This is a genomic window from Streptomyces sp. ISL-96 (genome assembly GCF_018614035.1).
Classification (GTDB): Bacteria; Actinomycetota; Actinomycetes; order Streptomycetales; family Streptomycetaceae; genus Streptomyces.
In genome coordinates, this window is record NZ_JAGGPA010000006.1 from 57,672 (window position 1) to 112,885 (window position 55,214).

Below are 55,214 nucleotides of genomic sequence, written 5' to 3' on the forward strand. Positions count from 1 at the left end.
GCAAGTCAACAGTCTGCGAAGCGCTTGAACTCGTCTTGGGGCCCGAGCGGATGTTCCGCCGTCCGGTGGTCGACGAGCACGACTTCTACGGATCTCGCTACCAGGAGACGGACGGCGATCTACCGGAGATCCGGGTGGAGGCCGTCTTGACGGACCTGTCGCCGGCCGCCGAGCGGCGCTTCGCCAGTCACATTCGGCGCTGGTCCGAGGAGCACCGTGATTTCGCTGACCTGGCCGAGGGCAGGGTGGCCGATCCTGATGCTGGGGAGTGGTGCCTGCCCGTCGTCTTCATTGGCCGCTTCGACCCTCAGGAAGACGACTTCTTCGGTGCCACGTTCTTCGCGCATCCCGAGTCAGTCAGCGACGACTTCACCGAGGAGACGTCCGAGCTTGGGTCGGGGCTGATGCCCTTCAAGCGGGAGGACAAGCGCCACTGCGGGTTCCTGTATCTGCGACCCAACCGGACCGGTAGCCGGGCTCTGACTTTCCAGCGGGGCTCACTGCTGGACACCATCGTGAGGCTGGAGGCGGAGCGGGCGGGCCCCCTGTGGGAGAAGGCCCTGGCCGATGTAGCAGCGGTCGCCCTCGCCAGCGACGACTCTGGCTTCGCCAAGATCCGCAGCGAAGTACGCCAGCGGGTGGAGCGCTTCCTCAGCCTGGCGGGCGACTCCGATCCGGTGGACGTGAGGGTGTCCGAGCTCACCCGAGAGCACCTCCGGGAGGTTCTGCGCCTGTTCATCGCCACCCAGCCGGGCGAGCATCAGGTGCCCTTTAACCGGTTGAGTACGGGCTCGCTGAACCTTCTCGTGTTTGCCCTGCTGATGTATATCGCCGAGCTCAAGGGCGACCACTCGGTGATCTTTGCAATGGAGGAGCCGGAGATCGCGCTCCCTCCGCATGCACAGCGTCGGCTGGTCGACTTCGCCGTACGGCACATGGGCCAGACGATCGTCACCTCGCACTCGCCCTACGTCATCGAAAGGTTCGAGCCCGACCACATCGTGGTCCTCGACCGTGACACAGCGGGTGCGTTGACCAGTTCCACTGTCGTCCTGCCGGACGACTTCAAGGCCAAGCAGTACCGGGCACGCCAGCGGCAGTTCGCCGAGGCGGTCCTGGCCCGCGCCGTGGTGGTCGTGGAGGGGGCGACAGAGGCTGACGTGATGCCGGCAGTCGCTGACGTACTGGAGCAGGACCCGTCCGTGGACTACCAGCATCCCGACCTCGCCGGTGTGACCTTCTTCGACGCCGAGGGCGACAGTTCTGTGCCGAAGTACGCCCCGGTCTTCAAGGTCCTGGGCAAGCCCGTATACGGCATCCACGACGACCCGGTGCGGGCGTTTACGGACGACGTAGCGGCCAAGACGGCCGACTTCACTCGTTACAAGGTCATCCCCTACGGCGGCATCGAGGACCTGCTCACCCAGGAGATTGCACCCACTGTCCTGCGCCGCTTCCTGGTCTCCGTCGCCCAGCGCCCGGACTACCCGACCAAGTGCGGCAGCCTGCGCGATGGCATGGACGAGCAAGCTGTCCGCAAGCTGGCCTGGGATGTCCTCAAAGGCCGCAAGGGTGACAGCTACGGAGCCCTCCTCATCGCTACGTGCACGAGCAGGGCCGAACTTCCTGATTCTCTTGCGGAGTTCCTGCTCCAGATCGACCGCGACCTGCGCCCTCCGACGGACGACCCGGGCGCCGGAGCTTCCACCGACGCCGCTGGGGTCGGAGATGAGCCCGATGGAGATTGACGGGCCCCGGCAAGCGATCCTGGACAGCGCTGGGCACGTCCTGATCGAGGGCGGTCCCGGCTGCGGCAAGACCACCATCGCCCTGCTCAAGGCCCGCCAGGCTCTGGACAGTCTGGAAGACGAACAGCGGGTGCTCTTCTTGAGCTTCTCCCGCGCTGCCGTACGACAGATCACCGACCGAATGGGCGGGCTGCTCAACCGTGCCTCACGCAGCAAACTGCAGGTGCGGACATTCCACTCCTTCTTCATGGACATCGTCCGCAGCCACAGTCGGCTCCTGACTGGGAAGCCCGCGTCGTTCATCGCTCCTGACCATGAGCACCAGTTGCGCGCCAACTTCGGCGGGAGCAAGGAGGACTGGCTCAAGGAATGCCAACGGATGGCCACCGTAGAGGGCCGTTACGTCTTCGACCTGCTGGCCGAGACTGCCGCGACGCTCTTGGAATCAAGCTCCGCGCTACGTGCCCTCTACAGCAGCATCTACCCGCTCGTCATCGTGGACGAGTTCCAGGACACCAACACCGATCAGTGGCGCGCCGTCAAAGCGCTCTCTGCAGAATCCACGGTGATCTGCCTGGCCGATCCCGACCAGCGCATCTTCGGACACATCCCCGGCGTCGACGAGGAACGGATCGCGCATGCGGTCGCCCACCTCGCCCCCACCACCTTCGACCTGTCCCAAGACAACTACCGCAGCCCCGAAGGGGGCCTGCTCAGCTACGCCAATGCCGTATTGCGCAACACCGTCCATCCACTGCCGGACAGCGTCAGGAACGTCATCTACGCAACCCGCACTTGGGGAGCCGACTCTGTCGAGGTACGCACCCATTTCGCGATCGTCGCCCTACGCCAGTACCTGGAGGCCGAGCTGCAGCGCGTGCCCACCCTGGCGGTCTTGGCCACGACCAACGCCCTCGTCGGCCGCATCTCCGAGACGATCTCTACGCAGAGCGTAACCGTGCAAGGCACGATTTTGCCGCCAGTAGAGCATGACCTGCATTGGGATCCGGAGCTGGCCGCTGCAGCTGGCTTCGTCGTTGCGTCGCTGCTGGAATGGCCCAGCCTGGCCCGCGAGGAGGCTCTTCCGAAGACGCTGCGGGCGATGGCCGACTTCTACCGCCGCAAGCTCGCCGGCGGAACGGCCGGTGCGCGCGACAAGATCCGGGTCATCGAGAACGCCATCACCGCGTTCAACGCCGACACCAAGATCAAGTCCAAGTCACCGAAGATCCTCATCAGTGCCTGGGAGGAGGGCCTTACTCTCACAGGCAAACCCGTGGCGGACTGGCAGATTGCCCGGGGAGTTGTGCGCGGCTCGGCTGAACTCGATGAACTGTTCAAGCAGGTGCGCTTGCTGCGCCTGTTCCAAGCCACCGATGCGCTGGCGCTGGCGTTGACGGAGGCGTGGAACGGCACCAATGCCTACACCGATGCCGCCGCAGCTGTGCGCCGCGTTCTGGCCACCGATTCACTTTCCGTCGCGGAACAGCAGACCAAAGCTGTCAGCCTGATGAGCATGCACCGTTCCAAGGGGAAAGAGTTCGACGGGGTTGTCATCGTCGAAGGAGCTTTCAACAGCCGTCTCCTTGACAACGACTGGGACGAGGAGCGCATCCGTGGCAACCGACGCCTCCTGCGGGTTGCCATCACAAGAGCGCGACATATGACGGTCTTCGTCCGCCCGGACGATGGCGTGCCGCTAACGCCATAACAGCAGGCTCGTGATCCGTGCCGGCACTGCGGGCCGCAGCCGATGGCAGCCGCGGTCTCCGCCGAGGCCGGAATACCTGCGGGCCGGTTTCGATTGCTTCTCCTGTAGTGCTCGCGGGAGGGGGACGCTGGTGACCGACCTGATGTTGTTTCGGCAGGATGCCGATGGCCGGGACGTCGAGCTGCGGGGCTCGACGGTGGCGCTGGAGGTGGAGCTGCAGCGGCGGGTCGAGGCGGGGATGGAGGCCATGCTCGGCATCCGCTTCCTGGCGTCGGAGTACCCGACGGGGCCGTGGCACCGGGGCCGGATCGACTCGCTGGGCCTGGACGAGAACAACACCCCGGTGGCGATCGAATACAAAAAAGGTGCCGACAGCGGTGTCCTCTCGCAGGCCGTCTCCTACCTCTCGTGGCTGGACAGCAGTCGTCACGAGTTCGAGGCGCTGGTCAAGGAGAGGCTTGGTTCCGAGGTCGTCGAGGCGATCGACTGGCGGAACCCGCGGATGGTCTGTATCGCGGCCAGCTTCTCTCACCACGACCGGGTCGCGGTGCACCGTCTGCGAGAGCGGATCGACCTGGTGCGTTACCGCATCTTCGATGGCAGGCTGCTGAGCCTGCTGCTGATCGAATCCGCACCTGGTTCTCCCCGTCCCTCTCCGGCTCGGCGGCAGCGACGGGAGCGGGAGGAGGCGGCCGGTGCCGGCGGAGGTGACGGCAAACCGTCAGTCCAGGCGAACCCGGGCGTGGCTCCGGCCTGCCTGCAGGACCTGTACGCCGAGCTGGACGAGGCCCTCACCGCGTGGGGCGAGGTCGAGGTGGCTCCGCTGCTGCACTACATCGCCTATCGACGGATGGTGAACCTCGCCTCGGTGATCTTCCGTCCGAAGCACGAGGTGATCCTGGTCTACCTCAGACTCGACCCGGACATGGTCGAGCTGGAGGAGGGCTTCTCCCGCGACATGCGCGGCATCGGGCACCTCGGGACGGGCGACCTGGAGGTGCGCATCTCCTCGGCGGCCGACCTTGAGAAGGCGGGACCGCTGATCCGGCGGGCGTTCGAGGCGGCCTGACGCAAGAGGAAGGGCGGCTGGAGCATCGGTTTCTCGATGCTCCAGCCGCCCTTTTGCGTCTGCGGTCCGTCGGCCCCGGCCTGGTTGGTCTCATGCTCACGCCTCCGGTCCGGCCAGGACGAAGTCGTCCTGGATCAGCCCCGCCTGGAGCCTTCGCTCGGCGACGGCGGCGTAGTGCGACGACAGCTCGACCCCCACGAACTTTCGGCCCTCGCGCAAGGCGGCGACTCCCGTGGAGCCGCTGCCGGTGAAGGGGTCGAGGACGGTGCCGCCCTCGGGGCAGATCTGCACGAGCTGCTGCATGATCTCGACCGGCTTCTGGGTGATGTGCACGCGGTCCTTGCGCGGCTGGGAGGCGATGAAGTGGCCGGGCAGGTACAGATCCCGGTCCTTCGCCAGACTGCCCTTGACGCCCCAGGTGATGAACTCGGCCGACTGCTTGAACCCGCCCTTGCGAGGCCGGCTGGCGGGCTTGATCCACGGGATCGTGCCGCTCCAGGTCCAGCCCGCCATCTGCAGGGCGTCGGACGTGGTCGGCTCCTGACGCCAGTCCGAGAAGACGATGGCGACCGAGTGCTCGGTGGAGGCCCGATACGCCTCGGTGAGCAGGGCGGTCAGCCAGCTTCGATAGCTCCTCTGGTCGCGGTTCTCTCCGGGGAAGTTCTGCAGGTCGTGCGCGCTGTTGCTGGTGACGTACTTGGCTCGCGCGGTGCGACCGGTGCGGTCCGAGCTGGTGCGTCCGCCGGAGTTGTACGGCGGGTCGGTGATGACGGCGTTGACGCTCTCGTCCGGGAGGGTCTTGAGCACGGTGAGGGCGTCGCCTCGGTGCAGCGTGTAGCTCATGTGCGGGGCCTCTTTCAGGGCACGACGGGACTGGGCCCGCTCCGGACGGCGCTCAACAACGGCCGTTTCGAGCGGGGTTGCGCCGGACGTTAGCCGCAATTTCCGGCCGCACCTAACGAACCATGCCGTGCTCCGCGCCCGGGTCCGAGAGCCGTTTGGTGCGGCCGGAATCCCGGTCTACTGTCTCGCCATGTCACCGGGACGGAGCCCCGCTCCACCCTCGCTGACCTGTGCTTATCCGTGTTGCCTCGTCCAAAAATGGCAGCACGGGAGGCCCGTTGACCCCTAGTTCCCGAAGCCGTGAGGAGACCCGGTGTACCGCCTGAGATTACGAGCGCGGCTGACTGCCGCGCGTGACCCGAGACCGGCGTCCGGGAGCTACCAACTCCTCTGACACGGGCCCGCCCTGAGAGGCGGATTCACATCGGCGCGGTGCCGACGGCTTTGCACGAGAAGCCGGCACCGCGCCTCCTACGAAACCCAAGGAGCCGCTGCGATGCAGCATGCCCTGATACCCCCGCGTCCTGACCCAACACCGCTGTCCGGCTGGCACCACCGCCTCGGTGAACGGCGGCGGCGATGAAGAAGACCACCGGAGCCGTCGTCGGTCTCTTCGCATCCGGTCCGCTGCTGCTGGCCGTTCCGATCCTCGCCATCGGTGCCGGGACGGCTTCGGCCGCCTGCTCGACCGGCGGTGCACAGGCTGTGGATACCTCAGCCGTTGCCGCTCAGGTGAAGGCGATCCTGGACGGCGGCGCCAAGGGGACGGTCTCCGTGCCGGGGCTGGACGATCCAGCCGAGCAGGTCCCGAACGCCAAGACGATCCAGGCCACCGGTGTCGCGATGAAGATCCCCGTCCGGGGGCAGATCGTGGCGCTGGCCACCGCGCTGCAGGAGAGCGGCCTGCGGAACATCACCTACGGGGACCGTGACTCGGTGGGGCTTTTCCAACAGCGGCCGTCGCAGGGCTGGGGCACCGTGGCCCAGATCATGGACCCGGTCTACTCCTCGACGAAGTTCTACGAGGGGCTGCGGGAGGTCTCGGGCTGGGAATCGATGACCATCACCCAGGCCGCCCAGGCGGTGCAGCGCTCGGGCTATCCGGACGCCTACGCCAAGTGGGAGCCCCTGGCGACCGCCCTGCAGAAGGCGATCCAGCCGCTGCTGGCGAAGACCGGTGATCCCGCACCCACGCCCTCCCCGTCGGGGTCCGGGGGCGGCACTGCCAGCCCGGCGCCGAATGCCGCAGGCGGCTGTACGACCGACGGGGACGGAACCGACTTCGGAACCATCCCTCCCGGGACGGTGCCGGACGGAAACAAGATCCCGGCCGATGCCTCACCGAAGGTGCAGACCGCGATTCGCTGGGCCATGGGCCAGCTCGGCACTCCGTACCAGTGGGGCGGCACGTGCACCGACTCCCACGGGGCGGACCCGATGGGTCGCTGCGACTGCTCCTCGCTGATGCAGATGTCCTACAAGGCGGCCGGGGTCATCCTGACGCGGACCACCTACACGCAGGTCAACGAGGGACAGCCGGTCTCAGCCGACGCTCTGAAACCCGGCGACCTGCTGTTCACCAGGGGCACCGCCCAAGTTCCTGAACACGTAGGCATGTTCATCGGCTCGGGCCTGGTCATTCATGCCCCGCGCACCGGCGACGTGGTCAAAATTTCGACCCTCGCCTCCTGGAAGCCGCAGATTCTCGCGGCCCGCCGAGTCATCTGACCGGCGCTTCTCCCCCTCCTCTCCCCCCTGCACCGCCGCTGTGGCCCTTCGGGCTTTGGCGTGCGCTGAATCGAACTGGAGTTCGTTATGTTTCTCGCCGACAAGGTCATCCAGCTCGCCTACGACCCGGGGATCAAGCCCAACGAGGGCGGCCTGCCGGGCCTCTCGGTCCTCAAGCAGGTGATGGGGTCGATCAATCTGTTCGGCATCATCGCCGTGGTCGGCGCGCTCGCGGTCAGCGCTGGTGTGTGGGCCTGGGGCCACCACTCCGGCGGCCACCAGGCCGAGGCCAACGGTAAGAAGGGCGTGCTCGTCAGCGCTGGTGCGGCCCTCCTGCTTGGCGCCGCGAACGGCGTGGTGGCGTTCTTCAGCACGCTGGGGACGCAGGTCCGCTGATGTCTTCCCGTTCCACGAACCCCGGCGGCGCATCTCGCGTGCGCCGCCGAGCGCTGATCGGCACCGTCGCCCTGGTCGTGCTCGTCGCCCTCGCCGGCCTGGCCGCCTATCTCACTCGCGATGGCCGGACCTCCTCCGAGGTCTCTCCCTCGCAGGCGAGTTCGGCGTCCCCCTCCCCTGCTCCGTCCGCTTCTTCCCGCCCGTCATCCGGCAGTCGCAGCACGCTGCCCGCGCGCCCGTCCACGCACGACCCGATCACCTTCGGGAAGGCGGCTGCGGCAGCTCTGTGGTCCTACGACACCCGGGCGTACTCGCAGCCGGAGCTGCTGGCGGCACTGCATACCTGGCTGACCGCCGAGGCCAAGTACGCCGACGCCGCGTCGGTCGACGCGCTCGTCCCCTCGCCCGTGCTGTGGGGGCGGATGGCCGACAACGGCCAGTACGCCACTGCCGTCGCCACCGAGGCCCGCTTTCCTGATTCGTTCAGCCGGGCGCTTCAGGCCGATCCCGGGGCCGTCGCCCAGGCGTACGTCTACGCCGTCACGGTCTCCGGCAAGCAGTCGATCGCCTGGGACGGATCGTCCGCCGGAGGCGCCGAGGACCGGGTCACCACCCTCGCCATCCAGTGCCGGCCCTCCCAGCCCTGCGCTTTGGCCGGTGTCCTGCCGGCCGTCGCGCCCTGACCCGCACCCCAGAAAGGAGGTACCGCCATGGGAGTCTGCGACCTTCCGCTGATGGACAAGGTCTGCGGCGCAGTCGACTTCGCCACCAACCCCGCCGGGACCGTCACCGACGGCATCGGGGCGTGGATCGCGAAGTCAACGGGTGAGCTGGCCGCCAGCGCGGCCGACCTCGCCGCCAAGGCCGTCAACGAAACCACCGCCATCGATCTCAACGCCGGTTGGTTCCGGGACAACTACGAGCTGCTGTTGCCCATCGGCCTCGCCTTGACCGTCGGCACGTTCTGCATCCAGTTGATGTTCGCGGCCTGGCGGCGGGACGAACGCGCCCTCGCCCAAGCGGCGATCGGCACGATGACCGGCGTCCTCTTCTCCTTCTGCGCCGTCGCCTTCACCTCCGTGGCCCTCACGGTGGTCGACGCTCTGTCCGACGGCCTGTTCCAAGCAGCCAACAGCTCAGTGGACGACGCGATCCGCCGCGTTATCAAGGTCAACCAGTTGGGGGCGATGTACGGCCTCGGCTGGGGTGTCCCAGCCCTGGTCGCCCTCGGCTGCGCGATCGGCGCGTTCATGTACTGGGGCGTGATGGTCGCCCGCAAGGTCGGCGTCCTGATCATGGTCGCCCTCGCGGTCTTCGCCGGAGCCGGCGGCGGCTGGGAGGTCGCCAAGCGCTGGCGGCGGGGTTGGATCGAGGCCACCGCCACCCTCGTCGTGTCGAAACTGCTGATGACCGTGGTCTTCCTGATCGGCGTCTCGGCGATGGGCAAGTCCGATGCCACGGACGGAATGGCCGCTCTGTCCGACGCGATGGCCGGCATTGTCGTGATGGTCCTGGTCCTGCTCTGCCCGTACGCCACCTACAAGTTCGTCCACTGGGCGACCGACGGCGGCGGACACGACGACCTGCACCGTACCGGCGTCGCTGGCATGGCAGTCGCCGCTGGGGCCGCGAAGACCGCGGGCAGCCTGGCGATGCAGGCCAGCACCGGCACCCCTGCTCCGCAGGGGCCGAGCAAGGTCCCCGGCGCGGGTGTCGATGGTGTCGCCTCCGGCATCAACCCCTCCGGCGGCAACCTCAGCAAGGAAGGGATCGACGCCGGGCCGCCCAAGCCGCAGACCCGCTTCCGGTACGGCGAAGACCCGAACGCTGCTGGCGACAAGGGTCGAGCGCTGATCCAGCGACCCGGCATCCCGCCGCTCATCACCCGACCCAGCGAGGGCGAAGCGGGAGGTTCCGAAGGGGGCGCCCCGGGTGCCGCCGGCGGCTCTGGTCAGTTCGCTGACGCGTCGGCTCCGGGCAGCAGCATGACCCGCGCTGGTGCCGCGCCGCCTGCCGGCCTGGCGCCCGGGGGCACGAGCAGCCCTGCCGCACCGCCGCCTTCCACCGGTCCGTCGGCAACCGGTTCCCCGACACCGACGAGCTGGGTGTACCCCAACCAGCCGCGTTCGGGGTCCTGACCAACCACAGCCGGGGGCGGGCTGCATCCCGCAGCCCGCCCCCGTACCCAGCATCGCCGATCACCAGAAACGGAGCCTTTCCATGGCCTCCAGAAGAGCGCCGAACGCCTCGCACTCCGCCCGCTCCCACCGTCTGGAACCACCATGTCTGACAAGCCCCAGGCCGAAGCCACGGCCACCGTGAAGTTCCCGCACCGCAGCAGGCGCGGCATCCTGCTCGGCCTCACCGCCCCGCAACTGATCGTCGTGAGCCTCACCGGCCTGCTCCTGCTCGCCGTGATCCTCGCCCGTGGCGTGGTCGGCGCTCTCGAACTCATCCCGCTGTGGGCCGCCATCGCCCTGCTCGTCTTCGTCCGCTACCGAGGCCGAGCCCTGGCCGACTGGGCTCCGATCGTTACCCGGTACGTGCTCCGCCGGATGCGGGGCCAGTTGATCTGGCTCGTCCGGCCCTCCCGCCGCCCGGTCCGCGAAGGACTCCTCCACCTGCCCGGCACCGCCGCCAGCCTGCGCGTGGTCACCGCACCCGACCGCCGGTACGGCGCGGTCCACAACCCCCACACCGGCACGTTGACCGCCGTCGTCAAGGTGTCCTCCCGCGCCTACGCGCTGCTCGACCCGGGCACCCAGAATGCCAATGTCAACGGCTGGGGACGCGCGCTGGCCGCGCTCGCCCGCACCGGCCAGGTCGCCCGTATCCAGGTGATCGAGCGCACCGTCCCGGACTCCGGCGACGCCCTTCGCCGGTACTGGGAGGAGCACGGACAGCCCAATGCCCCCGTGGCCGGCGCGATCTACAGCGAGCTGATCCAGAGCGCGGGCCCGGCTGCGGCTCCGCACGAAACGTACGTCGCGGTGTCGCTGGACGCCAAGGCCGCGCGACGTCTGATCAACCAGGCCGGAGGCGGCCTGACCGGGTCCTTCAGCGTCCTGGCGCAGCTGACGTCGACCTTCGACCAGGCCGCGCGAACCGCCGGGCTCAATCCCACCGGCTGGCTCAGCGCCCACGAGATCGCGGCCGTCGTGCGAACGGCGTACGACCCCAAGGCCCTTGCCGCGCTGGATCGTTGGTCCACCGCCGGACGTCCCGAGGCTGAGCCCGCCGCTGCCGGTCCCGTCGTGGTCGTCGAGAAGTCGGACCACATCGCGACCGACTCGGCCGTCCACTCCACGTACTGGGTGGAGAACTGGCCGAGGACCGAGACGTCGGCGGGCTTTCTGCACCAGCTCCTGTTCACCGCCGGGGTCCGACGCACGCTGTCGCTGTCGTACGAGCCGAAGGGACTGGACGCCGCCCTGCGTGACGTCCAGCGCAAGAAGTCCAGCGTGATCGCCGACGCCGCCGAGCGAGCCCGGCGCGGCCAGGTCGACTCCGAAGCGGACTCGATCGAGTACCAGGACATCAAGTCCCGTGAGCGCCAGCTCATCGCGGGCCACGCGGATGTCGCCCTGACCGGCCTGCTGACCGTCTCGGCCGACTCCGAGGAGGAACTCCGTTCCGCCTGCGCAGTCGTGGAGACCGCGGCCGTCGGCGCCCAGCTCGACCTCCGGCCGCTCACCTGGCAGCAGGCCGAAGCGTTCACCGCCGCCGCCATGCCGCTCGCCCTCGCCGCCTGATGCCGGCCTCCCCTCCCTCCGAAAGAGCACCCCCATGTCCCGCACCGCCAGCCCGACCGCGCAGGACTTCGTGCCCTTCGCCACCGCCGCGCTCGACTTCCACCGCGCGCTCAACGTGCCAGGCGGTCCTCTCGTCACCACCCGCGCCGAGCTGGACGCCCTGCACTCCCACCTCGTGTCCCTACATGGCTTGCTCGACGCCCATACCGCCCGCACCGGCCAGCTCGTCCCGACCGAGGGCGACCAGCTCCGCGCCGCCCGCACTCGAATCTGGCAGGCCGCCGACCACGTCCACGCCGCCTACCACGCGGCACCTCAGCCGGACTCCGGCGAGGTACCCGAACGCGAGGCGTGCCAGGCCGGCCTGCCAGAAGGGGCGCCAGAGCTGACCATCTGCCAGCGCCACCAGCGCACCGCGCACCTGGTGCGCCGCCGCACCACCCCGGCCGACCTGCACGCGCCGTTCACCGGCCTCATCCGCCGCTGACCCGCCTTCCGTCTGGAGAAACGTTCATGCCCCGCACCCGCGCCAGCGCCTCCCACCTGTTCGTCCCCCGCAAGGCATCACGCGCCGAGCAGCGAGCCGCCCGCGCCGGCTTCGCCGAGGCCCGCCGCCAAGCCCGCCTCGCCGGAGCCCCGCCGAAGCACCGCGCCAAGGAAACCCTCGACCCGGAACTGCGGCCGACCTACCCGCCGTCCGGACGCCCCGGCTCCTCCTCGGCTCGGGGCGGCAAGCTCAGCCTGCCCGCCCACCGAATGACCACAGCCACCGTCAGTGGTGCCTATCCGTTTCTCGCGGAGGGCGGATTGGGTGCGGAGGGCATCTTCATCGGTCGAGATGTCCATGCGGAAGCCGCCTTCTGCTACGACCCGTTCTCGCTCTACAGCAGCGGCCGGATCGAGGGTTTCACGAACCCGAACGCCGTCCTGGCCGGGATCATCGGCATGGGCAAGTCCGCGCTGGCCAAGTCGATAGCCACCCGGGCGATTGCCCACGGCTACCGGGTCTACGTTCCCTGCGATCCCAAGGGTGAGTGGACGGCCGTCGCACAGGCCCTCGGCGGCTACAGCATCGCGCTGGGGCCGGGGCTCCCGGGCAGGCTGAACCCCCTGGATGCTCCGGCCCGGCCCGCCTCGGTGAGCGAGGGCGACTGGTCGACCGAGGTCCGAAAGCGCCGCCTCCTGCTCCTGGCGGGCCTGGCTCGCACCGTGCTGAAGCGCGATCTCCTGCCGATGGAGCACACAGCTCTGGACCTCGCTCTCGACCTGGTCGTCGCCGAAGCCGACGCCAGCGACACGGTGCCGCTGCTCGGCGAGATCGCGCACACCCTCGGCTCGCCCGAGCGCCTCGACCAAGCCCTCGGCGACCAGGCCGGACACATGGGGCCCGCCGCACAGGACCTCGCGCACGCCCTTCGCCGCCTTGTGCACGGCGACCTGAGCGGCATGTTCGACGCTCCCTCGACGGTGGCCTTCGACCCGACCACCCCGATGCTGTCCATCGACCTCTCCCGCCTCGGCGGCTCCGGCGACGACACCGCCTTGGTCTTGGCCATGACCTGCGCCTCGGCGTGGATGGAGAGCGCGCTCGCCGACCCTGACGGCGGCCGACGCTGGGTGATCTACGACGAGGCGTGGCGCGTCATGAGGCACGTCGGCCTGCTGGAACGCATGCAGTCCCAGTGGAAGCTCTCCCGCGGCCTCGGCATAGCCAACCTCATGGTCATCCACCGCCTCAGCGACCTGCTCAGCGCAGGCGATGTCGGCTCGCGCGGCCGGGTGCTGGCCGAGGGCCTCCTGGCCGACTGCTCCACCCGCATCATCTACCGCCAGGAACCCGACCAGCTCGCTGCTGCCGCTTCGCTGCTCGGCCTGACCGGCGTCGAGACCCAAGCGGTGTCCGCCCTGACCAAGGGCCGGGGCCTGTGGAAGGTCGCGGGCCGGAGCTTCATCACCCAGCACATCCTGCACCCGGCCGAGCGCGAACTGTTCGACACCGACGCCCGCATGTCGGCCTAGCTCAACTAGCAACTATTCAAAGTCAGTTGCACCATGCCGTCAACCGTACCGCGAGCAGACTACCGAGTCCACGGGGGAGCCCCCACCCCGGCCGTGCGTCCGGGCACCGTCGCACGGTCCGTCGACTGGAACGACCGTCTCGCCGCAGCCCGACTGGAGGAGTTCGCCGAGCTGTTCCAGGAGGCAATCACGGAGGACTTCGGCGCGGTTGCCCGGCTGCACCAGATGCTCGAAACCGCCTCAGAGTGGTGCCGCGCCCACGGCGCCCGAGGGATTGCCTCCGAGCTGGGCGCCCTCGCCGATCGCCTGACCGACCTCGGCGAAGAGCTGCATCTCGTGGGGGAGGACGTGGGCCACGAGATCCACTCCCGCTCGCATCGAGCGGCAGCAGCGGCCCATGTCTCCCCAGTCGTGTCAGTCCGGGGGACTTCCGTCGGCCAGCAGAGCGACGCTCCTGCTCCCCTCCCGCCGCCCACCGTCCGTTCGCTGCCGCGTTCGCGGTGAGCACCGGCACAGGAACGAGGACCAACCGTGCCCACTTCTCCCAGCTCTCCCGCTTCCCATGAAAGCCAGCCACCGGCGACCACCGATCACCTGGCGTGGCGGCAACACGTCCCGGCGCTGGCCTCCGCCGCCGTCGGCATCAAGCAGGCGTCCGATGCCTGGGACGCGGTCTCGGACTCCTTCTGCGACCACGACGGCTGGCCCATCGATGAGAAGGGTTATGCGGACGGCAAGGTGACGCGCGACGCCGAAGCGTGGAAACACGTCGAGGTCTTTCTCGCCCACGGCCCCGAGGTGCTGGCCGGTGTCCGCGCCGCCACCAGCGGCGCCGACTACGTCGAGGGGCCGATCAGCGAAGACCTCCAGCGGCTGCGCGGAATCGACACCACCCTGGAACGAGCAGGCCAGATCCGGCACGAGTGGGATCAGGTCATGGCGCTCATGGACGCCTCGCTCCCCGGCTCGCGGGAGATCTACGCGAGCCAGGCGCAGGAGATCCGCAACTCCGAAGGCTGGCACTACGCAGACGAGTTGTCATTCCAAGGCCCGGCGCTTGTTCGGGCTGCCGACTACTTGGCCAACCGGGTGGATCCCGATCAGCCCTCACAGACAGAACGTGCCCAGGTGGCCCTCGCTCGATCCACCTCCGGCAACCGCGGGGCCCCACCCGCTTCGCCTCCTGCACCGCCCGCGTCGAATCCGACGGCCCCACGTCGTTCCCGCTGACGCCTCTAGCACCGACTTCCGGCGAGGCCAAACCGGCCGATCGCCGGATCCTCCTGGAACGCCACTACCCCTACCAGCCCCACGCGCCTGCGGCTCGCGCCGTCGACCGCTGGGGCACCCGGCCACGGAGAAGCCCCATGCGCCCCGATCAGCCCCTGGTCACCCTCCAACAGGAGGGCGCACCCATCACCGCGCGCACCAGCGAACCCTTCCCCCAGCAAGCCACCGCCGACACCTCGGAACGGGAGCACGGGTACGGCCACCTCACCGTTCCCCTTCGGCAGCGCGGCCTGGAGTGCACCGTCGAGTACGGCCTCAGCGACTACATCGTCCACGCCGTACTCCCCGACGGCAGCTCGCTGATCATCTCGCCACCCCAGGAACCCTCGACCGACCACCCACCCGGGCACCCCGAGAGCTGGTTGGTGACCCGCGTGCATCCTGAAGACTCCGCAGTCCACGAAGTGATCTACGACTCGGAGCCCGACGGCCCCCACGCCCGGCACGGCGGCAGTGCCCCGAGTCTGCTCGCCGCCATCGACGCGCGTCTGGATCAGCTCGGCGTGCCTCCACGGCCGTCCTCTGCCTCGCCGCGGGTGAGTGCTGCTCTCGCGCTCTCGCCGACCGCCCAGTGCACGGTCCCAGCACAACTGCCAGCGGCTTCGACCGTACGCCCCGCGCTGCCGCCCGCCCACCCCTCGTCCGTACCCGGTCGCTGACCGCTTCCCGCCTCGGAGTGCGCCATGTCCCGCACCAGCAGAACCATCCCGGCCCTCGACCGCCCCTCTCCCCGAACCTGCACCGGATGGATCAGCAATGCCCACCCCCGATCACGACTCGCTTCCCGACGTCGCAGTCGGCCGCCACCCCGACTACGGCATCGTCGCCGCGAACCCTAAACAACTCGCCGCCAGTACACGGATGTTGAAGGGATTCGACTTCCACCCCGTCCCCGACTACCCGACGCTGTACGCGCTCGCCGATCAACAGCGCGACGGACAGGGCCGCGCCACCCGGGCCGTCGCGCTGCTGCGAAAGGCCGGCTACCAGGTCGACGTGGACGCCGCGTTCGACCCCTCACTGGCCTCCGGTGCGGCTCCCGCCCGTGACCGTCCCCCGCGCATAGAACCCGACGTCGCGTTCGCCGAGCATCCGCAACTCGGCATCGTCGCGGCCACCGGGGACCACTCCTCCGCGCTCGGCGGCCGGCTCATCCTGGAAGAACACGGCTGGCGGCATAACCCGAACCTGGATATCTACACGCTGCCCATCACCATCGACCGCAGCGAGGCCCTAGCGAAGGTCGCCAACGCCACGCTGTCGATGCACCGATCCGATCTCCAGGTCGCGGTGCAGCCCCTCCTCGCCCAGGACGTAGCAGCGCGCCGCCCCCCTGCACCCGCGACGGCCGCGCGCCACGAGCGCAGTCAGGGCTTCACCACCCACAGGTTCCCCATCAGCGCCGCCGCGCTCGCCGCCAGCCCAGCCCGCGCCGGACTCCCGGGCAAGGCGCCGGTTCCCGGTCCCGCCGCCTCCGCTCCGGCGGCCCGGCCGGTCGACCCGCGCATCGCGCTCTCCCGCAACCGCTGACCCAACTCCCGTAAGGAGCAGTTCCCATGGCCGTGAAGACCATCTGGCAGATAACCCATTCCTGCGGCCACCAGGCCAGGCGCAACCTGTCCGACCGGGCGGCCGACCGCCGCGCGGGCTTCGCCGAGTGGCTCGCCAAGCAGGAATGCTCTGCCTGCTGGCGGGCCGCCAAGGAGGGCGACGAGCAGGACAAGGCCGCCTGGCTGGAGGCCAAGCGGGCCGAAGAGCAGGCCGAATCCGAAGCCTGGTCGGAACAGTACCGAATGCCGCCCCTCGAAGGCCGCGAGCGCGCCGTCGCCTGGGGCGTGCGCTGCCGCCACCAGGTCCTGGCTGCCGCATACACCGCTCTGGTCCTCGAAGGCGAGACCAGCGAGGCGGAGTGGGAGGAGATCGAGGATGCGGCTCGCACTATCACCCGCGCCGGGTGGTGGATCGACCAGCGCTCCTCCGAGGCCGGCGACCTGAGCGAGCTTCTCCAGGCGGCGACCGGAGCCGACCGGCCCACCGAGAACCCCCACTTCTGACCGCCCGGTGCCCCGCGCCGGCGGGGCACCGGCTCCCTCTCCCTGCCAGTGATGCGGATATCCCATGCCCGAGTACCCCCTGCGCTGCGATGTGCGGCGCGCCGAGAGCACCACCGATCTGCTCGCCGACCTCCACCACAGCGAGCCTGACTTCGCCCCCTACCTGCTCACGGCCTGGTCGCCGGAGTTGACCGCCCAGGACACCGTCGTCCTGCCGTACCTGGCGTTGCTGCTGGACGAGCCCCTGGCTTTGCGGAAACCGCGGACCGGACACACCGCGTCCCGGCGGCTCACCTGGCACTGCGCGATCCGCAACACCACCGGTGTGGAACTTGACGACGACGACTGGTACGAGCTGACGCGCGAGGTCCTCGACGCCACCGGCATCGAGCCGGACGACGACCCGGCCGCCTGCCGGTGGGCCGCCCTGCGCAACCAGGCCAACGGACTCGACATCGTCGCCACAGTCATCCGCCAGGACTGCCGCTGGGCCCGGCTGCACAACGACGCGTACTTCGCACGCTCCGCCTGCGCGGACTTCGCCTACGACCACCGCCTCGACGAGCCGGGGCGTCTACCAGCCATCTCCGGCCGGGCCAAATCGCGGAATCTGCGGATCCTCTCTCCCTGACGGCCCGACGACCCGGGCTCCCGTTCGCCACTCCCCTTCGAGGTAGACGCCGTGATCGCCCACCTGCAGCGCGCCAGCCACACCGCCGGTCTGCTCACGTATCTGTACGGGCCGGGCGAGCGCGGCAACCACACCAACCCCCGCCTGATCGCGGGGGACGGCCTCGGCACCCCGATCGAGATGCTCGCCCAGCCCGACGCCCTGCCGTATCTGGCCCACGCTCTCGACGCACCCGTCGAGCGCCTCGGGGCCCGCGCGCCCGAGCGGCCGGTGTGGGTCTGCTCGGTCCGCTCTGATCCCCGCCACCCCGACCTCACCGACTCGGAGTGGGCCGCCGTTGCCCGCAGGGTAGTGGCGGCCACCGGCATCGCCCCGAACGACGATCCGGACGCCTGCCGGTGGATCGCCCTGCGCAACCAGGCCCGCCTGGTGCACGTCGTGGCCACCCTCGCTCGCGAGGACGGCGGCGTCCACCACGCCTACCGCGACGCCTTCCGCCTGCAGACCGAGTGCCACCGCATCGCCACCGAACTCGGCCACCTGCCCCCGGCCCCACGCCCAACACCCCGCGCCCAGGAGACCCAGGTGCCTGCCCCCTACATCACCATCAACACCGAGCCCAGCGGCAGCGTCTCGGCGAAGGGCGCCAGCGACGACTTGTCCGCCACGCTCCTCAAGCACGCCGGTTTCCAGCAGATCGACGACTGGTACGGCCGACGCCACCGCCTGCCGACCACCACCCCGCAGGCCGACCGTGCCGCCATCGCCACCCACGCAGCCGAGATGCTCCGCGCCGCCCGGTACAGCGTCAACCTGGACCCCGACCTCGACACCAGCCGGTTGACCACCCCGGACAACCCTCTCGGGCTCTACACCGCCGGAGCCGAAGTCCTACAGCTGACCGACCAGATCAGGACCGCCGAGAACGGTGCCGGCCTTGCGCAGGCGGTCGATCACCTCCTTCATCCCGAGCACGGCGTCCTGGAACGCCTCCGGGAAGCGCTGGAGACGGCAGGCGAGCAGATCACCGACCTCGACGACGAGGCGTACGCGCTCGCCGACCGGTTCGGCTTCGCTGCGGAGTTCGTCAGCGCAGCGCAATCAGAACTCATCGGTGCGGGAAGTGAATTGCACCGTGTCGGCGACTCGCAGCAGGACCACGCCGAGGCGCAGACGCAGTCCGCCACTCCGCCCGACGCCCGAAGCGCGGCTCTCGCCACATCGCCCGCAGCGGACAAGGCCAAGGCGTCTTCGGCGCTCAGCACTCCGTCTCCGGGGGGCGGCGCGGCCGTACATCCGCCACGAATCCCCAGTCCTCGGACCCGGTGATGCCGATGCTCTCCTCCCGTACTCCCCCCGTCGGGCTGACGCGCACCTACCTCAAGCGGGCCACCGACGCTCTGGCCAGCGCGACGGCCACCTATGCGATCGGCCAAGGGCCGAGGGGCCCATCCATCCGGCGGGAGGGCGCGCACTGCGCGTGCGCCCCACCTACCCGTCACCGTCCAGCACTACGACCGAGGAGGAACAGTGCCCGAGTTCTACCCGAGCATCGGCGAGGCCATCGGCGCCGCAATGCAGCACAACATCCGGCTTGCCCACGGCGGAGACGCGTCCGGCTCCGACACGCCCCTACAAGTCCGACACCTGCCCCACCCGTCGGCCGACCCGTACTCCGTCCCGGGGATGATCGCCCGGCTCACCGAGACAGCAACCCCCCATGAGGTCGCCGGAATCATCGAGGAGGTCAACGGAGCCCTGGTCGGGGCCCTCCCACAGCTGACCGAACTCGTCGCCGCAGCAGCCGACTGGACCCGAGCCCGCCTGACCTTCGAGAACCCGCACCACAACCCGACCTTCGAGACGTGGACACGGCTGGCCGCCGCCACCCGCCTGTTGCGGGACGTCCAGGAGGAGCTGGAGGTCGCCGAGGACATGATCGCCGCGTGCCCTGCGGAACTCAGCGACCCCAAGTACCGCAACGAGGTGCCTGCCCTGCGGACCAGGGAACTGCTCAGCGACGTCCTCGGCAGCGACGCGATCGCAGACGCCCTGCCGCCCGCCGCCCAGAGCCCGGAAGCGGACCGGCAGCGAGCCGCCCGTGCCTCCTCCCCGCACGCCGCCACCCGGCGGTCCGCGCCCTCCGCCGACGCGACGTCCGAACCACCTGCCAGCGCCCCGCCGCCCCGGTCGCCGCGCACCCGATGACCTCGGCCTGACCTCGACCGCCGACCCCTTCCCGGAACAGGAGCTGCCTCGATGACCAGCAGAAGAGCGCCGCGCGCCCCGCCCCGTCTTGTCCGCTCTCCCTCCTTGGATCCGCCATGCCCGCCCCGCGTACCAGCGCGCCCTCGACCACCACCGGCTCCGACGCGCTCCTCTACCTCCTGTTCGGCGTCCTCGGCACGCCATCGTCTTCGGCTCCCTCGCCTGGCTGACTGGCAACCTCACCAACGCTCTCGTCGGCACCGGCCCCTGTGCGCCGTTCAAGGCCACCGACGCGCTGCTGCACCCCGACGTGCTGTGGCCGCACCTGAGTCCCACCGCCCTGCTGGTCGGCGCGCGACTCGTCCCCGGCCTGCTCTCCGTCTGCCTCACCATCACCGGCCTGGTCCTGTGGCTGCGGCTGCGCGGCGGCGCGAGGAACGGCCTGGCCCGCAAGCAGGATCTCGCACCGCTGCTTGGCAAGGAGATCACCGCAAAGGCGAAGAGCCTGCGGCCGAGCCTGTCCGATCTCAAACCGAAAGAGGTCGCTCCCGCCGACCGCGGCATCCTCGTCGGCACACTCTCCCCGGGCCGGGCCGAGGTCCGCGCCTCCTGGGAGGACGTGATCGTCGCGATCATGGCCCCGCGCTCCGGCAAGACGTCCGGGCTGGCGATCCCCGCGATCCTCGCCGCTCCCGGCCCGGTACTGCTGACCTCGAACAAGGCGGCGAACGATGCCTTCACCGCGACGGCGGACGCACGCGCCAGGGTCGGCACGATCTGGACGCTCGACCCGCAACAGATCGCCCACCACCCGCGCGAGATGTGGTGGGACATCCTCGCCGACGCCCGCGACCTGGCCGGGGCGAAACGTTTGGCCGGGCACTTCGTCGCCGCCAGCGTGGACGAATCCAGCGGCTCCGACTTCTGGTCCACCGCCGCATCGAACACTCTCGGTGCGCTGTTCCTGGCCGCCGCCAGCCACCGGCGCCCGATCACCGATGTCCTGGCCTGGCTCGCCTCCCCTGCTGACCGCACTCCGGTGGACCTGCTCACCGATGCCGGCCACGACGCGGTCGCCGCCCAGCTCCAGGGCACCGTTAGCGGGGCCACGGAAACGCGGGACGGCATCTATGAGACCGCGCGGCAGTACGCGAGCTGCCTGCTCGACCCGGACGTCGCCGCCTGGGTCACCCCCAGCAAGCACCTTCCCGAGTTCAAGCCCTCCGCGTTCGCCACCTCCCGCGACACGTTGTACCTGCTCAGCAAGGATGGCGGCGGCTCGGCATCGGCGATCATCGCAGCAGCGGCCGATGCGGTGATGCGCGCGGCCGTGGTCGTCGCCGAGCGCTCCGGCGGGCGGCTCGACCCGCCTGCCCTGTGCGTCCTCGACGAGGCCGCCAACGTGTGCAAAATCTCCGATCTCCCCGACCTGTACAGCCACCTGGGCTCACGGGGCGTGATCCCGATGACGATCCTGCAGTCCTACCGGCAGGGCCAGCGGTGCTGGGGCGAGGCAGGCATGGACGCACTCTGGTCCGCCGCCACGATCAAGATCATCGGAAGTGGCATCGACGACGCCGACTTCGCCGATCGTCTGAGCAGGCAGGTCGGTGACCACGACGTGCAGACGACGTCGGTGTCGACCAGCGACGGCGGCAAGTCCACCTCGGTGAGCATGCGCACCGAGCGGATCCTGCCCCCCGACGCGATCCGCGCGCTCCCCAAGGGCAAGGCGCTGCTGCTCGCCACTGGTATCCGGGTGGCGATGCTCGACCTGCGGCCCTGGTACAAGGAGCCCGCCGCCAAGGTGGTCGGTCCGGCCTCGGCCCGCGCGACGAAGGCCATCACCGAGCGGGCCATCGCCAAGTCCCTGGGCCGCGACGACTTCGGGCTGTCGGCATGAGCGCCCCGACGCTCCAGGTGCTCTCGCTCGGTGCCGGGGTCCAGTCGACATGTCTGCTGCTCATGGCCGCCGAGGACCATCTGCCCGGCCTGGACGTGGCGATCTTCGCGGACACAGGCTGGGAGTCCAGCCGAACCTACGAGAGTTCCTTGCGCATCAATGTGCACATCGTTTCGTGGCGGCGCAGTGATCCATCCGGGGCTTGCTCGTCCCACGAGTCAGGTTGACGGTCGTATGCGACATAGCCCAGTCGTTCGTACAGCGCCCGAGCGCGGGGGTTGTTCTCCTCCACGCCGAGCTCGGCCTGCCGCAGACCGCGGTTCCTGATCCGAAGCTCCGCCGCTTCAACAAGGAAGGTGCCGATCCCGCACGACTGCAATGCCGGATGGACTGCCAGCTGCCACAGAGTGCCGACACCCTCCTTGACCCGGTAGTCGACGCCACCCTTCGCCACAGGAATGTCCGTTGAAGGGCAAACCGCAAGGTAGTCGACCTCGCCGAGCCGGGCACGCTCCAACTGCCTCGCGACGCTGGCCAGGTGGTGCTCGGACCCTGACCACCCGCACGACACGAGGTCCGCACGCACCAAATCGCGTGCCGACAGCTTCAACACAACGTTGATCATCTTCACCACCTCCAACCAGCCAGCATCCATGCCGGTCACGCGGGAATCAATGCCGTTTCCTCGGCCGTACTCCTGGGCCCGCCACGGCCTCACGACCCACTGGCATGCGTCCCTTCGGCTCACGGCCTGATGCTCCCCCCTCTACCTGTTCAGGAGTCCCCTCGTGTCCTCACGCAGTCCATCCTCCCCTCTAGCGCGCTCCGAACGCCTCGCCCGGTCACCGGTCGTCCGGAGCGGCGGCCAGTGGTGGCTGGTCGCTGGTTCCGGCTCGATCCTCGCCACTGATCCGACGTTCACCGGCGAGCTGGACCGCTTCGCCGCCGCGATGGACGCCGCCGACCAGGCCATCGCCGATCTCCGCTCCCAGCAGGACGATCCGCCGACTCCCCACCCCGGGCGGCAGCGATGAACCCGCTGCTGAGTGCCGAGCAGGCGGTGCTCGGCTCGGTGCTGCTCGACCCCGGCCAGCTCGCGCACCTCGACTGGCTCGCACCAAATCACTTCTACCGGCCTGTCCACCAAGCGCTGTTCGCCGCCCTGCGCAGGCTGCGGACCGAGGGCCACCCCGCCGTGGCGACCAAGGAACCGCTGCCGCTGTCCTGGGTGACCGACGCGGTCGACGAGGCCAGCCACCACGTCCGGGGGCTGACCTCTGTATACGCCCACACCCTGATCTCGGCCTGCCCACGTCCCGAACACGCCCCGGTGTACGGCCGGATAGTGCTGGAGGGCGCGATCCACCGCAGCGTGACCGAGCACGCGATCCGCCTCCACCAGGCAGCCCGTGCCGACGCCCTCCGGGGCGAGGTCGAAGGAGCGCTGCACTATGCGGACGTCCTGACCGGGGTGCTCGGCGACCTCGCGCGCCGCTGGGGGTCCGAACCGCGCCCGGTGGCCCCGGCCACGCCACCGTCTACAGCACCCGTCGCGCCGCCGCCGGTACGGGCGGACCAGGTCGCCGAGGACGAGCAGTTCCTGCTGGCGGTCCTGGTCGAGCGGCCGAAGGCGATGGACGAGGTCGTCGGCTGGCTGCGACCGGGCGACTTCGCCGACCCAGCCCACGGCCAGCTCTACCGCTGCCTGGGCGCACTGCACCACCGCGGCGAGCCCATCGACCGGATCACCGTGCTGTGGGAAGCCCAGCGGCGCGGTCTGCTGGCCGACGGCACGCTGACCACCGAACAGCTCACCGCCATCTGCGACGGCGTCGGCCCCGGCAGCGCCGAATGGCTCGGCGAGCACATCATGCGCTCCTCCGTCGCCCGCACGGCCGCCACCTCCGCCCGCACCATCCGCGCCCTGGCCGAGAACGAGACCCTGGCCCCCGGGAGGCTCATCAACCACGCCCTGCACGCGCTCGGGCCGCTCGACGAAGTGCGCGCCCGCTGGCAGACCGCGAACGGCCACCCCGCTCCGCCGCCGCCCCCCGCGCTGCCGACCGAGGGGCCCCCGACGGAGCGGGTCCACGCCGCCCTCGCCCGCAGCACACCGCGACCGGCCGCACGGCCCTCGGAATGCCCAAGCCCTGCCTCCACGCCATCAGCCGCACGACCGCCCTCGCGCACCCACGGCTGACCCGTCCTCACCCACCAACCCAGCCCATCCGGCTGTCCCCACCTCTGGAACGCACCGTGGACAACACCCCCATCTCCGACGCCCTGGCCCTGCGCGCCACGGCCTCCGCCTTCGACGCCCAGCGCGGCAAACTGCCAGTGCCCGGAGACCCCCACCGCTCACCCGATGCCGTCTCCATCACACGCCAGATCTCCGAACTCGGAAAGCTGATCACCGACCTGGGCGACGAGGTCCTGTTCCGTGCCGCCGACCAGGACCAGGCGCCCCACGCCGCTCGGGTGATTACCAACTTCGCCGCCGCCGTCGAGCCCGCAGGCAAAGCGGCTTCCGCCCTGGGAGCGGTGGCCCACCAGCTCGCCTTCCTGAACCAGACCGAGAGTCTGCGCGACCAGCCCGACGCCAGGGATGCCCGGGAGGCAGCCGTACGGGTGATGGAGGACGCACTCGCCACCGCCGACACGGTCCTGCACGACGCGGCCAACTCCCTGCACGCCGCATCGGCGGCGGTCTCTCCCCCGTCCGTTCGGATCCAGGCCGCCCGCAGCCGGTCCACAACCGCCGTGCCCGCTCCGGGGCCGCCACCTCCCGGCGTCACCACGTCGGTGGCGTCCTCCTCCGCCCGAATCGCACATGGCCGGTGACATGGAGACCACCACCGCGCGACCGCCGTTGATCGGCTCGCTCTGCTCGGGATACGGCGGTCTGGACCTCGGGGTCCAGGCCGCCCTCGGCGGCACCCTGGCCTGGCACGCCGAGATCAACCCCGACGCCGCGCGCATCCTGGCCCGGCACTGGCCCGGCGTGCTCAATCTGCAGGACATCACCACCGTCAACTGGGCCGATGTGCCTCGGGTGTGTGTCCTGACGGCCGGTTTCCCTTGTCAAAGACGTCTCCGTCGCCGGCCGCCGGGCCGGACTCAACCCCCACACCCGCTCGGGGCTGTGGCTGCACGTCGCCCGTGCGGTCGAAGCCCTCCGCCCCTGCTTGGTTGTGATCGAGAATGTCCGAGGTCTCCTCACCTCGCCCGCCGGTTCCCCTGGCGACGTGGAATTCTGCCCGTGGTGTCTGGGAGAGGACCCAACCCAGCCTCCTGTGCGGGCACTTGGTGCCGTACTCGGCTCCCTGGCCGATCTCCGGTACGACGCAAAGTGGCTCGTGCTTCGTGCCTCCGACGTCGGAGCCCCCCATCGTCGCGAGCGGACCTTCCTCACCGCCTGGCCCGCCGAGCACCCTGCTCAAGACCCCGACGAGCAACATCGGCAGGAACGGCGGCTCCCAGCACCCGTCGAAGCGGAAGAGCGGCGGCCACGGCCCGAACCTGGCCGACGCGGTGGAGTGGCTGCTGCCCACGCCGAAGGCGTCGGACGGGATCAAGGGCTCGCCGAACCAGCGGCACGGCAACGGGGACATGACGCTGCCGAGCGCGGCAGCATCGCTGCTGCCCACCCCGAGGGCGAGCGACACCGGCACTCCTGGCCGCCGTCCGGGCAAGGGCTGGCGCCCGCCCCTGTCGGCGGTGGTCCTGCCGCTGTGGGCGGAGGCGGCCCCAGAAGCCGGGGAACCGACGGGCGATGGGGAGCGTACGCCTCCGCCATCGCCCGATGGGAGAACCTCACCCGCCCCGCGCCGCCGCCCACCGACGCTGCCGGACGCCTGCGCGCCGACTTCGTGGAGTGGATGCAGGGCCTGGCCCCTGGCTGGGTGACCGCCACTCCGGGACTCGGCCGACCCGCTCAGCTCACCGCGCTCGGCAACGGCGTGGTCCCCCAACAGGCCACCCGCGCCGTGCAGTTGCTGGCACCGCCCTTCCCCCGCTGCCCCCGCTGCACCGCGCCGTAGCGCTGCATTACCGCCTTTCCCCGGCCGGACCAAATCGCGGAATCTCCGCATCCTCTTGCCCATGCCGACCCGCGAACGGAGCACCGCCGTGACCTCCAGAAGAGCGCGCCGCACTTCGCCCCCGCCCTGCTCGCTCACTCCCTTGGATCCGCTATGTCCGACCCCAGCAAGGCCGCCCCCGAACCGTTCCGCGTTCCCGACGGCGATCTCGACGATCTCGCCAGCACCCTCGCCAAGACCATGGCGGAGGTACGCCAGCACGGTGTCATCCTCGACCGCCTCGGCTCCGAGCCCACCACCGCGCCCACTGCACCCCAGCCCGCCGACGACGCCCCGGCTTCAGAGACAACCGACGCCGACCAGGCCGAGGGCCCCACGTCGGTGTTCATCCTCGCCTTGGGCGGCGAGGCACACGCGGTCGAATTGGCCGCGCTCAGCGACTGGGTGAACTACCTGTTCCTGCCCGTCTACGGACGGGAGATCAGCACCACCCGTCCGTGGTGCGACCAGTGGCACGAGCATCCCGAGGCTGTGGCCCGGCTGCACGCGCTCTGGCTCGCGTGGCAGCAGCTCACTGACGCCGAGGCCGGCCTGTCCGGTCCCTCGACGTGGCACCGCGACCACCTTGACCAGGCCCTGGTTCATCTCCGTGCCCCCGACGGCCCATTCGCCGCATGCACGACGAGCCCGACCAGGCCCAACCACCGCGTGCTGGCCACCCCGGCGCCCGAGTTGGCGGGAGCCTCCCAGTGACCATCGAACTCGACTTCCACCTCGACGACTTCGAGCCCGCCGACGCCGTCTCCGAACTCGCCGAGAGCAGCGTCTGGGCCGGAGACCTGACCGTGCTGGCCGAGCACCACACCACGCCGAACGGGTCGCACAGCTACCTCGTCGCCCACGACGGGTCGGTGACCTGGGGCGTCCCCGGCGAACCACAGCTCGTTGCCATCAAGATCACTCGGGATCTACGCGAGCGCACGTTCACCTTCGAGACCGCGAACCACGCCAGTCTGGCCTTCGCCCAGAACTGGCTGATCGACCATGGCTGCCCGCCCGAGCAGATCTCCCAGGCTGGCGGGGACTCCCTGAAGCCCGCCGACGATCTCACCCTCTGGATCGAGCAGCAGATCCGGGAGTCAGGCTCTCGCTACAAGGTCCTCGACAGCTGGACCTCGGACTTCGCCCCGTGCGAGACGTGGACGTTGACCCGTGACTCCATCGCCGCTCAGGCACCGATTCGTGTCTTCCTCGAAGAGGGGAACCACGACGCCCACACGTACACGATGCGCGAGGGCGCCTTCGCAGATGAGGCCGCCGCCCGGCAATGGCTGGAAGACCGCAGCAGTCCGCTGCCGCAGCCGCCGGATTACTGCGGTGAGGCCGCCGCCCGGCTGACCCGCGCCGCCCTCACCCGGTCAGCGGGCGCCTGCGCGATCCCGAAAGCCGGCCTCGACACGGGCAACGCGCCGTCGACAGGAACCGCCCAGCACCCGAGCCCTGGGAGGTCGATGTGAGCCGCGCCCGCTTCGCCTTCGCCGCGCACCCGGATGCCATCGCGGACCTGCGTGAACTCCCTGCCGACATCCGCGACTTGGCGCTGCTGGAGCTGCAGAACCTGGTCCACGGCAGCGACGACTGTCTGCCGCTGACCGGCCGCCTCGCAGGCTTCCACAAGGTCTATGTCGACCCGGCCGTCTCCTACCGGATGGTCATCCAGTTCCGCCCGGCCCCGCCCACCTCGACCCACAAGCGCGAGATCTACCTCGTCGCGGCCGGGGCCCGGGAGGACTACGCGGTCTACCGCACGGCCCAGCTCCGCACCAACCGCACGGGCCTCAACAGGCTCGCCGACACGGACCCGGCGGCCGAGGCGCGAGTCCAGGCAGCCCGATCCCGATCCCCCCACGCGGTCGACCAGACCGCGTCCCTCGCGGCCAGCGCACCGGCGGCAGTCAGCCCCACCGCGCCCGCCGCCTCCCGAAAGGCCCCGCAGCGATGACCGCCGACCGTACGCCCCTGGCCCGCACCGAGCTGGCCGCGCTGCTCACCGACGCCGCGCAGGGCGTCTCCGGGGTCCTGACCACCGAGTACCCCACCTCCGCCAGCCGCTCCTATCTTCATCCCGTCCTCGGCGCGCTGTCCGCCGGCCCTCGGGTGGTCTGCGAGTTGAATGACCGGCTCGAAAAGTTCGTCATCGAGGAGCCGCTTCCCTCCACCCCTGCTGGTCTGTTCACCCTGGCGTCCTACGCTTCCGCGCTCGGCTGGCTCACCGAGTCCCTCGCCGAGTTGACCGCCTCCGTGGACCAGATCTGCACGCGCGTCGGCATCCCCGCCGAGCCGCCGGACCCGGCCTTCGCCGCGCCGTCACCGACGGAGCAGGACGACGAGTTCGACTTCGCGTTCAGCGCGCTGGAACTGGCCGCCATCCGCACAGCCGCTGAAGCTGCCGGCCTCAGCCCCGGCGACTACGTCGAGGTGCTCTCGCAGTCCCTCCTCGCCGCCTCCCGGATCACCGACGCCTGCATGGAGATCTCCAGCGGCCTGCTCGAAGACGCCGCGTACGTCCTCGGCGAGGCGACCGACCACGTCTGGATCGGCGAAGGCCCCGACAGCCTGCCCACCCTGGTGCGCTCCCTGCTCGCCCGGATGGAGGCGGCCGAATGAACCCCCATGACATGGCGAAGCGGCCCGGCGCGCACTTGGTCGCCGAGGAGTTCGGTGTCGAGGACCCCTGGGCGCTGAGCGACGATCAGCCGCCCCGCGACCCGCTTTACCTCGTCGGCAGGATGGTCGCCGAAGCCGCTCGTGATGTCGACGAGTTGCACGGCGCGCTGACCCGTGCCGCCCAGTCCGCGATCGAGCTTCTTGAGCCCGTCAGGCGGGGTGATCACGCCGGCATGCGCGGCTGGTACGGCATCCTGCGCACCACGGGTCCGCAGATCGAGCTGCTCGTCGCCCGCCGGGGTGCGGCTTACGAGCAACTGACCCGGGCCGTGTCCACGTACCGCCGCCTTCTGCCCGAGTCCGAGGCCGCGCTGGCCTCGAAGGCACCGCGCCAGAGCCTGGGCCTGGGCCCGGAGCAGGCGCCGGGGCGGGACGATGACTGGGCCATCTCGGGTGGTCGCCAGCTCCGAGCCCTTGAAGCCGTGGAGGCGGGCGGGCTTTCGATTCCACCGGAGCGGGGCCTACGGCTACATCTATCTCTCCGACGGGCGGGGCCAACGCCCCAATCCAGAGGTCTGGCCCGAAACCGTCCAGCGGCTGGTCGCCGACGGGCTATTGGACCAGGACACCAGCGAGGGACTGTACCGGCCTGGACAGCTCCTCTCGCTCACGCCGCAGGGCGAGGCGACCCTTCGAGATGCACGTACGGGCACGCCGCGCGTATCCGCCGCCCTCAGCCGCAGCAACACTGCGGTGATCTCCGGCGTCGTCGCCGATTCAGCTGTCGCACCCGCAACAAGCGCGGCCACCAAGCCTTCCCGTTCCCGCTGATTCCCCCCGGAAAGGACGTCCCCCATGTCCACCGCGACCTACACCCGCCGCTTGGTCGAGCACCGGTACGGCCGCCCGCTGGAGGACCTCCAGCGCCACGGCGCGCATGGCGGTTCGGGCGATCCCGTTCTGCCGATCGTGCTGCGGCGGCTCGGCGGTCTGTCCGAGACGAACGTCCATGCCCGTGCCGCCCGCCGCAACCTCGACGCGGCCTGGCAGCGCTGCCGCTCCGGCGAGCACGCTCTCGACGACCTCGTGCTGCGGTACGCGGCCGAAGTCGTGGACCTGGAACGCCAGGAGCAGTCGGAAGCCGAGGCGGTGTGGGACCTGCTGGACGTCCGCCTCCTGCTGGACCAGCCTGCCGCCCGCCAGCCTTCGGCTCGGCGAACCGGACCCGCGCCGGGCGATGAGGACCTCATGGCCATCGCCCGCCAGGTCGCCGCCCGTCTCCCCCGGCTCAACCGCGAATCCCTGCGTCAGGGCCTGCGCGACCGAGGCAGCCACGTCAGCAACCGGCGCCTCGGCACGATGCTCCAGCGTCTTCGCGCCGAGCGCGACCCTCACTGACCCGCGCCCAGCCGCCCGATTCACCTTTTGTTATAACGGAGTTACCGCCATGTCCACCCCTGTACAGCCCGCAACCTCTCAGATCGGCTCCGTCGACGCGCAGCGCGTCGAGGACGCGCTGTCTCTGATAGCGCCGAAGTGGACCACCTGGTCGGCGCAGACCCTGGCCCAGCAGGGCGGCCCCATGCGTGTGCGTGACGTCGCCGCCAGGCTCCCCTTCGTCAGCGAGTAGTTCGTCGGCAAGCGGCTGGCCCAGATGCACGCTGACGGACTGGTGACCCGAGCCGTTGATCGCCTCGGTGCCCCGTACCAGCTCAGCGGGTTCGGCAACTCACTGTCCTCGGTGCACCGGGCGCTGTCCGACTGGTCCCAGACGAACCTGCCGCTCGGCAAGGTGACCGGTGCCGAGCGCGTCGAGGACGCCGTGCGCCGACTGCGCCTTCGCCGCTCGACCGCCGTAATCCAGGTCCTCGACGCGGGCGGGCCCATGCGGTTCGTCCACATCGCCGAGGAGGCCGGACTGGACAACGGCTTCACCCAGCAGCGGCTGCACCGGCTTCAGCTCGATGGCCTGGTCGCCCGCACCGGGCCGCGCCACGGCGATCCGTACGTCCTGACCGACGCCGGGCGGGCGCTGGGCCCGGTTTTCACAGCCGTCGAGCGCTGGAGCAATCCCGTCGCCACACGGCGTCCCGCCGCTGCCCCGATCGTGGCGGCCACCCGCACCCACACCGGCATCCCGCTGGGGTCGGACGGTATCCGTATCGCAGCGGCCCTGCGTCGGAGCACCGCCGCGCCGAGCTCCCTGTTCAGCCACGCTCCGCAGCCACAACCACGGGTGCCGACGGCCGTCACCGTCCAGTCGGCCCCCTCTCGGGGCCGGTGATCGGCGTGGCGCTGAGAGCCAGCCGCGTCTCCCCATGGCCACGAAGCCCGCGCGCCTTCAAGCAGCTCGTTCCGCTGCGCACGCGGGCACGTTCCCCTCCTTACGCCCCGGAGCCTCGACTATGAGCACCCAGCAGCCCTACGACCAGCATCCCTACCAAGAGGTACTAGTCAGCCCCATGTACCTGGCCGGCTCCAACGGGACCGGAGACGCTGGCTTCGCCCCCGTCGCCCGCTGGCCGCACCACTATCTCGACGAGGGTCCCTGCCAGCTCCTTGTTACCTCGCCCGACCAGAGGATTCGTATCGGCTGGTTCGGCGACGACTTCGAGCTGTGGAAGATCACCGCAGCCGAGGACGCCGTCTCCGCACCCCGCTGGACGGCAACCTTCAACCATGTCACCCCGGCCGAGATCGTCGCCGGTCTCACCACCGCTCTGGCCCACGACTACGCCGAGGCCGACGCTGCTGACGGCAACGGGCGATTTCTGGCGAGCCCGTCGTTGTACTGGGCCGACGCCGTCCGGCCGCTGACCGATGCCGGCTGGACCCGCGACGGCGGGGCCGAGCGCGGCACCGTCGAGATCCTCGCCCCTGACGGACAAGCAGGCGTCCTGATCGACAACCGTCTCTCTGACTGGGACGACGAAACCGTCACGCTGTGGGCCGGTCCACCGGGCTGGGGCACTCGCGCGGAGGCGGTCTTCACAGCCCGCACCCCGTCCCACTTGATCGCCGCGACGGCAGCCGCCATGACCGATTCAGCCCCGGTGCTGCGTGAGCGGCATCAGCTCGACCGCAAGGTGGAGCACCTGGTCACGCTCACCCCCGTCGGCCCAACCGCCCCCCAGATCTCTCGGGCTCCGACCCCACTCGACGTGCGCCGCACCGCTGTCGCCCAGGCCGTCCACCGCGCTGCACGCGCTCCGCAGACAGCCGCCGACCTCCGGGTCATGGCCGCCCGCAGCCGCACGGCGACTTCGGCACAGAACCGGTCGAGCACGTCCGCGCACACTCTCGGGGCCCGGCCGCTGGCCAACCCGTCGGCCCCGCGGCACAGCCGCTGACCCCTGGGCTCCGGGGCATCACCTCTGACCGAAGCAGCACCTCCGAATGCCGGGAGTTCCGCCATGCCCGACGCCACCGCGCTCGACCAGGCCACGGCCATGATCGAGAAAGCCTGGGGCCGCCCTATCGAAGCTCTGGAATCCCTCGCGGTCCGCCGCCCCGCCGAGGACCCTCTCCTGCGCTCGGCGATGCATATCCGATCGACCCTCGTCGTCTCGAACAACACGGTCGCCGTCCACCAGGACCGCTTGCACGCCCTCACCCGGCCCGGCCATGTGCCGGCCTTCTACGACCTGGAGCGGATCACGAGCTCGGCGGTGGACCTGCGGGTCGCGCAGGCCGAGAGCCGGACCGCCCTGCAGGCGATCAGCCACGTGATAGAAGCCCGCGAAGCCGCCGCAACAGCGGACCGCGCACCGGCGGTTCGCTTGGCCCAGGCCGCTGTCGCCCGCTCGGCGCACGCACCGCGCGCCCTGGGCCAACCACCCGACCAGCCCGCTCCGTCGGCCGCTGCCGGCCCGACGGTGGCCGCGACCGGGCCACGCCGCTAACTGCTCAGTCCGTGTCTTCGTCGCGGTGCGCTTCCCCGAACCGGGAGCCCGGCCAACTCCTCCACCGTCAGCTCGACGCACCGCCCATCCGCGATCCGGCGCTCCGCCACGGCTTCCCCGTCACGCTTCTCCTCGGTGTCGGGCTTCGTACGCACGGCCCACTGGCCGTCGGCGACCATCGCGATGTCACCCACCGTCCACGGTCGCCCGGCCGCCCGGATCTTGCGCTCCAGCCCTGCTCCGTCCCAGTGTCTGCTCGGCTCCGCCACGCCTTCTCCCCTTTCGGCTTCGTACGGCCTTGCATCGCAACCCAGTTACGACAACCGTCCGCGCCGGCCCATTCCCCGGCCCGTCGGACCAACGCTCCCGACGGCCAGTTCGCCCACGGCAGACACCACCTTCCGGGAAACGACTACGTACTTCGGCACACCGCATGTCAACGTACGGGTGTCGGGAAAAGTCGCAGGTCAACGAAGGGAACGTCTAGTCGTGAGCGCCTCCAGTACCCTCCTGCCCGCTGTCGTCCGCCCCGCCGTGGAGGAGCGCGCCTGGCTCTCCAGTGACCACTGCGCGGGCCCGGTGCTCGAACTTCTCGGGGCGCTCGGCTGGGCGATGGTCGACACCCCGGAAGCCAACGTGCACTGCACCAGCCCGGACGGCCGCGTCTACGTCGGCTGGCTCCCCGAGGACGCCGCCGCCTGGAGGCGGGGCATCGTCTGGCAGGTCCGGGTGGTCCCCGCCGACGCCGAGCCCTGGGTCCAGGAGTTCGGCCTCTACACCCCCTCCGAGGCCGTCGCCGGATTCATCGCCGCCCTCGTCGCCAACCCCTCCCGCTGACCGTGCGGCGGCCGGGACGCCCTCCCGGCCGCCGCGCACACCGCACCCCCGTTGATCGACTCATTCATCGAGCCGACCGGCCCCTGACCACCGAGAGGAACGCGTCTTGACCTTCCGCGCCCCGCTGTCCAACCACCACGCCGACGGCACCAACTGCCCGGCGGACCACAAGCACACCAGCTCCGGCAAGCCGCTCCACCCCGACTGCCCCGGCCGCACCTACTCCCAGGCCGTCTGCTCCTGCGGTGACTGGCAGATGACGAACCCCGGCAAGGGCTACGTCAACGAGTCCCGCAGGCGGCACCTCGCCAGCCATCCCAAGCCGGAGGCGACCGGCCCGAAGGTCCTGCGCGACCTGCTCCGCCTCGACGCCCACTGATGCTCCACCAACACTGCTTCGCCCAACCGATCCCGCTCCCGGAGGTTCCCGTGCCCCACTACCTGACCGTCGGCCACCTGCTCCGCCAGCTCCAGAACCTCGACCCCAACCTGCCGATCCGCCTCGCCGTCAACCCCGACTGGCCCTTCACCCACTACCTCGGCACCGACGTCGTCGTGCGCGACGGCGTCGCGTTCATCGCCGACGACGGCCAGGAGGACTACCTCCCGCCGGCAGTCCGCGGCGCCCTCGCCTGGGCCTGACCAACCCCTGCGCACCGACCCCGAAAGGAGGCCCCCATCTCACCGCGACTCCACACTTGCGCCGCCCGCCCGCTGCACGGCCTCGCCCTGCGGCCCATGCCGTCCGGAATGCGCGGCGCACTCGTCCACCGCATCTCCGCCCTCCCCAACGGACCACTCGACGTCTCCTGGCTCCCGGCCGGCACCCCCAGACTCCCTCTCGGCCGCATCCGCCTGCACTGGGAACCCGCCTCCCTGTCGGGCTGGGACGTCACCGCCCACCTCTGGCTGGCCAACGCCGAGGTCCATCTCGCCTCCTGGCCGGCCGCACCCGACGACTGGCCGCACCTGGTCCGCCCGACCATCCACGAGGTACGCGGCCTGTGCGCCGCCCTCGCAGTGGCCACCGCCGCCCTCGACCTCTCCAATCGCCTCGCCGAGGTCTGACAGCAACCGCAAAGGCCGCCCCGCGCCGATCAGGCAGGGGCGGCCTTGCCGTACGCCCAGCCGCGCGTTGCGTACGCTTATCACCGACGAACGAGGAGGACGCGATGGCCGACGACCAGCCGCTCTGGGGGTATCCGGAGGTCGCCGCCCACCTGGGCATCAGCATCCGAGCAGCCCGGAGCCGCAAGAGCCGGGGCAGCCTGCCGGAGCCCGACGACACCAGCGTGCCGGACAGGCCGCGTTGGAGGCCCGCCACCTTTCAGGACTGGAAGCCGGTCGGCCGGGGGTTCCGTAGCGACCTGCACGGCACCGCTCAGCACAGCGGCACCGCATCCGGCTGACCAGTGGTCGGTCCCGCCCGTAGGCTGCGGCCATGACGACCGACTCGCCGATGCCGTCCCCGCCGTTCCCCTCACCCGACAACGCCATGCTTCGGTTGGTCGTCGGCAACGCCATCGCATCGGTCCGCAGCGGTGAAGCCTCGGTGGAGGAGGCGATCCTCCACGCGGCCGTCCACGGCTGGTACGAGGGCCATATCCAAGGCGAGGACGAGTGCCCCGGCTGCGACTTCCGGGGCGAGCTGCCCAAGCACAGCAACCGCGGCTGAGCGCGGCTAGATTCCGGAGCTCGCAGCTCGACCAAGCGTTCGCGCGACTCGCCGCACCAGTGTGGGCCCGTCAAGGCCGACGACTTCGGGTTGTACGTCATGAAGTTGTCCACCTAGGGGCGCAGACCTGCGGTGATGCGGTTATCCCGGTGGCTGACCTGCGGTGATGACCTTTCGGCTGTTTCCCGCTCGTGCCCCGTGATGCAGCCAAGTCCCAGAAGGCCCCAAGGGAACTCCCACTGCCGACGGCCACTCTTTCGGCTCTATGCAGGGACAGAGGCCCACGGAGGTCATTGAGGCCGATGCGCGCTGCAGGACCGCTCAGTTCGGCTGCGGGGTCTTCACCGAGCCGTCCGGCTGGATGTGCAAGGTCGGCGAGCGCGACGCCTCCGAGAAGGAACCTCCGCTGGCCGCCACTTCGACTTGAGTCTGCACCGCGGCGTGGACGCGTGCCACGGAGCACCCCTTCACAGTCAGCCACATGGTCTTCCCGGCTTCCACCGTCGCGGTGACATCGCTGTCCGCGGCTCCGCACGGCACGAACTGCTGGGCGCGCACGTATCCGAGGCGCAACCGGAGAACTTGGGGTCCACCGGCGTTGCGGGCCATGACGCCGAACTGGACCGAGTCCCGAGTGACGCGTGCGCAGGGCGTCCACTCCACGGATCCCACGGCCTGCGGCCGGGTGGCGCAGTGGGTATCGGGGTCCGCCGACAGGGAGGCAGAGCCGGTGACCGCCCCTGGCCGACCGCTCACGGGCGTCTCGACGACCGGCCGTTCGGCGACGTCGGCGGGTCGATCACGGTCGTCGTCGAACCAGCCCTGAGCCCACGCGCCCACCAGGCCGGAGACGACGGCGGGAACCAGGAGGGCGAGTGCTTTGTACCACCACGCCGACCGCTGCGGGGCAGGCGGCTGCGGGGGAGGAGGTGAGGTCATGATGCGCCCGTTCTCGATCGGTCGAAAGGGTGGTTTCCCTGTGCGGCCTCCGTGACCTGCGCGCCCGGCGGACCGCAGGTGCCGTCAGGGCGACGACTTCCGTGTCAGTCGGCTGCCCACGACGGCCAGAAGGACCACACCGGTCAGCACGCTCAGCGCGGTGTGGCCGAGGAAGCTGCCCACCAGCCAGCCCGCCGCCGCGCCGGTCACCACCAGGGACCCGATCTCCAGGACGTCCGCGATCCGTCCGCCGGTCCCGCCCCGCCAGCGGCGTACAACCACCAGCGGAAGGACCAGCCCCAGCGAGCCGAGCAGGGCGATCAGTGGAGCGTGCAGACGGACCGGCACGGGGAGCTTGTACGCCAGCGCCTGGATGGCGGTCAGCGTGAGCAGGACGGAACCGATGACCGTGGTCTGGATGAGGGACAGGTACTGCTGATGGTTCTGCAGCCGCTGTGCGGCGGACTCCGTGGCGACCCGGGCGGCCTCGGCCATCTGCTCCTGGGCGATGCCCAGGTAGGTCACGTCGTCGTCGAGCACCGCGGCCAGCTTCACGCTCAGCTCCTCGTCGTTCTGGAGGACTGTCGGCCGGCCGTCAGCGCCCGACCCCAGGACGTGCAGCCCGGCGGACGCGACCTCCAGGGAGCGGGTCATGTTGCGCAGGCCACGCATCATCGTGCTCGCCAGCCGCTCCTCGGCAAGAGCCTGCTGGGCCTGCTTGGCGATGCTCTCCCAGCGCGCGAGGGCCCGGCGGCCGGTGGCGGGCTGCGTTGCCGAACTCGCCATCAGCTCCTGCCACTTCGTGGTCAGTTCCTCGCCTCTCCGCCTCAGCCGGTCGATGCGTTCGCTCACTGCGTCGGCGCTGTCGCGGCGCAACCGGTAGTTCTCGCGGATGAGGGCGGCGCCGATGAGATAGCGCGTCAGAGGCACGAGGCCCTCGTGCTCGGCGTACCAGCTCCAGTCGTCCAGGAAGCCTTCCTGCTGGTCGGTCGCCAGGGTGGTGAGGAGGAAGTCGCGGCGCACGGAGAGGGCCTCTCCCGGTCGGGTGATCTCCCACAGCGTCAGCCCGTCCTCCGTCTCGACCGGGCGGGAGAGTCGGGACTGCGGCGACAGCTCCCGACGGAGTCGCTCTCCCACGAGTGCGTGGTCTGGGGGCGAGCTGCCGTCGAGAATCCCGAGCGAGCGGTAGATGCGGACCGCTCCAATGAGCGAGGCGTCGGTGTCGCCGGCCGCCGACGCCGCTCGCGCACGGGCCTCTTCCCAGATGCGTTCGAGCGCGCGCAGCACCTGTGCACTCTCCTCGGCGGTGCGGCCCGGCCCCTCCTCCGCCGCCAGCATGACGGTGAGTACGACCACGTCGTGCAGCCGGTAGAGCATCGCCTGCATGGACCCGGTGGCGTCGGCCCGTTGCCGCAAGGACAGGAAACCGACCCCGTTCCTCAGGTCGGCGGGAAGGGACAGTTCACCGCCTGGCTGGAGCGCGGTGCCCATGCCGGCCTGCGCACACGTCTCCCAGAGGAGTTCCAACAGGGGGCCCGCCGTGTCACCGAACCGCTGGGACGCGAAGAAGTAGTGCAGTTGCAGCGCCTCACGCGCGAGGCGCGGTTCACTGCTCATCCTGGTCCTCGGTGCGCTCCCTCTTACGCTCGTCCTGCCCCAGCTTGTCCTCGATGAGCGCCTTCCGCTCAAGGATTTGCTCGGACGGCCCGGTCGTGCCGCCCGTCAGCTTCCTGGGCGTGCGCTCCACCTTCACGATGTCCTCAAGCCGGAAGAGCGCCCTCCGGAACCCGTCGTGGTCGCTCCGGTCCAGCGACGCGGACATGGCGGCCAGTGCGTCCTCCACCCGTTCCCACCCGTCCGGCGTGAGCCGGCTGCGGCCCGCAGCCTCCAGCATGTCCTCAGCCACCTGACGCAGACCGCTCAACTCAGCGTGCACACCGCCCCCTTGCTACTCTCCGAACGCTGCACCCAGATTAGGGGATCCGACGAGGTGGCGACGGGGGGCGGATGAGCCGCACGATCGGTTGGAACGGTTTCGGACGGTTCCTGGGACGGCTGCTGTTCGTCAGGGACGCGAACCTCGTCGCGTCAGGCATGGGCCACTACGCCCACGAGAACCTGCGGGCCTGGTACGATAACCCCGGCGACGTGCAGGCCCTTCAGAACGCCATCTCCTTCTATCGGACCGCCCTGAAGAACACCACGCCCGACCACCCGCAACGAGCCGCCCTGGAAGAGCAACTGGGTGCCTGCGAGGGTTTCTACTGGATCGCGACCGGCATCCTGGAGGCCCTGCACCAGTCGATCGACCTCATGGCGGCGTCCGCGGCCCGCACGCCTCCGGCCGACGCCAAGAACTGGATCGGCCGTCGCTGGATGCTGATGCTCCTGCACATCCTGCGCTACGGCACGACCAAGGATGCCTCCGACGCCCGGCTCTCCGAGGACTGTCACCGGTCGCTGGCACCGATGCTTGACGCATCGCACGGGCAGCCCTGGGTGCCTGACCAGCGCGCGGTGGTGTGCCTCACCGCAGCCCAGCTCGCCGCGCTACGGGGGGACGAGACGGCGGGGGCCTCCTGGCTGGGGCAGGCCCGGCAGGCCTTCGGCGGTTCCCTGGTCCCGACCGCGGGCCCGGGGGTCGAGACCTGGTCCCTCCTTCTCCTGCGACGCGTCCGCTTCCTGCAGGAACGCTACGAGAGCACTCATGACCACCAGCTCTGCCAGGAGGCGGTCGCCCTGTGCTCCTGCGGCATCGGCGCGTTCGGTGAACGGCCGGGCGATCCAGCGCTGTTCGAGCTGCGCGGTCGTCTTCTCTTCACCCGCTACCGGCTCGTCGGACAGCGGCAGGACGCTCAAGGCGCCCGCCTCGACTGCGAGGCCGCCCTGCGCCTCGCCGACCCCGGCCAGGGGCAACGGCGCGCCGACGTGCAGTGGCGTCTGGCCATGCTGCTCCTGCTGACCTCCCAGCACGAGCAGCTCGCGCCCGTGGACATCGCCCTGGCCCACCGCCTCGCCACCGAATCCCTGGCCGCAGTCACACCCGGTTCGGCGGATCACGCGGCGCACGTGCGTCTGCTGGCCGACGTCCGCTACCAGTTCCCGTCCGAGGCCGGCATCGCGTACATGCGGGAGACGGCGGCGCTGTATGAGCGGGCTCTCGCCGAACTGGCCGGCAGCGATCACGCCTGGCTCATTCACAACCGGCTCGCCCTGCTCAACGGAGACTTCTACCGGGCCATCGGAGACCCGGAGCAGCTGTCGACCGGAATCGGCCACGCGGAACAGGCCGTACGTCTCTGCCCGCCGCGCGAAGCCCCGCAACAGCTCCCGGTTGCGCACTCCGTGCTCGGCGACCTGCTTCGACTGCGGTACGAACGCTCCGGTGACCGGCGGGACTACGAGCGGGCACGGGAGCACACGGGCCAGGGCGTCGCCCTCGCGCAGTTTCCCGGGACCGCGCCCCAGTGGGCGCAACGCCTCTCCAACCACGCGCTGGTTCTCGCCCTCCCGGGCCGCCCCGAGGACTACCGCGCCGCAGAGCGGCTGCTGCGCGACGCCCTCGACAGTGAGGGCCTCCTTCCACAGGACAAGCCCGTCCTGCACCACAACCTCGGGACGATCCTGCGGCAGGCCGCCGAGGTCACGCATGACCGCGAGCAGCTCCGGCACGGTGTCGGGCACCTGAAGCTGGCGGTGGCCACCACAACGGCGAACGACGTCCTCGGCAGACTCGCTCGCCGCAACCTGGCCGTGGCCCTGCACTCCTGGTGGCTGCTCGACGAGGATCCCGCTCTGCTCGACGAGGCACTGGAAGTGGCCGAGGCCGCACTTGAGGAGGCTCCCGCCGAAGCACCGGACCACCCCCTGCTGCTGTCCGATCTGGGCGGCTGCCTGATCAGCCGCGGTGTCCACCACGCCGAGCAGAACGACGTGGAGCGCGGGCGCCGCGACGTGGAGCGTGCGGTGGAGGTGCTGCGACAGGCCTTGCGCTCGCTGCCGTCCGGGTACACCACCCGTCCGGCCATCGAAAACCAGTACGGTGAAGCCCTGAAAGCCCTCGGACAGCTCACCGGTGACCGGCGAGGCAGGGAGGAGGCGCTGGCCGTCCACCGCCAGACCGTGAACTCGCTGGACGCGGACAACCCGTCCTGGGCACTGTCCGCGCTGCTCCTCGCCACCACGCTCGTCAGCGTCGAGGCACCGTCGGCCGAGGAAGTGAGCGAGGCCGCGAGCCTGTGCCTGCGGGCCGCCCGGCATCCGTCGGCGACTCCGACGACCCGATGGAACGCGGCTGTCAAGGGCGCCGATCTCCTGGCTGGCCGGGGCGACTGGACGATGGCTCTCGACGCGTGCACCGCCGCCATCGCCGTTCTGCCGCGGCTGGCCTGGGGCGGGCTCGCCTTTGACGACCGACTGCACGCCCTGAGCGACACCTCGCAAATGGTCTCCGACGCGGCCGCCATCGCCCTGCACGCCGGTGAGTCCGAAAGGGCGCTGGAGATCCTCGAACACGGCCGCGGTCAACTGCTCTCCCATGCCCTGGACATGCGCGCCGACCTGGAGACCGTACGTTGCCAGGACCTTCGGCTGGCAACCGAACTGGAGCTGCTCCGCAACGACCAGGACACAGCCCGGAGCGGCGAACCCGAGCATGTGGGAACGGACCGGAGGCAGCGGCAGCACCACTGGGACCATCTCGTCCAGCAGGTGCGGCATCTCCCGGGATTGGCCGACTTCCTCAAGCCCCTCCCGTACCGCGACCTCCTCTCCGCCGCGCAGGACGGCCCAGTCATCGTCCTCAACTCCAGCCCCATCCGCTCGGACGCGCTGGTCCTCCATGACAACGCCCTCACGGTCGTCCCGCTGCCCGGGTTCCGGCACAGCAAGGCGGTGCTCCGCGCCCAGGCCCTGTCACGGCTGGTGCACCCGCTTAAGGAAGGGGACGACGCGGACGAAGAGCAGCACATCGAGCTGCGCACGTATCTGATCGACCTGCTGGACTGGCTGTGGACGACGATCGCGGAGCCCGTGCTGCGGGTCCTCCCCTCCACCCCGCACACGGACGAGAACGCACTGCCGCCCCGCATCTGGTGGTGCCCCACCGGCGTGTTCAACCACCTCCCGGTCCATGCGGCCACCCGGATCCAGGACCCGTTCGACCCGTACAGCCTGGCCGGCGACAGCCTCACCGACCGTTTCGTCTCCAGTCACACCCCGACGCTGCGTGCCCTCAAGGCCGCCCGGGAGGCCGATCGGGCCGTGTCCGGGGCGAAGCCTTCGATGCTGCTCGTCGGCGTGGGCAGGACTCCGCCTGGAACGGACCTGGCCGAACTGGACCACGTCGACGCCGAGATCGACGCCGTCGCGCGACTGTTCCCGGCAGCCGAGCCGCTGCGCGACGAGGAGGCGCTCCGGGCAACCGTCCTGCAACGGCTCAGGTCCGGCGGGTGGTTCCACTTCGCTGGCCACGGTGAACAGCACCCCGAGGAACCCGACGGCCTGCTCTACCTGTGGGACCACCACCTGAGCAACTCTCTGCGCATGCGGGACATCGCCGGTCTCCGCCTCGACCGGGCCGAACTCGCGTTCCTCTCGGCCTGCCAGACCCACCTGGCCCCGCGGGCCCATTCCGACGAACCCGTCAGCCTCGCCGGGGCGCTGCAACTCGCTGGCTTCCGGCACGTCGTCGCCGCCCAGTGGCAGCTGGACAGCTACAGGGCTCGGCACGTCGCCACGCGCTTCTACGAGAAGCTGCTGGACAGCTCCGGTGCCCGCAGCCCGGCGGACGCTGTCCCGACGGCCCGCGACGCGGCATACGCCCTGCACGCGGCGGTACGGGAGCGCCGCCGCGACCGCCCGGAAGCCGTCGAGGTGTGGGCGGCGTATGTGCACCTCGGCCCGTGATCGGGGCGCGGCGGCATCATGAAGACGGGGATCAGATGTCCCGGAAGAGACCAGCGAGGCCCGCGACCTGCGGCTAGGGGGCGGGTTCGCAGGTTGCTCTTTCGGCTGTTTCACACTCGTGGCCGTTGATGCAGCCGGAAGTCCCAGGGAACTCCCACTACCGACAGCCATTCTTTCGACTCTGTACAGAGCGTGCGGGTGCTCCGGCACCCTGACTGACCAGAGGTGTCCGCGTGGAGTGGCGGACACCCTAACTGGGCGGCCAGTGCGCAGCCAAACCGTTCAGCAGACTTCAGGCCCAGCACCACGCAACCCCCGCGCGCTAATCCAGATAAATGCCGGCGAAGGCGCCGTCGAAGCCGAGCGCGATCAGGCCCTGCTCGACGCTGGGGTAGGTAGTTCCGTCCGGAATGGCGATCATGGCGTCGAAGTCGGCGCGGCTGATCTCGGGCTCGAGCCACTGGTTGCTGCAGCGGCAGCGGACCCAGACGTTGCGGCCATGGTTGATGAGCAGCCAGTCACGCCGGGCGCGGCAGGCCGAGCACATCACGGGGATCCCGCGCAGGGACAACTGCGGTGGGTGGCTGAGGCAGCGCGTCGCGCCGGATCCACTGGGAGGCTGCGTCTCGAACTGGAGCTGCAGCAGGGGGTCGCTTCCGGCGGGGACGGCGGGCAGGACGGGGGTCGGCTCTACGTGGTGGTCGGTCGTTCTGAGCACGAGCGTCATCTCCCGGTCGAGGGCCTTCTCTGTTCATCCGTAACAGCCGGTGGAGCCGGTTGTCCAGAGGTTTCGCGCAGTCCCGCAGGCCGGGTGGCAGGCCTGCCGGACTGCTGGTCAGCGGCGCGGCGGGCGGTTGCGCGGGTCCAGTGCGGCGGGTCGGGTCGCTGCCGGAGGTGCGGTCCGGGTGCCGGTTCGGTTGGGCGTCGGCTTGGTTCGGCCGGTGCCGGCCTGCGGGGGGCGTGCGGCCTCGCCCGGGTGCGTGGGGAGCTGGGCGAGTCGGCGCAGTCGCCAGACCAGGACGTCGTTCACGTCCTCGGCGGTGTCGAGTTCGCGCATCTCGATGGCCTCCTGCAGCAGGGCCCTGGGGTCGTGGCCTGCCTGCTCGGCCTGGGCAAGTGTGGCGGCGAGGGCGTCGGTATTCGTCTCGGCGTCGGCACGAAGACTGCTCTCGGGAAGGGCTGCGCGGATGGTGGTCTCGTACGTGCGGCGCTCGGCTTCGGGCAGGGCGCGGCCGTGGTCCCGCAGGGCCTGCATGGGTGCGGCGGCGGCCTGGCGGTAGGCGGCGCGCAGGTGCTCGGCGGTCTGACGGGAGGCTTCGGCCTGTTGGGCGTGACCGCGTGCGGAGTGCCAGCGTGCTGCGGCCAACGCCACCAGGACCAGGGTGGAGACGAGCATGGCGGTGGTGCCGCCGTCCTCTCCTCGGCCGAGCGCGCTGCCAGCCTGGATGATGCCTCGGGCCGCCGAGCGGATCGCCCGGGTGTCGGCGCGTTCGGCCCGGACGTGGCTGCGGGTGGCGCGTTCGAAGGAGCGAGCGGCGGCACCAAGTTCGGCGCGGGTGGCGGCCGGAGAGGTCTGGGCAACCGCGTCCAGGAGTTCGCCGACTCCGACGAGTTGGGCTGCGGCATCGTCGTCGTCGCTGTCCAGGCGGATCGCGGCGCGCTCGGCGATCCCGGTCGCGGTGCGTCGCCCCCGTGCGGGCGGCGACCAGTCCGACCGGCCGGTGTCGGCTTCCGGCATCGTGACCGCGTCGGCGGTTCCGTCAGCAAGGCGGCGCTGGATCTTCGGATAGGAAAGGTCGGGGGCCAGGGTCGAGCCCGCGAACCAGACCGGTTCGCGGTCGCGGTTGCGGTCGCCGGGCAGTGCGACGGTGTAGCCGAGGACGTCCCCGGACGGGGCGTGCCGCAGCTTGACGCGCAGGCCCGCCTCGCGAAGGCGGGTGAAGAACTCGGCTTCGCTTGCGGCTCCGGCGACGGCCTGGCGGACGGCTTCGCGCAGTGTCTCGCGCGGTGTCTCGGGTCGGCCGGTGCGCTCGGCTTTGAAGCGCTCGGCGCTGGTGGGGGTCTTGGCTCCGGTGCCGTCGCCGGGCTTGAGCTGGCGCAGCTCCATCTCCTGTTCGATTCGGCGGCATTCGGCCTGGGCCTTCTTGAAGTCGTAGTTCATACTCGGGCGGCGCAGGTCGCCCCGGACCATCGTGGCCAGGATGTGGATGTGGTCCTCCGCGTGGCGCACCGCGACCCAGCGGCACCCGTCCGGATCGCCCTCGGGGGCGAGGTTGACGGCGTGGACCAGGCGACGGGCCACGGTGTTCCACTCCTCGTCGGTCAGGGTGCGGTCGCCGGGGTCGGTACGCACCGAGCAGTGCCAGACGTGCTCGGCCTTGGTGCCGGCCTGCTTGACCCGCAGGTCCAAGGCTCCGGCGAGCCGGGCCAGCGTGACCTTGGGATCGGGATCGGGGCTGGTATCGCGGCCGGGGTCGGGGGCGAAGCCGTCCCAACTGCCGACGAGGTGGGGGTCGGTGTGCTCGTCGCGTTTGCCGGGGCCGTACAGGTAGACGAGCAGGCCATGGGTGCGTGAGCCACGTCGGATCTTGGGGACCATCAGAGTCGCCTCTTCACCAGGGTGTCGGCCGCGTCGTCTATACGGGCCAAGAGGCGGGTCAAGGCCGTGAGGGCGTGGTCGAGTTCGCCGGGGCGGGGCTGCCCTCCGGCGTTGAAGACGAAGGCGATCTGGTTGATGTTGTTGCCGATGCGGGAGATGGCGGTGCGCAGGGCGGCCAGCTCGTCGATGGCGGCGTCGAGCTGTTCGTTGGTGTGCGCGGTGGTCGAACCGCGGGCGACGGCGAGGCCGGCGGCAGCGAGGAAACGGGCGACGGTGACGGCGCGCTGCTTGGCGGCGGCGGTGATCTCGGTCTTCTCGGTGTCGGACAGGCGCGTGGTCGTCTTGTGGGTGCGCTGGCTCGGGTTGCGGGTGCGTCGGCGCGGCTTGCGGTCGGGGAACGCAGGTTGGCTGGGGCTCTGCTGCTCGCGCGGGGCGCGATCGTCTGCTTCTCCCCCTGCGACCGGCGCCTCCTGGTGCCGGAAGTCTGGCTGGTCCCCGAGCGCCCTCGCTCGGGGACCAGCCAGACTTCCCCCGCCCCCCTGGGCGGGGGCAAGTGCATACGACGGGCCGTAGGACCGTCGTATGCGACAACTTGCTCCGCCAGGAGCGGTCGTGGGGTCACGCTGCTGTCCGGACGTGGTGGCCCTCGGGTCGCTGGCGGTCACCGGCTCGTCTCCGGGTTCTGCTGACGGATTTCGCGGAGGAGTTCCTCGATCCAGTCCATGGCCAGGACCGGGTGGTGCAGGGTCCACGGTCGGCTGTGTCGGGTTCGCTGCACGGTCCAGGTGTTGTCCGGGCCGGATCGTGCGCGGTGGAGGTGGCCCCGCTCGTGCAGGACGGTCAGCCAGGAGTCGACCTCGGTGGGTGTGGCCGGGTGTGTGCGCATGACGGTGCTCTCCGGTTCGCTTCGGAAGGTTGTGGTGCGCGTGTCCGGGGGCGGGTGACCGGCCGAGGTGCCCGGCGCGGTCACCCGCTTCGTGCTGTCCGGTCAGTTCCGGGCGGAGGTGACCGGCTGTCCGTGCTGCTCGCGGAGCTGGACCATCAGGGCGGTCAGCGTGTCGCTGGACAGCGGGATTTGCTGACCCCGGATCGCCTGGGCGACCACCTTGCGGGTCAGTTTGTCCTCGGCCCTGACCGCTGACCGGGCGATCTCCAGCAGCTCCTCGGTGTCCGGGTCCGGCCGCTGGTCACCGGTTGTCCGGGTGTCCGGGTCACTGACCGCCGGCGGAGTGACCGTCCGGTCAGTGACCGGCGCGAGGCTGTCCTGGTGACCGGTGACCGGCTCGGTGCCGGCCGGGCGCTCAGTGACCGATGGTGCCGTGTCCGACTGTCCGGGCAGGTCAGCGGCCTCGTGCGGCGACTCGTGGTGACCGGTGACCGGGCTGCTGCTGTCCGCCGCGGCACTGTCCCCGGTCAGTGACCGAGGACTTGGGGTCTGCTTGTCCAGGGACAGTCGCGGCCGGTCGGTCAGGGCAGTGACCGGCTGACCGGCACCGACCTGACCGACCTGCGGCTGCGGCTGACCGGGCCGGTCAGTCCGGGTGTCGGGTCGGTCGGCCTGACCGAGGTGATCGGCCTGTCCGAGGTCATCGCGGTCACTTCCGTCACGGTCGTTGACTGGCCCCCGGGCGATGAGGATGTAGAGGTGGACCGCTCCGGCCAGCGCGAGCGGGGCAATGGTGGACAGCACCGCGACCACCGTGTCCCCGAGCCGCAGTCCGGTGGCCGAGGCGTTCTCCTCGTTGAGCCTGACGGCGTGCAGGGCGTTGGCCCAGATGCTGGCGGCGGTGGCCGTGCCGAAGAGCGTCCAGACGTAGAGCCGGGCGCGCAGGGGTGCGTCGCGCAGAACCAGGAGGGCCCGGATGCCGTAGGCGATGAACCCGTCGATCACCAGGGGGAAGAGGTAGGTCAGGAAACCGCGGACGTGGATGGCGACGGCCATCTGCTGGAGTGCGTCGTAGCTGAGGGCGCATCCCGCGCCGCCCAGGGCGATGACGACGGCACGGTCCCAGCCGGTGATGTGCGCCGCCTTGGGCGCGCTCGCGGTGCTCACGCCGCCGTCCCGAAGTCGTCGCGGCCCAGACGCTCGCCGCCGGTCTCGGGGGGCGGGGTGGTCTTCGTGCTCTGGTCCAGGTCTCGGTTGCGCAGGGCCCGGCCGGTCTCGCGGTACAGCTTCTGGGCGTGCTCCTCGGTGATCTTCAGGAGCCAGGCCAGGCGCTGTTCGGACAGGCCGTGACGGTAGGCGGCGTGGACGACCGCGCGGCGCTCGGTCTTGGTGAGGTGGACGTCGCGCCCGGCGATGGTGGCGTTGACGCGGCTGTAGTCCAGGCGGTTGGCGAGCTTCTCGTGCAGCGGTCCGCGCTCCTCCTCGGTCATGCCGCCCCGGATGCCGTGGGTGTCGCCGCTTTCGAGGGCGGCGTCCAGGCAGGTGCGGCGGACCGGGCACGGGCCGCACAGCGACTTCGCGACGGTGATCTTGTCGGTCTCGTCGGGCTCCGGGAAGAAGATTTCGGGGTCCACCGGGTTGTACTCGGTGCTCTGGCAGACGGCCTGGTCCTGCCAGGTCTGGTCGCCGAGCGACCGGTGGCGGGCAGGGCTGATCGTCGTGGCGGTCATGCGGGTTGCTCCGATCGCTCTCCGCGCGCAGGGGCGTCGGCGGAGGGGTGCGCTGGGTCGGGAGGTGCAGGGGCGGCGCGCTGGGGGCGCGGCCCGGCATGGCGGTCTGCGGCAGGTCAGGCTGCGGCGCGATGGCGTCTGCGGTCGACCGGCTCGAACTCGACCCGGGTGGTCATCTGCGCGAGCCTGCTGGTGACGCGGTCGCCGAGGTAGGCCCGGAGGTCCTTGATCGCCAGGTTGGTGGTGATCAGGGTCGGGAGCATGTGGTTGTACCGGCGGTTGATCAGCCGGTACGTCACTTCCTCGACCCACTCGGACGCCTTGGCCGCACCGAGGTCGTCGATGATCAGCAGCGGGCAGCGGCTGACGGCCGCCAGTTCCCGCTCGCTGTCTGCCCCGGGCCGGGGGCGCAGGTCGGCGTACAGGTCGGCGGCGGTGGTCGCGCGCCAGCGCACCCCGACTCCGCTCTGCACCAGTCTCCGGACCGCGCCGTACGCCTGGTGGGTCTTGCCCGCGCCGACAACCCCGGCCATCAGCAGGCTGGGGCCGGTGGTGACCTGCCGCCGGGCTCCCAGGCTGGGGGCGACGGCGGCCTCGGCGACGTCCCGGGCCCAGGCCAGGACCTGGGGGTGGTCGGCGACTGCGGCCTGGTAGCGCGGGGGCATCCCCGCCGACAGGGCGTCCAGCGGGGAGAACGGCTCGGGCTCGTCGACCAGTTCGGCGACGGCGGCCGGGTCGATGTTGCGAGCGGCCAGGATCCGGGCCATCCGGTCCAGGGTGCCCTCGCCGAGGGTCTGCGGTTCGCGGTTGCGGGTGCGCATCACAGCTCCTCGGCGTAGGCGGCGGCAGCGTTGGCCGGGTTGGTCCACGCCTGGTGAGCGGGCACGTTAGGCCGGATTCCCGGCCGCGCCAAACCGCCGGAGCGTGCGTTCATGGCCTCGTTGACCATGCTGGTCAGCACGCTCGGGTGCTTGGGGTTGACTGCGAAGTTCTGCAGCCCGGCCCGGATGTGCTCCGGGGCGATCCCCTCGCCCAGGAGCTTCTTGGTGATCCGCCCGAGGTGTCCGATCACGTCGCTGGGCGGGCGCTCGTCGCAGGCAGCGATGTACTCGCCGACGAGCTGGTTGGCCGAGACGGTGGCTGCGGGCGCTGTGCGCCCCGTAGGGAAAGAAGATCCAGGATCCAAGATCCTAGATCCAGGCGCCGAGCCCTCTCCGAGGCTTCGGGGAAGGTTCGGAGAATCCTCGGCGAATGTGCCCTGACCTGCACTTTTCATATCCGCGCGGCTAGGGGTGCCGGCCATGCCGTCGAAGGCGTCCTGCTGGGCGGCGGGAGCCTCGCCTGCGTGGCCACGAGGCGTCGCGGCGGGCTGCGCGGGCAGATCGAGGGCTCGGGGAGCGTTCGGCGAAGCCTCGGCGAACCCTCGGGGAGGGGTGGGCGACTCCTCGGCCCGCTTGGTGCAGGTCCCCTTGCAGGGGCCGCACCGGTCGGCACCGTGGTGCTGCGAGCAGGAGGGCAGGCGGGACTGGCTCGGCTTGTCGATCTTCTGGTGCTCGGACCAGGTCACGATGTGGAGGTAGCGGCGGCCGTCGCAGCCGGTGTACCGGCAGATCAGGCCGGCGTTCGCGAGTTGGTGGAGGTCGTCTTCGACGTGGACCGAGGTGTGCTCGGCGCGCAGGGGCCAGAGCAGCCCGGCGATGATCGCGGCGTTGTCGCGGTGGCGGCCGTGGTCGTCGGCCTGAGTGAGCAGACCGAAGAAGGTCCGCTCGGCCTCGACGCTCACTTCGGCGAGCGACTCGGAGACGAATGCCTCCGGCTTGATGGTTCGTATCCGCGCCATGTCAGCGGCCCCGACCGGCGGCGATCAAGTCGCTGCGGGTGAGGGTCGCGTCGGCGAGGTCGAAGGTGTGCGGCCGTGTCCAGTCCGCCTCCGGCCAGACCCTCAGGATCCAGCGGGCTGCGACCCTGGCGGTCGTCCGGCCCAGCTCCATGGTCTCCCCGGCCTCGTCCTTGACGATGGCGTGCGGGTGGGGCCACGCCTGCTTCGGGTCGTTGAGGCTGACCCGGATGGTGGCCGCGCCCGGAATCATGTCGGCGAGCTGGGCGGCGAGGCGGTGCTGGCGGGCCGTGTCCGGGCAGGCCGGGGTTCCGCTCGGCATGGCGAGCATGCGATACTCCGTTGTTCGTTAGGAGTGCGGTGCGGCGGTTCTCGTGCAAAAGCCCCGCCGCCCGCGAGATGTGAATTGCGCCCCTCGGGGTGCCGGCCCGGCGCTTGGGAGTTGGTAGCTCCCGGGCGCCGGTTTTCGTTGCCTGGTCGCGTCACGGACCGTTCGCTTGCATCGCCCCGTCTCCTCCCTGGTCTGTCTCCGACCGACGTTCTCCTCGGCAGGCGCACGGCCTGACTGCCGAAGGCGGGGATGCGAATCCCCGCGTTTTTCGGTAGCCTGAAGCTATCTTGGTTCACAGGAAAGGTCAACGGCCCGATGTTTCTTCGGTTCACACAAAGATGAGGTCTCATGCCAGCTCGACGCTTCGATAGGACTCGTGTGCGCTCGGTACGTCGAGCCGCCGAGATCTCGCAGTCCGACGTGGCATCTGCCCTCGGTGCTGCGGATTCGACAGTGGCAGGGTGGGAGCTGGGCTCATCTGTGCCGGATCAGGAAAAGTTGCCCGCCCTCGCCGGGGTGCTCAACCAGCCGTTGGACGTCCTGTTCCCTCGTGACGGCTTGCCCGACCTCACTGACCTACGGTGCGACGCCGGCCTCTATCGGTACGAGATGGCAGCGGTCATCGGTACCAAGAGCGACGGTCCAGTGGCCGGTGCGGAGAACGGCATCCGGCGCCTCAAGGACAGGTACCTCCCTGACCTGGCGGAGGCGTATCGCGTCACCGTGGACGAGGTGAAGCGAGCGCAGGAACGGTCAATGGCGAAGGCTCGGGGCGAAGAGGTGGAGGGTGAGGCTGCCGCCATCGCGGCGGTCGAGGAGCCGCCCCGAACGCTGGCTGAGAAGATCACCCTCGTCCTGGAGCGCTCGTACCCGTCGGGGGCGATGCCGGGGGACGGAGAGATCGCGGTGGCCGTGAACGCTTACGCGGGGTCGCAGGTCACCACTGCCGAGAAGGTGAAGGCCCTTCGTACGGGCACCGACGAAGCCGAGGCCCCTGCTCCGGTCGTCCTGGAAGGTCTCGCCCAATTCTTCGGCGTCACGCGCCTGTACTTCGAGCCGGACGACGCTGTCGCCCGGCAGGTCTACGAAGGACTTCGCCTGATGTCGGCCGCCAAGAGCGGGAAGGTGGGCCGAGTCCGGGCCCGCGGTCTTGGCGCGGAGGGTCTGTCGGCCGACGTCCTCTCGATCCTGAACGATCTCGCGACCGAGTTCGAGAAGAAGGCCGACCCCGACGCCAACGAATAGTGCCCTGTTCCCAGGACTCAGGGAGTCGCGGGAACAGGGCGCTGAACAGCTACTTCTACTCGGCTGCTGCGTTGGGCTCGTGGCGCAGGCCGGAGGCGAACACAGCCCGGACGTTCTTCAACGCGTCGAGGTCCGCGAGCGGGTCTCCGTCGACCAGGAGGAGGTCCGCGCGGTAGCCGGGAGCGATCTGCCCCGTTGTGGAGCCCAGCCCCAGCGCCGTGGCCGCTTCGGACGTCGCCATGTCGAGGATCGAAGCGTTCGCCAGGCCCAGGTGGGAGTAGAACGATAGGGCCGGGACCAAGCCGTCGAAGCCCGCGCGCTGCACTCCCGCGTCCGTTCCGGCCACCAGGCGTACGCCCGCGTCAGCCATCCGCCGCACTAGGTCGAACATTGCGGCGGCGCGCTCCTCGCCGAAGATGCGGGGGAGCATCTGCCAGTGCGGGCTGACCGCCGGGCAGACGGTAATTCCCCGGTCGATGATCTGCTGCACCACGTCCGGCCGGAAGTCGAGGCCACCGTCTGTCATCCATGTGCAGTGCTCGATCGTGTCCACACCAGCCTCCACAGCCGCGGTGATGCCGTCGGCACCGTGCGCGTGGGCCGCGACGGGGATCCCTGCCTTATGGGCTTCGTCCACCAGGGCGGTCAGTTCCTCTGCGGTGAACTGGGACTGGTGGCTCTTAGGGCCGTCCTTCGTCAGGCCGCCGCCGGTGACCATGGCCTTGATGACCCCGGCCCCCGCTGCGAGGTTGCGGCGGACGAGGTCGCGGATCTCGGCTTCACCGGAGACCTCGCCGCCGAGGAAGTGGCAGTGCCCGCCCACGGTGGTCGCGGGCGTGCCCGCGGACACGATCCTCGGACCCGGCGTACGACGATCGTTGATCTCCGCAGCCAAACGAAGCGCCAGACCACTTCGGTCACCGAGGTCACGGGCCGTGGTGACGCCACTGAGCAGGAGCTGTTCCGCACGACGGCGCATGTCCTCGAACAGGGCCTCATCCGTCGAGCCCTGGAGGGTGGTAACCGGATCAGGGCCACCGTCGAAGGCGAGGTGGACGTGCGCGTCGATCAGCCCCGGCAGAACGGTTCCGTCGAATGCGAAGTGTGGAACGTCGGCGCCGGCCTGCTGCACGATCTGTTCGCGCGGCCCGACAGCGGTGATCGAGTCGCCCTCGATGAGAACAGTGCCGTCCTCCAGGTAGGTCCCCGAGTCGACAAGCACTCGTCCACCGGTGATCAGCATCTTGTCTCCTTGATCATCACGAGTCATGCGGCATCACGCAGCGCGTCGGACACCGCAATCAGTTGTTTCACATCCGACTGCCGGTCGCTTCCCAGAGCCATGGCGAGGGGGACCGCTCCGCGGGGTGCAGGGACGCCCTCCCCGATCCGGGCCGAGGCTCGGCGGAGCCGGGTAGCCAGCTCGGCCGAGTCGATACCGCGGACCGCGCTGTGGTCGTCCTCATCGAGCAAGTAGGGGCTGATGTCCACCAGGCCGTCGCGGCACTCCACGATGCGGCGGTGGTAGCGCCGGTGCACGCCGCGGGCCCGCCAGCGATCCAGCGCAGCCGGGGACGCCGGCCTCAGCACGTTCTCGGGATACGCCTCCGCCAGCAGTTCCCACAGCGGGGCAAGCCGACGATGATCACGCCGGTGCCGGAGCCAGAGCCGCAGGGAAGAGATTCGGGCTCGCGCACCGGAGTACGTGATACCCGCTGCGAACAGCAGGATGGACGCCACCAGGAGGAAGGCCACGGCCGCCATAAGGGGATGCGGCACGTCCACGTCGGCCCAGCGAACGGCGACGATGACGGCGCGGATCGCGCAGGCCACGGCCATCGCTCCCAGGCCGACGGCGGTCATCCAGAGCCCGGTGGAGTGCGGGCGCCGGGACATGCGCGCGTAGCGGCGAGTCCACCGATACGCCATGCCGAGGGCATACATGAGGTAGAGACCGGCCCCGCCGTAAAAGAAGGCGATCTGCGGAATCGTCATGTCGGCCGTACTGAAGCTGCCGGCGAAGACCTCGTGCGGCACCGACTCCGCAGCCACGGTAATCGCGACCGCGACGACCCCGACGACGACGGCTTCCCTGCGTGCCCGCCTGCGCCCCGCTTCTTCGTCAGCGGCGGAGTAGAGGTAGAAGCACATGAGGAAGTAGACCGTCAGAAGCAACAGCACGTTCTGGATCAGCTTCGCCGTCCCGTGGCCGGCGACCGTGTCGACGCCGGACGCACCGCCGGGCATAGCCACCGGGTACGACAACGCAGCGCAGAACAGACAGAGGGTGACAGAACGCAGAGGCGCGTCATTAGGGGATCGCTTCAGCTGGTAGAGCTTCCAGGCGAGAGCGGCCACGAGCCCCAGGAGTAGCAGTTCCACGGGTTACAGCCATCCTCGCCGGTCACCGAGAGCCGCCTCTACGCGCCGAAGCGAGGGGTCATCCGACAGCGGAGTGGAGCCGTCCAGCAGGGACGACCACTCCAGGATGATCGTGGCCACAAGCTCGACAGAGCACTCTTCCCCGTTGTCGTACGAGCACCGGCGCGCGACGCGCTTGATCGTCTCGGGGTCGAAGACCGGCAGCATGGTGGCCCAGCCCTCGACGAAGACAGCCGTCTCCTCCTCGGAGTCGACCGTGGAGACCTCTTCCGTCTGCTCGACTTCGGTCTTCTCTGCGGCCTCTTCGTTCTCCGCGACGAGGATGTGACCCACCTCGTGGAGAACGATGTGATCTTGATGCAGGCGGGTTGTCTCCTGCTGGAACAGGATCACGTCGTAGCCCTCGTACTCGACCCACATCCCCGAGGGCCCCGGCTTCGGCAGCGGAGCCTCCCGCAGGTACAGGGGGCGCCCCCGCCGTCGGCTGAGCGCCTGGCAGAGTTCTTCGACGTCGAGCGGGGGAGCAATCCCGAGGTCTTGCAGCTCACGCCGAATCAGACGGTGCAGATCCCGCTCCACGGTCCGGTTCGCGGCTGTGCGCCAGCGCCCGAGGCGCCCACGGCTGGCTCCGCCTTGTACAGGAACCGACGGCTCCGCCGCGTCTCGACCACTCTTCTCTGACCACACTAAGTAATCCCTTCAACCGGCAGGTGATGGCTCCCCCGAGCCGGGGCGACATCGCGCCCGTGTCGATGACGTCCGGTTCCCGACGCCGGAAACGACCGCAGTCGGACATGCCCGCGTGCCCCACCAAGCCCGTCAAGGGGCCCGAATGCCTGGCCTCCAGATCGCCTCACCCAATACGGATGTCACATACGCGAACACGCAATGAGACGCCCGGCGAGCTGCCTCAATGGAGCCTCCGGGAACCTCTTTGGACATTACGTGACGGTTCAGAGGGGGCATGGCCTGAAAAACATGATCAATCCGTGCAGCCCGCAAGTAACTCCACCCGGCCAAAATGATCTAAATCGGCCATTGGCATGCCAAGCCTTGCCTCTGAACTGCCCTTTTATGCTCTGGCGTGGACGCTTCAAGTTCTCGACTTCAACATCTAGTCCGTTACGAATCCGAGATGTTCATGGTTGAAAGATGCTCGACATGCGGACTCGAATCGGGCAAATCGCCTGTTCAGGACGGGTGTGGTCGTGGTCACTTCAGGGCAGTTCGGGCAACTAGCTCCATTACGCTTCCAGTCATGTCGAACGCGATATCGAGTCAAGCCGATAACTACCGCGAGTTTTGGGACGAGTACCATCTGTGCACATTGACCAAGCTGCGGCCTGACGGCCGCCCGCACGTTGTGCCCGTCGGTGTAACCGTCGACGCCGCTACTGGAGTGGCCCGAATTATCACCCGCAAATCCAGTCGGAAGGTCGCCAACATCCTTGCGGGCGGTAGTACGGCCCGAGTCGCGGTGTGCCAGGTCGACGGGGGCCGGTGGGCCACACTCGAAGGCGTGGCGGAAGTCTGCACGGACGCCGCAGCGGTCGAGGACGCCATTGCGCGCTACGGAGAGCGATACGGGCGCACGCCGGCCCCAGACCCTGCGCGGGTAGTCATCCGGATCTCGATAGAGAGGGCGATGGGGCAAATCCCCGCCCAGCGGTCCCGGGCGGCCTCAAGTGCTGCGGCGTAGAAACAGAAACGAAGCCGCCGCTGATTTGGTGAGTGATCGATCCGAGTCTCGTAGCGCGTCCGCCACCGATACCAGCAGGTTGCTGGGAGTTACGCTTCTGCGTACTGGGCGAGGAGACCGTCGGCTCGCGCGAGGTCTTCTGGTGTGTCCACCGCTACGCCGTCGTCCGCGACAGGAACCATCGGCGTGGCCGTGTTCGACGAAGCGCAGCATCTCCACTCCCTCGGCGCGCTCCAGGGGCCCCTGCTGGAGCCGCCAACCGCGCCCCAGAGCGGTTCCCATCGCCCGGACCTGCTCGACTTGGACCGAGACGCCGCTGCTCATCTCAGCTTCGGCCACGGCATCCACCGCTGTGTCGGCGCTCCCCTGGCCAAGGCCGAGGCGGAGATCGCCCTGCGGGCGATCCTGGCCCGCTTCCCCGGGATCCGGCTTGCCGAACCACCTGACCAACTGGACTGGCGCCGGACCCGGCTGGTCCGCGGTCTGGCGTCGCTGCCCGTCTTGACGTAATCGCTCGGTTCGAGCGGCGCCGACCCACAAAGGTGAGCCGACGCCATAACTCAATCTCAGGCCTCGATGCGGGCGACCTTACGACCCACCTTGAGGTAGAGCTCGGCGCCGTCGAGTGCCCCGACCTCGCTCACGACCGCGCTGAGCGTCTGCTGGACGGAAGCCTCCGTGAGCTGCGTGCTCTGCTGCTCTCCGTCGGATTCGCGGATGAGGCGGAGGCCGTTCTGCTGGGCCACACGGCGCACGGCGGAGATGCTGGGAGCGAAGTCCAGCGTGCGGCTGATCAGCGCCCCGAGCGTGTCCTCGGCGTGGTCCTTCAGGGAGACGGCGGGGAGGTTCTGGGTGTCCCCGAAGGAGCGCTTGGAGAAGCGCGCCGTGAACTCCGCGCGGGCGGCGGCAGCGGCGTCCAGGCCGTGGAGAGCGGCCACCACTTCGCCGGCGAGGATCCGCTTGATCGCCATCGGGTGCGCGGTCCCCTCCTCCAGGCGCTTGGTGACCACGCGGATCTCGTCGTCCGTCCACTCGGTGAGCAGCTGGAGGTACGGCTCGGTGAGGTGGTCGGGGATGGACATCAGCCGGCCGTAGACGTCATCCGGCGACGCAGTCAGCCCCACGTAGTTGCCCTTGCTCTTGCTCATCTTGGTGCCCGTGCCGTCGGTGCCCTCGATGAGCGGGG

59 protein-coding genes and 4 pseudogenes (2 of these 63 cut by a window edge) are annotated in these 55,214 nt (G+C 70.0%); 44 read left to right on the top strand and 19 right to left on the bottom strand.

All coding sequences use genetic code 11. The features are described 5' to 3' along the window. From J7E96_RS04195 to J7E96_RS04205, 3 genes are all read left to right on the top strand, one after another. Positions 1-1,748 carry the 3' portion of an ATP-dependent endonuclease gene (locus J7E96_RS04195; protein ID WP_251069386.1) on the top strand. The gene continues 85 nt to the left of window position 1, outside the view, so only the last 1,748 of its 1,833 coding nucleotides appear in the window; its start codon lies beyond the left edge, outside the window; the stop codon is at positions 1,746-1,748. Further along, positions 1,729-3,459 carry a UvrD-helicase domain-containing protein gene (locus J7E96_RS04200; protein WP_251069387.1) on the top strand — a complete coding sequence of 577 codons (1,731 nt, stop codon included), beginning with the start codon at positions 1,729-1,731 and terminating at the stop codon, positions 3,457-3,459. The genes J7E96_RS04195 and J7E96_RS04200 overlap by 20 nt, the downstream gene beginning before the upstream one ends. A gap of 130 nt (positions 3,460-3,589) precedes the next feature. Further along, on the top strand, positions 3,590-4,528 hold the full coding sequence (locus J7E96_RS04205) for a DUF5655 domain-containing protein (RefSeq protein WP_215127567.1): 939 nt from the start codon (positions 3,590-3,592) through the stop codon (positions 4,526-4,528). Positions 4,529-4,624: 96 nt separating this feature from the next. Here J7E96_RS04205 and J7E96_RS04210 read toward each other — a convergent pair whose 3' ends face one another. Then, positions 4,625-5,371: a site-specific DNA-methyltransferase gene (locus J7E96_RS04210; RefSeq protein ID WP_215127569.1), complete on the bottom strand. Its 747-nt coding sequence runs from the start codon at positions 5,369-5,371 to the stop codon at positions 4,625-4,627. 579 nt (positions 5,372-5,950) lie between these two features. Between J7E96_RS04210 and J7E96_RS04215 the strand changes: the two genes are divergently transcribed. The 16 genes and pseudogenes from J7E96_RS04215 to J7E96_RS04295 all read left to right on the top strand — a co-directional run bounded on the left by J7E96_RS04215 (position 5,951) and on the right by J7E96_RS04295 (position 21,352). Continuing rightward, positions 5,951-7,099: a C40 family peptidase gene (locus tag J7E96_RS04215; RefSeq protein ID WP_215127571.1), complete on the top strand. Its 1,149-nt coding sequence runs from the start codon at positions 5,951-5,953 to the stop codon at positions 7,097-7,099. Between the two features lie 87 nt (positions 7,100-7,186). After that, on the top strand, positions 7,187-7,495 hold the full coding sequence (locus J7E96_RS04220) for a DUF6112 family protein (protein WP_214920939.1): 309 nt from the start codon (positions 7,187-7,189) through the stop codon (positions 7,493-7,495). Further along, positions 7,495-8,178 carry a hypothetical protein gene (locus J7E96_RS04225; RefSeq protein WP_215127573.1) on the top strand — a complete coding sequence of 228 codons (684 nt, stop codon included), beginning with the start codon at positions 7,495-7,497 and terminating at the stop codon, positions 8,176-8,178. The genes J7E96_RS04220 and J7E96_RS04225 overlap by 1 nt, the downstream gene beginning before the upstream one ends. Positions 8,179-8,205: 27 nt before the next feature. Further along, positions 8,206-9,633, top strand: a complete 1,428-nt coding sequence (locus J7E96_RS04230; RefSeq protein ID WP_215127575.1) for an ATP-binding protein — start codon at positions 8,206-8,208, stop codon at positions 9,631-9,633. 144 nt (positions 9,634-9,777) lie between these two features. Further along, positions 9,778-11,247 (top strand): SCO6880 family protein, encoded by a 1,470-nt coding sequence (locus J7E96_RS04235; protein ID WP_215127577.1) that lies wholly within the window; start codon positions 9,778-9,780, stop codon positions 11,245-11,247. Positions 11,248-11,281: 34 nt separating this feature from the next. Then, on the top strand, positions 11,282-11,734 hold the full coding sequence (locus J7E96_RS04240; RefSeq protein ID WP_215127579.1) for a DUF6238 family protein: 453 nt from the start codon (positions 11,282-11,284) through the stop codon (positions 11,732-11,734). Positions 11,735-11,760: 26 nt separating this feature from the next. Beyond that, the gene (locus J7E96_RS04245) at positions 11,761-13,266 is read left to right on the top strand and encodes an ATP-binding protein (RefSeq protein ID WP_215127581.1); all 1,506 of its coding nucleotides are present in this window, start codon (positions 11,761-11,763) and stop codon (positions 13,264-13,266) included. A 93-nt stretch (positions 13,267-13,359) separates the two neighbouring features. After that, entirely contained in the window at positions 13,360-13,770 is a 411-nt protein-coding gene (locus tag J7E96_RS04250) for a hypothetical protein (RefSeq protein WP_308295832.1), read from the top strand. Between the two features lie 90 nt (positions 13,771-13,860). Next, a complete protein-coding gene (locus J7E96_RS04255) occupies positions 13,861-14,496 on the top strand; it encodes a hypothetical protein (protein WP_215127876.1) in 636 nt (211 codons plus the stop codon). Between the two features lie 137 nt (positions 14,497-14,633). Further along, positions 14,634-15,215 carry a hypothetical protein gene (locus J7E96_RS04260; RefSeq protein ID WP_215127584.1) on the top strand — a complete coding sequence of 194 codons (582 nt, stop codon included), beginning with the start codon at positions 14,634-14,636 and terminating at the stop codon, positions 15,213-15,215. 97 nt (positions 15,216-15,312) lie between these two features. Next, positions 15,313-16,086, top strand: a complete 774-nt coding sequence (locus tag J7E96_RS04265) for a hypothetical protein (RefSeq protein WP_215127586.1) — start codon at positions 15,313-15,315, stop codon at positions 16,084-16,086. Between the two features lie 26 nt (positions 16,087-16,112). Next, positions 16,113-16,610 carry a hypothetical protein gene (locus J7E96_RS04270; protein WP_215127588.1) on the top strand — a complete coding sequence of 166 codons (498 nt, stop codon included), beginning with the start codon at positions 16,113-16,115 and terminating at the stop codon, positions 16,608-16,610. Between the two features lie 64 nt (positions 16,611-16,674). Next, the gene (locus tag J7E96_RS04275; RefSeq protein ID WP_215127590.1) at positions 16,675-17,241 is read left to right on the top strand and encodes a hypothetical protein; all 567 of its coding nucleotides are present in this window, start codon (positions 16,675-16,677) and stop codon (positions 17,239-17,241) included. Positions 17,242-17,292: 51 nt separating this feature from the next. After that, a complete protein-coding gene (locus J7E96_RS37065) occupies positions 17,293-18,570 on the top strand; it encodes a hypothetical protein (protein ID WP_251069389.1) in 1,278 nt (425 codons plus the stop codon). A gap of 201 nt (positions 18,571-18,771) precedes the next feature. Next, positions 18,772-19,449, top strand: coding sequence for a hypothetical protein (locus J7E96_RS04285; protein ID WP_215127592.1), 678 nt, complete (start codon positions 18,772-18,774; stop codon positions 19,447-19,449). A 116-nt stretch (positions 19,450-19,565) separates the two neighbouring features. Next, positions 19,566-21,352: pseudogene (locus tag J7E96_RS04295) on the top strand (type IV secretory system conjugative DNA transfer family protein). 136 nt (positions 21,353-21,488) lie between these two features. Here the strand turns inward: J7E96_RS04295 and J7E96_RS04300 are convergent. Continuing rightward, positions 21,489-22,007 carry an N-acetyltransferase gene (locus J7E96_RS04300; RefSeq protein WP_251069413.1) on the bottom strand — a complete coding sequence of 173 codons (519 nt, stop codon included), beginning with the start codon at positions 22,005-22,007 and terminating at the stop codon, positions 21,489-21,491. A gap of 133 nt (positions 22,008-22,140) precedes the next feature. Between J7E96_RS04300 and J7E96_RS04305 the strand changes: the two genes are divergently transcribed. The 15 genes and pseudogenes from J7E96_RS04305 to J7E96_RS04360 all read left to right on the top strand — a co-directional run bounded on the left by J7E96_RS04305 (position 22,141) and on the right by J7E96_RS04360 (position 31,961). Then, positions 22,141-22,386, top strand: a complete 246-nt coding sequence (locus J7E96_RS04305) for a hypothetical protein (protein WP_215127594.1) — start codon at positions 22,141-22,143, stop codon at positions 22,384-22,386. Continuing rightward, positions 22,383-23,552 (top strand): DnaB-like helicase N-terminal domain-containing protein, encoded by a 1,170-nt coding sequence (locus J7E96_RS04310; protein ID WP_215127596.1) that lies wholly within the window; start codon positions 22,383-22,385, stop codon positions 23,550-23,552. The genes J7E96_RS04305 and J7E96_RS04310 overlap by 4 nt, the downstream gene beginning before the upstream one ends. 56 nt (positions 23,553-23,608) lie before the next feature. After that, on the top strand, positions 23,609-24,193 hold the full coding sequence (locus J7E96_RS04315) for a hypothetical protein (protein WP_215127598.1): 585 nt from the start codon (positions 23,609-23,611) through the stop codon (positions 24,191-24,193). Position 24,194: 1 nt separating this feature from the next. After that, positions 24,195-24,377: pseudogene (locus tag J7E96_RS37070) on the top strand (DNA methyltransferase); the annotation flags it as partial. Between the two features lie 121 nt (positions 24,378-24,498). Continuing rightward, positions 24,499-24,771, top strand: a pseudogene (locus tag J7E96_RS38375) (DNA cytosine methyltransferase); the annotation flags it as partial. A 312-nt stretch (positions 24,772-25,083) separates the two neighbouring features. Beyond that, positions 25,084-25,392, top strand: a complete 309-nt coding sequence (locus J7E96_RS38380) for a hypothetical protein (RefSeq protein ID WP_308295833.1) — start codon at positions 25,084-25,086, stop codon at positions 25,390-25,392. Positions 25,393-25,545: 153 nt separating this feature from the next. Next, complete coding sequence (locus J7E96_RS04325; protein WP_215127600.1) at positions 25,546-26,145, top strand: DUF4913 domain-containing protein; 600 nt, start codon at positions 25,546-25,548, stop codon at positions 26,143-26,145. After that, positions 26,142-26,909: a glycosyl hydrolase gene (locus tag J7E96_RS04330; RefSeq protein WP_215127601.1), complete on the top strand. Its 768-nt coding sequence runs from the start codon at positions 26,142-26,144 to the stop codon at positions 26,907-26,909. The genes J7E96_RS04325 and J7E96_RS04330 overlap by 4 nt, the downstream gene beginning before the upstream one ends. Continuing rightward, the gene (locus J7E96_RS04335) at positions 26,906-27,394 is read left to right on the top strand and encodes a hypothetical protein (protein WP_215127603.1); all 489 of its coding nucleotides are present in this window, start codon (positions 26,906-26,908) and stop codon (positions 27,392-27,394) included. The genes J7E96_RS04330 and J7E96_RS04335 overlap by 4 nt, the downstream gene beginning before the upstream one ends. Beyond that, complete coding sequence (locus J7E96_RS04340; protein WP_215127605.1) at positions 27,391-28,059, top strand: hypothetical protein; 669 nt, start codon at positions 27,391-27,393, stop codon at positions 28,057-28,059. Before J7E96_RS04335 ends, J7E96_RS04340 begins: the two co-directional genes overlap by 4 nt. An 855-nt stretch (positions 28,060-28,914) precedes the next feature. Then, positions 28,915-29,457 carry a hypothetical protein gene (locus tag J7E96_RS04345; protein ID WP_215127607.1) on the top strand — a complete coding sequence of 181 codons (543 nt, stop codon included), beginning with the start codon at positions 28,915-28,917 and terminating at the stop codon, positions 29,455-29,457. Between the two features lie 49 nt (positions 29,458-29,506). After that, on the top strand, positions 29,507-29,689 hold the full coding sequence (locus tag J7E96_RS37075; RefSeq protein ID WP_251069393.1) for a hypothetical protein: 183 nt from the start codon (positions 29,507-29,509) through the stop codon (positions 29,687-29,689). A 24-nt stretch (positions 29,690-29,713) separates the two neighbouring features. Continuing rightward, positions 29,714-30,343: a helix-turn-helix domain-containing protein gene (locus J7E96_RS04350; RefSeq protein WP_251069394.1), complete on the top strand. Its 630-nt coding sequence runs from the start codon at positions 29,714-29,716 to the stop codon at positions 30,341-30,343. A 121-nt stretch (positions 30,344-30,464) separates the two neighbouring features. Next, positions 30,465-31,409: a DUF317 domain-containing protein gene (locus tag J7E96_RS04355; RefSeq protein WP_215127609.1), complete on the top strand. Its 945-nt coding sequence runs from the start codon at positions 30,465-30,467 to the stop codon at positions 31,407-31,409. Positions 31,410-31,472: 63 nt separating this feature from the next. Further along, positions 31,473-31,961 carry a hypothetical protein gene (locus J7E96_RS04360; protein ID WP_215127611.1) on the top strand — a complete coding sequence of 163 codons (489 nt, stop codon included), beginning with the start codon at positions 31,473-31,475 and terminating at the stop codon, positions 31,959-31,961. Here the strand turns inward: J7E96_RS04360 and J7E96_RS04365 are convergent. Continuing rightward, a complete protein-coding gene (locus tag J7E96_RS04365; protein WP_308295834.1) occupies positions 31,958-32,230 on the bottom strand; it encodes a hypothetical protein in 273 nt (90 codons plus the stop codon). The two genes, J7E96_RS04360 and J7E96_RS04365, sit on opposite strands and share 4 nt — an antisense overlap. 220 nt (positions 32,231-32,450) lie before the next feature. On the opposite strand from J7E96_RS04365, the gene J7E96_RS04370 reads away from it, so the two are divergent. The 6 genes from J7E96_RS04370 to J7E96_RS04395 all read left to right on the top strand — a co-directional run bounded on the left by J7E96_RS04370 (position 32,451) and on the right by J7E96_RS04395 (position 34,473). Beyond that, positions 32,451-32,798 carry a DUF317 domain-containing protein gene (locus tag J7E96_RS04370; RefSeq protein ID WP_215127612.1) on the top strand — a complete coding sequence of 116 codons (348 nt, stop codon included), beginning with the start codon at positions 32,451-32,453 and terminating at the stop codon, positions 32,796-32,798. 106 nt (positions 32,799-32,904) lie between these two features. Continuing rightward, positions 32,905-33,177, top strand: a complete 273-nt coding sequence (locus tag J7E96_RS04375; RefSeq protein ID WP_215127614.1) for a hypothetical protein — start codon at positions 32,905-32,907, stop codon at positions 33,175-33,177. Between the two features lie 50 nt (positions 33,178-33,227). Beyond that, on the top strand, positions 33,228-33,440 hold the full coding sequence (locus J7E96_RS04380; protein WP_215127616.1) for a hypothetical protein: 213 nt from the start codon (positions 33,228-33,230) through the stop codon (positions 33,438-33,440). Positions 33,441-33,536: 96 nt separating this feature from the next. After that, positions 33,537-33,866: an esterase gene (locus tag J7E96_RS04385; RefSeq protein WP_215127618.1), complete on the top strand. Its 330-nt coding sequence runs from the start codon at positions 33,537-33,539 to the stop codon at positions 33,864-33,866. Positions 33,867-33,970: 104 nt separating this feature from the next. Further along, positions 33,971-34,207 carry a MarR family transcriptional regulator gene (locus J7E96_RS04390; RefSeq protein WP_215127620.1) on the top strand — a complete coding sequence of 79 codons (237 nt, stop codon included), beginning with the start codon at positions 33,971-33,973 and terminating at the stop codon, positions 34,205-34,207. Positions 34,208-34,239: 32 nt separating this feature from the next. Then, positions 34,240-34,473 carry a hypothetical protein gene (locus J7E96_RS04395; RefSeq protein WP_215127622.1) on the top strand — a complete coding sequence of 78 codons (234 nt, stop codon included), beginning with the start codon at positions 34,240-34,242 and terminating at the stop codon, positions 34,471-34,473. A gap of 321 nt (positions 34,474-34,794) precedes the next feature. On the opposite strand, the gene J7E96_RS04400 is transcribed toward J7E96_RS04395, so the two are convergent. The 3 genes from J7E96_RS04400 to J7E96_RS04410 form a co-directional block, all read right to left on the bottom strand. Next, positions 34,795-35,412, bottom strand: coding sequence for a hypothetical protein (locus tag J7E96_RS04400; RefSeq protein ID WP_215127906.1), 618 nt, complete (start codon positions 35,410-35,412; stop codon positions 34,795-34,797). A gap of 84 nt (positions 35,413-35,496) precedes the next feature. Further along, positions 35,497-37,029, bottom strand: coding sequence for a CATRA conflict system CASPASE/TPR repeat-associated protein (locus J7E96_RS04405; RefSeq protein WP_215127624.1), 1,533 nt, complete (start codon positions 37,027-37,029; stop codon positions 35,497-35,499). After that, positions 37,019-37,348, bottom strand: a complete 330-nt coding sequence (locus J7E96_RS04410; protein ID WP_215127626.1) for a CATRA system-associated protein — start codon at positions 37,346-37,348, stop codon at positions 37,019-37,021. Before J7E96_RS04410 ends, J7E96_RS04405 begins: the two co-directional genes overlap by 11 nt. A gap of 71 nt (positions 37,349-37,419) precedes the next feature. On the opposite strand from J7E96_RS04410, the gene J7E96_RS04415 reads away from it, so the two are divergent. Continuing rightward, on the top strand, positions 37,420-41,319 hold the full coding sequence (locus J7E96_RS04415) for a CHAT domain-containing protein (protein WP_215127628.1): 3,900 nt from the start codon (positions 37,420-37,422) through the stop codon (positions 41,317-41,319). 322 nt (positions 41,320-41,641) lie between these two features. Here the strand turns inward: J7E96_RS04415 and J7E96_RS04420 are convergent, their stop codons facing one another. From J7E96_RS04420 to J7E96_RS04460, 9 genes are all read right to left on the bottom strand, one after another. Next, complete coding sequence (locus J7E96_RS04420; protein ID WP_215127629.1) at positions 41,642-42,046, bottom strand: hypothetical protein; 405 nt, start codon at positions 42,044-42,046, stop codon at positions 41,642-41,644. A gap of 108 nt (positions 42,047-42,154) precedes the next feature. Continuing rightward, positions 42,155-43,918: a relaxase/mobilization nuclease domain-containing protein gene (locus J7E96_RS04425; RefSeq protein ID WP_215127631.1), complete on the bottom strand. Its 1,764-nt coding sequence runs from the start codon at positions 43,916-43,918 to the stop codon at positions 42,155-42,157. After that, complete coding sequence (locus J7E96_RS38385; protein WP_215127633.1) at positions 43,918-44,583, bottom strand: MobC family plasmid mobilization relaxosome protein; 666 nt, start codon at positions 44,581-44,583, stop codon at positions 43,918-43,920. Before J7E96_RS38385 ends, J7E96_RS04425 begins: the two co-directional genes overlap by 1 nt. Beyond that, positions 44,580-44,804: a hypothetical protein gene (locus J7E96_RS04435; protein WP_215127636.1), complete on the bottom strand. Its 225-nt coding sequence runs from the start codon at positions 44,802-44,804 to the stop codon at positions 44,580-44,582. Before J7E96_RS04435 ends, J7E96_RS38385 begins: the two co-directional genes overlap by 4 nt. 102 nt (positions 44,805-44,906) lie before the next feature. Next, positions 44,907-45,971, bottom strand: a complete 1,065-nt coding sequence (locus tag J7E96_RS04440; protein ID WP_215127637.1) for a DUF2637 domain-containing protein — start codon at positions 45,969-45,971, stop codon at positions 44,907-44,909. Then, positions 45,968-46,534: a WhiB family transcriptional regulator gene (locus J7E96_RS04445; protein WP_215127639.1), complete on the bottom strand. Its 567-nt coding sequence runs from the start codon at positions 46,532-46,534 to the stop codon at positions 45,968-45,970. Before J7E96_RS04445 ends, J7E96_RS04440 begins: the two co-directional genes overlap by 4 nt. 116 nt (positions 46,535-46,650) lie before the next feature. After that, on the bottom strand, positions 46,651-47,355 hold the full coding sequence (locus J7E96_RS04450; protein ID WP_215127641.1) for an ATP-binding protein: 705 nt from the start codon (positions 47,353-47,355) through the stop codon (positions 46,651-46,653). After that, a complete protein-coding gene (locus J7E96_RS04455; RefSeq protein ID WP_215127643.1) occupies positions 47,355-48,374 on the bottom strand; it encodes a hypothetical protein in 1,020 nt (339 codons plus the stop codon). The genes J7E96_RS04450 and J7E96_RS04455 overlap by 1 nt, the downstream gene beginning before the upstream one ends. Before the next feature lies 1 nt (position 48,375). After that, on the bottom strand, positions 48,376-48,702 hold the full coding sequence (locus J7E96_RS04460) for a transcriptional regulator (protein ID WP_215127645.1): 327 nt from the start codon (positions 48,700-48,702) through the stop codon (positions 48,376-48,378). A 348-nt stretch (positions 48,703-49,050) separates the two neighbouring features. Here J7E96_RS04460 and J7E96_RS04465 point away from each other — a divergent pair, with 348 nt between their 5' ends. Further along, entirely contained in the window at positions 49,051-49,947 is an 897-nt protein-coding gene (locus tag J7E96_RS04465; RefSeq protein ID WP_215127647.1) for a helix-turn-helix transcriptional regulator, read from the top strand. A gap of 55 nt (positions 49,948-50,002) precedes the next feature. Here J7E96_RS04465 and J7E96_RS04470 read toward each other — a convergent pair whose 3' ends face one another. The 3 genes from J7E96_RS04470 to J7E96_RS04480 are packed head-to-tail and all read right to left on the bottom strand — an operon-like array spanning position 50,003 to position 52,908. Then, complete coding sequence (locus tag J7E96_RS04470) at positions 50,003-51,190, bottom strand: amidohydrolase family protein (protein ID WP_215127649.1); 1,188 nt, start codon at positions 51,188-51,190, stop codon at positions 50,003-50,005. A 23-nt stretch (positions 51,191-51,213) separates the two neighbouring features. Further along, positions 51,214-52,329: an MAB_1171c family putative transporter gene (locus tag J7E96_RS04475; protein ID WP_215127651.1), complete on the bottom strand. Its 1,116-nt coding sequence runs from the start codon at positions 52,327-52,329 to the stop codon at positions 51,214-51,216. 3 nt (positions 52,330-52,332) lie between these two features. Further along, a complete protein-coding gene (locus tag J7E96_RS04480) occupies positions 52,333-52,908 on the bottom strand; it encodes a hypothetical protein (RefSeq protein ID WP_215127653.1) in 576 nt (191 codons plus the stop codon). A 679-nt stretch (positions 52,909-53,587) separates the two neighbouring features. Between J7E96_RS04480 and J7E96_RS04485 the strand changes: the two genes are divergently transcribed. Then, positions 53,588-54,028 carry a pyridoxamine 5'-phosphate oxidase family protein gene (locus tag J7E96_RS04485; RefSeq protein WP_215127655.1) on the top strand — a complete coding sequence of 147 codons (441 nt, stop codon included), beginning with the start codon at positions 53,588-53,590 and terminating at the stop codon, positions 54,026-54,028. A 248-nt stretch (positions 54,029-54,276) separates the two neighbouring features. Beyond that, positions 54,277-54,538 (top strand): annotated as a pseudogene (locus J7E96_RS37085) (cytochrome P450); the annotation flags it as partial. A 56-nt stretch (positions 54,539-54,594) separates the two neighbouring features. Here J7E96_RS37085 and tyrS read toward each other — a convergent pair. Beyond that, on the bottom strand, positions 54,595-55,214 hold the end of the coding sequence (gene tyrS, locus J7E96_RS04495; protein ID WP_215127657.1) for a tyrosine--tRNA ligase. The gene runs 784 nt beyond the window's last position; 620 of the gene's 1,404 nt are visible here — the last part of the coding sequence; the start codon falls outside the window, past its right edge; the stop codon is at positions 54,595-54,597.

Excerpts from the sequence above, each read along its gene's own strand:
- J7E96_RS04200 (WP_251069387.1), top strand. The coding sequence starts at position 1,729 with ATGAGCCCGATGGAGATTGACGGGCCCCGGCAAGCGATCCTGGACAGC.
- J7E96_RS04210 (WP_215127569.1), bottom strand. The coding sequence starts at position 5,371 with ATGAGCTACACGCTGCACCGAGGCGACGCCCTCACCGTGCTCAAGACC.
- J7E96_RS04215 (WP_215127571.1), top strand. The coding sequence starts at position 5,951 with ATGAAGAAGACCACCGGAGCCGTCGTCGGTCTCTTCGCATCCGGTCCG.
- J7E96_RS04220 (WP_214920939.1), top strand. The coding sequence starts at position 7,187 with ATGTTTCTCGCCGACAAGGTCATCCAGCTCGCCTACGACCCGGGGATC.
- J7E96_RS04225 (WP_215127573.1), top strand. The coding sequence starts at position 7,495 with ATGTCTTCCCGTTCCACGAACCCCGGCGGCGCATCTCGCGTGCGCCGC.
- J7E96_RS04230 (WP_215127575.1), top strand. The coding sequence starts at position 8,206 with ATGGGAGTCTGCGACCTTCCGCTGATGGACAAGGTCTGCGGCGCAGTC.
- J7E96_RS04235 (WP_215127577.1), top strand. The coding sequence starts at position 9,778 with ATGTCTGACAAGCCCCAGGCCGAAGCCACGGCCACCGTGAAGTTCCCG.
- J7E96_RS04240 (WP_215127579.1), top strand. The coding sequence starts at position 11,282 with ATGTCCCGCACCGCCAGCCCGACCGCGCAGGACTTCGTGCCCTTCGCC.
- J7E96_RS04245 (WP_215127581.1), top strand. The coding sequence starts at position 11,761 with ATGCCCCGCACCCGCGCCAGCGCCTCCCACCTGTTCGTCCCCCGCAAG.
- J7E96_RS04260 (WP_215127584.1), top strand. The coding sequence starts at position 14,634 with ATGCGCCCCGATCAGCCCCTGGTCACCCTCCAACAGGAGGGCGCACCC.
- J7E96_RS04265 (WP_215127586.1), top strand. The coding sequence starts at position 15,313 with ATGCCCACCCCCGATCACGACTCGCTTCCCGACGTCGCAGTCGGCCGC.
- J7E96_RS04270 (WP_215127588.1), top strand. The coding sequence starts at position 16,113 with ATGGCCGTGAAGACCATCTGGCAGATAACCCATTCCTGCGGCCACCAG.
- J7E96_RS04275 (WP_215127590.1), top strand. The coding sequence starts at position 16,675 with ATGCCCGAGTACCCCCTGCGCTGCGATGTGCGGCGCGCCGAGAGCACC.
- J7E96_RS04300 (WP_251069413.1), bottom strand. The coding sequence starts at position 22,007 with ATGGATGCTGGCTGGTTGGAGGTGGTGAAGATGATCAACGTTGTGTTG.
- J7E96_RS04310 (WP_215127596.1), top strand. The coding sequence starts at position 22,383 with ATGAACCCGCTGCTGAGTGCCGAGCAGGCGGTGCTCGGCTCGGTGCTG.
- J7E96_RS04325 (WP_215127600.1), top strand. The coding sequence starts at position 25,546 with ATGTCCGACCCCAGCAAGGCCGCCCCCGAACCGTTCCGCGTTCCCGAC.
- J7E96_RS04340 (WP_215127605.1), top strand. The coding sequence starts at position 27,391 with ATGACCGCCGACCGTACGCCCCTGGCCCGCACCGAGCTGGCCGCGCTG.
- J7E96_RS04345 (WP_215127607.1), top strand. The coding sequence starts at position 28,915 with ATGTCCACCGCGACCTACACCCGCCGCTTGGTCGAGCACCGGTACGGC.
- J7E96_RS37075 (WP_251069393.1), top strand. The coding sequence starts at position 29,507 with ATGTCCACCCCTGTACAGCCCGCAACCTCTCAGATCGGCTCCGTCGAC.
- J7E96_RS04350 (WP_251069394.1), top strand. The coding sequence starts at position 29,714 with ATGCACGCTGACGGACTGGTGACCCGAGCCGTTGATCGCCTCGGTGCC.
- J7E96_RS04355 (WP_215127609.1), top strand. The coding sequence starts at position 30,465 with ATGAGCACCCAGCAGCCCTACGACCAGCATCCCTACCAAGAGGTACTA.
- J7E96_RS04360 (WP_215127611.1), top strand. The coding sequence starts at position 31,473 with ATGCCCGACGCCACCGCGCTCGACCAGGCCACGGCCATGATCGAGAAA.
- J7E96_RS04385 (WP_215127618.1), top strand. The coding sequence starts at position 33,537 with ATGCCGTCCGGAATGCGCGGCGCACTCGTCCACCGCATCTCCGCCCTC.
- J7E96_RS04390 (WP_215127620.1), top strand. The coding sequence starts at position 33,971 with ATGGCCGACGACCAGCCGCTCTGGGGGTATCCGGAGGTCGCCGCCCAC.
- J7E96_RS04395 (WP_215127622.1), top strand. The coding sequence starts at position 34,240 with ATGACGACCGACTCGCCGATGCCGTCCCCGCCGTTCCCCTCACCCGAC.
- J7E96_RS04400 (WP_215127906.1), bottom strand. The coding sequence starts at position 35,412 with ATGACCTCACCTCCTCCCCCGCAGCCGCCTGCCCCGCAGCGGTCGGCG.
- J7E96_RS04405 (WP_215127624.1), bottom strand. The coding sequence starts at position 37,029 with ATGAGCAGTGAACCGCGCCTCGCGCGTGAGGCGCTGCAACTGCACTAC.
- J7E96_RS04415 (WP_215127628.1), top strand. The coding sequence starts at position 37,420 with ATGAGCCGCACGATCGGTTGGAACGGTTTCGGACGGTTCCTGGGACGG.
- J7E96_RS04420 (WP_215127629.1), bottom strand. The coding sequence starts at position 42,046 with ATGACGCTCGTGCTCAGAACGACCGACCACCACGTAGAGCCGACCCCC.
- J7E96_RS04425 (WP_215127631.1), bottom strand. The coding sequence starts at position 43,918 with ATGGTCCCCAAGATCCGACGTGGCTCACGCACCCATGGCCTGCTCGTC.
- J7E96_RS04435 (WP_215127636.1), bottom strand. The coding sequence starts at position 44,804 with ATGCGCACACACCCGGCCACACCCACCGAGGTCGACTCCTGGCTGACC.
- J7E96_RS04445 (WP_215127639.1), bottom strand. The coding sequence starts at position 46,534 with ATGACCGCCACGACGATCAGCCCTGCCCGCCACCGGTCGCTCGGCGAC.
- J7E96_RS04450 (WP_215127641.1), bottom strand. The coding sequence starts at position 47,355 with ATGCGCACCCGCAACCGCGAACCGCAGACCCTCGGCGAGGGCACCCTG.
- J7E96_RS04455 (WP_215127643.1), bottom strand. The coding sequence starts at position 48,374 with ATGGCGCGGATACGAACCATCAAGCCGGAGGCATTCGTCTCCGAGTCG.
- J7E96_RS04460 (WP_215127645.1), bottom strand. The coding sequence starts at position 48,702 with ATGCTCGCCATGCCGAGCGGAACCCCGGCCTGCCCGGACACGGCCCGC.
- J7E96_RS04465 (WP_215127647.1), top strand. The coding sequence starts at position 49,051 with ATGCCAGCTCGACGCTTCGATAGGACTCGTGTGCGCTCGGTACGTCGA.
- J7E96_RS04470 (WP_215127649.1), bottom strand. The coding sequence starts at position 51,190 with ATGCTGATCACCGGTGGACGAGTGCTTGTCGACTCGGGGACCTACCTG.
- J7E96_RS04485 (WP_215127655.1), top strand. The coding sequence starts at position 53,588 with ATGTCGAACGCGATATCGAGTCAAGCCGATAACTACCGCGAGTTTTGG.